50 protein-coding genes, 2 tRNA genes and 1 pseudogene (1 of these 53 cut by a window edge) are annotated in these 57,671 nt (G+C 57.3%); 34 read left to right on the forward strand and 19 right to left on the reverse strand.

Annotated features, from left to right (window positions below; translation table 11 throughout):
- Both LARV_RS20420 and cydD read right to left on the reverse strand, forming a co-directional pair.
- Positions 1 to 701, reverse strand: a pseudogene (locus tag LARV_RS20420) (thiol reductant ABC exporter subunit CydC); the annotation flags it as partial.
- Positions 698 to 2,449 (reverse strand): thiol reductant ABC exporter subunit CydD, encoded by a 1,752-nt coding sequence (gene cydD / locus LARV_RS15065; RefSeq protein ID WP_075075262.1) that lies wholly within the window; start codon positions 2,447 to 2,449, stop codon positions 698 to 700. The pseudogene LARV_RS20420 and the gene cydD, both read right to left, overlap by 4 nt.
- A gap of 225 nt (positions 2,450 to 2,674) precedes the next feature.
- Here cydD and LARV_RS15070 point away from each other — a divergent pair, with 225 nt between their 5' ends.
- Positions 2,675 to 3,247, forward strand: coding sequence for a biotin transporter BioY (locus tag LARV_RS15070; RefSeq protein WP_075074406.1), 573 nt, complete (start codon positions 2,675 to 2,677; stop codon positions 3,245 to 3,247).
- Between the two features lie 91 nt (positions 3,248 to 3,338).
- Here the strand turns inward: LARV_RS15070 and LARV_RS15075 are convergent, their stop codons facing one another.
- The 4 genes from LARV_RS15075 to LARV_RS15090 all read right to left on the reverse strand — a co-directional run bounded on the left by LARV_RS15075 (position 3,339) and on the right by LARV_RS15090 (position 7,163).
- On the reverse strand, positions 3,339 to 4,019 hold the full coding sequence (locus LARV_RS15075) for a creatininase family protein (RefSeq protein ID WP_075074407.1): 681 nt from the start codon (positions 4,017 to 4,019) through the stop codon (positions 3,339 to 3,341).
- A gap of 96 nt (positions 4,020 to 4,115) precedes the next feature.
- A complete protein-coding gene (gene leuS / locus LARV_RS15080; RefSeq protein ID WP_075074408.1) occupies positions 4,116 to 6,572 on the reverse strand; it encodes a leucine--tRNA ligase in 2,457 nt (818 codons plus the stop codon).
- 395 nt (positions 6,573 to 6,967) lie between these two features.
- Positions 6,968 to 7,040: transfer RNA gene (locus LARV_RS15085), tRNA-Ala, on the reverse strand.
- A gap of 50 nt (positions 7,041 to 7,090) precedes the next feature.
- A tRNA-Ala gene (locus LARV_RS15090) sits at positions 7,091 to 7,163 on the reverse strand.
- Positions 7,164 to 7,393: 230 nt separating this feature from the next.
- Here LARV_RS15090 and LARV_RS15095 point away from each other — a divergent pair.
- The 5 genes from LARV_RS15095 (at position 7,394) to LARV_RS15115 (ending at position 13,753) form a co-directional block, all read left to right on the forward strand.
- Complete coding sequence (locus LARV_RS15095) at positions 7,394 to 8,497, forward strand: Fic family protein (RefSeq protein ID WP_075074409.1); 1,104 nt, start codon at positions 7,394 to 7,396, stop codon at positions 8,495 to 8,497.
- A gap of 200 nt (positions 8,498 to 8,697) precedes the next feature.
- Positions 8,698 to 9,804: a M24 family metallopeptidase gene (locus tag LARV_RS15100; RefSeq protein ID WP_075074410.1), complete on the forward strand. Its 1,107-nt coding sequence runs from the start codon at positions 8,698 to 8,700 to the stop codon at positions 9,802 to 9,804.
- A gap of 6 nt (positions 9,805 to 9,810) precedes the next feature.
- Positions 9,811 to 10,965, forward strand: a complete 1,155-nt coding sequence (locus LARV_RS15105) for an MFS transporter (protein ID WP_075074411.1) — start codon at positions 9,811 to 9,813, stop codon at positions 10,963 to 10,965.
- Entirely contained in the window at positions 10,962 to 11,600 is a 639-nt protein-coding gene (locus LARV_RS15110; RefSeq protein ID WP_075074412.1) for an MBL fold metallo-hydrolase, read from the forward strand. Before LARV_RS15105 ends, LARV_RS15110 begins: the two co-directional genes overlap by 4 nt.
- An 89-nt stretch (positions 11,601 to 11,689) precedes the next feature.
- On the forward strand, positions 11,690 to 13,753 hold the full coding sequence (locus LARV_RS15115; RefSeq protein WP_075074413.1) for a choice-of-anchor J domain-containing protein: 2,064 nt from the start codon (positions 11,690 to 11,692) through the stop codon (positions 13,751 to 13,753).
- Between the two features lie 62 nt (positions 13,754 to 13,815).
- Here LARV_RS15115 and LARV_RS15120 read toward each other — a convergent pair whose 3' ends face one another.
- Both LARV_RS15120 and LARV_RS15125 read right to left on the reverse strand, forming a co-directional pair.
- Positions 13,816 to 14,025, reverse strand: coding sequence for a YtxH domain-containing protein (locus LARV_RS15120; protein ID WP_075074414.1), 210 nt, complete (start codon positions 14,023 to 14,025; stop codon positions 13,816 to 13,818).
- A 32-nt stretch (positions 14,026 to 14,057) separates the two neighbouring features.
- Positions 14,058 to 15,050, reverse strand: a complete 993-nt coding sequence (locus tag LARV_RS15125; protein ID WP_172797892.1) for a phosphatase PAP2 family protein — start codon at positions 15,048 to 15,050, stop codon at positions 14,058 to 14,060.
- 186 nt (positions 15,051 to 15,236) lie between these two features.
- On the opposite strand from LARV_RS15125, the gene LARV_RS15130 reads away from it, so the two are divergent.
- Positions 15,237 to 17,483, forward strand: coding sequence for a transglutaminase family protein (locus LARV_RS15130; protein ID WP_075074416.1), 2,247 nt, complete (start codon positions 15,237 to 15,239; stop codon positions 17,481 to 17,483).
- Positions 17,484 to 17,492: 9 nt separating this feature from the next.
- Positions 17,493 to 19,214, forward strand: coding sequence for an adenylate/guanylate cyclase domain-containing protein (locus tag LARV_RS15135; protein WP_075074417.1), 1,722 nt, complete (start codon positions 17,493 to 17,495; stop codon positions 19,212 to 19,214).
- On the opposite strand, the gene LARV_RS15140 is transcribed toward LARV_RS15135, so the two are convergent.
- From LARV_RS15140 to LARV_RS15160, 5 genes are all read right to left on the reverse strand, one after another.
- On the reverse strand, positions 19,198 to 20,442 hold the full coding sequence (locus LARV_RS15140; RefSeq protein ID WP_172797893.1) for a M20/M25/M40 family metallo-hydrolase: 1,245 nt from the start codon (positions 20,440 to 20,442) through the stop codon (positions 19,198 to 19,200). The genes LARV_RS15135 and LARV_RS15140 overlap by 17 nt on opposite strands.
- On the reverse strand, positions 20,442 to 21,458 hold the full coding sequence (locus LARV_RS15145; protein WP_075074418.1) for a carbohydrate kinase family protein: 1,017 nt from the start codon (positions 21,456 to 21,458) through the stop codon (positions 20,442 to 20,444). The genes LARV_RS15140 and LARV_RS15145 overlap by 1 nt, the downstream gene beginning before the upstream one ends.
- 116 nt (positions 21,459 to 21,574) lie before the next feature.
- Positions 21,575 to 21,778: a hypothetical protein gene (locus LARV_RS15150; RefSeq protein WP_075074419.1), complete on the reverse strand. Its 204-nt coding sequence runs from the start codon at positions 21,776 to 21,778 to the stop codon at positions 21,575 to 21,577.
- 15 nt (positions 21,779 to 21,793) lie between these two features.
- On the reverse strand, positions 21,794 to 22,237 hold the full coding sequence (locus LARV_RS15155) for a hypothetical protein (RefSeq protein WP_075074420.1): 444 nt from the start codon (positions 22,235 to 22,237) through the stop codon (positions 21,794 to 21,796).
- Positions 22,238 to 22,399: 162 nt separating this feature from the next.
- Positions 22,400 to 23,680 (reverse strand): malic enzyme-like NAD(P)-binding protein, encoded by a 1,281-nt coding sequence (locus LARV_RS15160; protein WP_075074421.1) that lies wholly within the window; start codon positions 23,678 to 23,680, stop codon positions 22,400 to 22,402.
- A 592-nt stretch (positions 23,681 to 24,272) separates the two neighbouring features.
- On the opposite strand from LARV_RS15160, the gene LARV_RS15165 reads away from it, so the two are divergent.
- Together LARV_RS15165 and rny are read left to right on the forward strand one after the other, a co-directional pair.
- Positions 24,273 to 24,926: a regulatory protein RecX gene (locus LARV_RS15165; protein ID WP_075074422.1), complete on the forward strand. Its 654-nt coding sequence runs from the start codon at positions 24,273 to 24,275 to the stop codon at positions 24,924 to 24,926.
- Positions 24,927 to 24,943: 17 nt separating this feature from the next.
- Positions 24,944 to 26,473: a ribonuclease Y gene (rny, locus tag LARV_RS15170; protein ID WP_075074423.1), complete on the forward strand. Its 1,530-nt coding sequence runs from the start codon at positions 24,944 to 24,946 to the stop codon at positions 26,471 to 26,473.
- A gap of 64 nt (positions 26,474 to 26,537) precedes the next feature.
- On the opposite strand, the gene LARV_RS15175 is transcribed toward rny, so the two are convergent.
- On the reverse strand, positions 26,538 to 27,647 hold the full coding sequence (locus LARV_RS15175) for an aminopeptidase (protein WP_075074424.1): 1,110 nt from the start codon (positions 27,645 to 27,647) through the stop codon (positions 26,538 to 26,540).
- 136 nt (positions 27,648 to 27,783) lie between these two features.
- On the opposite strand from LARV_RS15175, the gene LARV_RS15180 reads away from it, so the two are divergent.
- From LARV_RS15180 to LARV_RS15250, 15 genes are all read left to right on the forward strand, one after another.
- Positions 27,784 to 29,970, forward strand: a complete 2,187-nt coding sequence (locus LARV_RS15180; protein ID WP_075074425.1) for a bi-domain-containing oxidoreductase — start codon at positions 27,784 to 27,786, stop codon at positions 29,968 to 29,970.
- A gap of 3 nt (positions 29,971 to 29,973) precedes the next feature.
- Entirely contained in the window at positions 29,974 to 30,642 is a 669-nt protein-coding gene (locus tag LARV_RS15185) for a hypothetical protein (protein ID WP_075074426.1), read from the forward strand.
- A 24-nt stretch (positions 30,643 to 30,666) separates the two neighbouring features.
- On the forward strand, positions 30,667 to 32,604 hold the full coding sequence (locus LARV_RS15190) for an alginate lyase family protein (protein ID WP_075074427.1): 1,938 nt from the start codon (positions 30,667 to 30,669) through the stop codon (positions 32,602 to 32,604).
- A gap of 41 nt (positions 32,605 to 32,645) precedes the next feature.
- On the forward strand, positions 32,646 to 33,869 hold the full coding sequence (locus LARV_RS15195; protein ID WP_075074428.1) for a glycosyltransferase family 4 protein: 1,224 nt from the start codon (positions 32,646 to 32,648) through the stop codon (positions 33,867 to 33,869).
- Positions 33,862 to 34,584 (forward strand): response regulator transcription factor, encoded by a 723-nt coding sequence (locus tag LARV_RS15200; protein WP_075074429.1) that lies wholly within the window; start codon positions 33,862 to 33,864, stop codon positions 34,582 to 34,584. The genes LARV_RS15195 and LARV_RS15200 overlap by 8 nt, the downstream gene beginning before the upstream one ends.
- A gap of 3 nt (positions 34,585 to 34,587) precedes the next feature.
- Entirely contained in the window at positions 34,588 to 36,339 is a 1,752-nt protein-coding gene (locus LARV_RS15205; protein WP_075074430.1) for an ATP-binding protein, read from the forward strand.
- A gap of 173 nt (positions 36,340 to 36,512) precedes the next feature.
- Positions 36,513 to 37,607 (forward strand): PstS family phosphate ABC transporter substrate-binding protein, encoded by a 1,095-nt coding sequence (locus LARV_RS15210; RefSeq protein WP_201785930.1) that lies wholly within the window; start codon positions 36,513 to 36,515, stop codon positions 37,605 to 37,607.
- Positions 37,608 to 37,715: 108 nt separating this feature from the next.
- Positions 37,716 to 38,663 (forward strand): phosphate ABC transporter permease subunit PstC, encoded by a 948-nt coding sequence (gene pstC / locus LARV_RS15215; protein ID WP_075075264.1) that lies wholly within the window; start codon positions 37,716 to 37,718, stop codon positions 38,661 to 38,663.
- On the forward strand, positions 38,660 to 39,904 hold the full coding sequence (pstA, locus tag LARV_RS15220) for a phosphate ABC transporter permease PstA (protein WP_075074432.1): 1,245 nt from the start codon (positions 38,660 to 38,662) through the stop codon (positions 39,902 to 39,904). Before pstC ends, pstA begins: the two co-directional genes overlap by 4 nt.
- Complete coding sequence (pstB, locus tag LARV_RS15225) at positions 39,901 to 40,689, forward strand: phosphate ABC transporter ATP-binding protein PstB (protein WP_075074433.1); 789 nt, start codon at positions 39,901 to 39,903, stop codon at positions 40,687 to 40,689. Before pstA ends, pstB begins: the two co-directional genes overlap by 4 nt.
- 23 nt (positions 40,690 to 40,712) lie before the next feature.
- Complete coding sequence (gene phoU, locus LARV_RS15230; protein WP_075074434.1) at positions 40,713 to 41,396, forward strand: phosphate signaling complex protein PhoU; 684 nt, start codon at positions 40,713 to 40,715, stop codon at positions 41,394 to 41,396.
- 144 nt (positions 41,397 to 41,540) lie between these two features.
- Positions 41,541 to 42,281 (forward strand): dTMP kinase, encoded by a 741-nt coding sequence (gene tmk, locus LARV_RS15235; RefSeq protein WP_075074435.1) that lies wholly within the window; start codon positions 41,541 to 41,543, stop codon positions 42,279 to 42,281.
- Positions 42,278 to 42,973, forward strand: coding sequence for a dTMP kinase (locus LARV_RS15240; RefSeq protein ID WP_075074436.1), 696 nt, complete (start codon positions 42,278 to 42,280; stop codon positions 42,971 to 42,973). Before tmk ends, LARV_RS15240 begins: the two co-directional genes overlap by 4 nt.
- 37 nt (positions 42,974 to 43,010) lie before the next feature.
- A complete protein-coding gene (locus tag LARV_RS15245; RefSeq protein WP_075074437.1) occupies positions 43,011 to 44,021 on the forward strand; it encodes a CHAD domain-containing protein in 1,011 nt (336 codons plus the stop codon).
- A 9-nt stretch (positions 44,022 to 44,030) separates the two neighbouring features.
- Positions 44,031 to 44,651, forward strand: a complete 621-nt coding sequence (locus tag LARV_RS15250) for an HD domain-containing protein (protein ID WP_075074438.1) — start codon at positions 44,031 to 44,033, stop codon at positions 44,649 to 44,651.
- On the opposite strand, the gene LARV_RS15255 is transcribed toward LARV_RS15250, so the two are convergent.
- From LARV_RS15255 to moeB, 3 genes are read right to left on the reverse strand one after another with little or no spacing between them, the layout of a single operon-like run.
- The gene (locus tag LARV_RS15255) at positions 44,620 to 45,426 is read right to left on the reverse strand and encodes a carotenoid biosynthesis protein (protein WP_075074439.1); all 807 of its coding nucleotides are present in this window, start codon (positions 45,424 to 45,426) and stop codon (positions 44,620 to 44,622) included. The two genes, LARV_RS15250 and LARV_RS15255, sit on opposite strands and share 32 nt — an antisense overlap.
- Positions 45,423 to 46,331 (reverse strand): PIG-L deacetylase family protein, encoded by a 909-nt coding sequence (locus LARV_RS15260; protein ID WP_152031817.1) that lies wholly within the window; start codon positions 46,329 to 46,331, stop codon positions 45,423 to 45,425. Before LARV_RS15260 ends, LARV_RS15255 begins: the two co-directional genes overlap by 4 nt.
- Before the next feature lie 48 nt (positions 46,332 to 46,379).
- Positions 46,380 to 47,534, reverse strand: coding sequence for a molybdopterin-synthase adenylyltransferase MoeB (moeB, locus tag LARV_RS15265; RefSeq protein ID WP_075074441.1), 1,155 nt, complete (start codon positions 47,532 to 47,534; stop codon positions 46,380 to 46,382).
- A gap of 98 nt (positions 47,535 to 47,632) precedes the next feature.
- Between moeB and LARV_RS15270 the strand changes: the two genes are divergently transcribed.
- Positions 47,633 to 50,296, forward strand: a complete 2,664-nt coding sequence (locus LARV_RS15270) for a CBS domain-containing protein (protein ID WP_075074442.1) — start codon at positions 47,633 to 47,635, stop codon at positions 50,294 to 50,296.
- On the forward strand, positions 50,293 to 50,856 hold the full coding sequence (locus tag LARV_RS15275; protein ID WP_075074443.1) for a GNAT family N-acetyltransferase: 564 nt from the start codon (positions 50,293 to 50,295) through the stop codon (positions 50,854 to 50,856). Before LARV_RS15270 ends, LARV_RS15275 begins: the two co-directional genes overlap by 4 nt.
- A gap of 39 nt (positions 50,857 to 50,895) precedes the next feature.
- Here LARV_RS15275 and LARV_RS15280 read toward each other — a convergent pair whose 3' ends face one another.
- Complete coding sequence (locus tag LARV_RS15280; RefSeq protein ID WP_075074444.1) at positions 50,896 to 51,111, reverse strand: YbbN family protein; 216 nt, start codon at positions 51,109 to 51,111, stop codon at positions 50,896 to 50,898.
- Between the two features lie 15 nt (positions 51,112 to 51,126).
- Positions 51,127 to 51,330, reverse strand: coding sequence for a hypothetical protein (locus LARV_RS15285; protein WP_152031818.1), 204 nt, complete (start codon positions 51,328 to 51,330; stop codon positions 51,127 to 51,129).
- Positions 51,331 to 51,511: 181 nt separating this feature from the next.
- On the opposite strand from LARV_RS15285, the gene fusA reads away from it, so the two are divergent.
- The 7 genes from fusA to proS form a co-directional block, all read left to right on the forward strand.
- Positions 51,512 to 53,587 (forward strand): elongation factor G, encoded by a 2,076-nt coding sequence (fusA, locus tag LARV_RS15290; protein ID WP_075074446.1) that lies wholly within the window; start codon positions 51,512 to 51,514, stop codon positions 53,585 to 53,587.
- Positions 53,588 to 53,724: 137 nt separating this feature from the next.
- Positions 53,725 to 53,943, forward strand: coding sequence for a hypothetical protein (locus LARV_RS15295; protein WP_075074447.1), 219 nt, complete (start codon positions 53,725 to 53,727; stop codon positions 53,941 to 53,943).
- Positions 53,944 to 55,182 (forward strand): glycosyltransferase 87 family protein, encoded by a 1,239-nt coding sequence (locus tag LARV_RS15300; protein ID WP_075074448.1) that lies wholly within the window; start codon positions 53,944 to 53,946, stop codon positions 55,180 to 55,182.
- Between the two features lie 15 nt (positions 55,183 to 55,197).
- Complete coding sequence (locus LARV_RS15305) at positions 55,198 to 56,376, forward strand: glycosyltransferase family 87 protein (RefSeq protein WP_083522618.1); 1,179 nt, start codon at positions 55,198 to 55,200, stop codon at positions 56,374 to 56,376.
- 39 nt (positions 56,377 to 56,415) lie between these two features.
- Positions 56,416 to 56,733: a nucleotide pyrophosphohydrolase gene (locus tag LARV_RS15310; protein ID WP_075074450.1), complete on the forward strand. Its 318-nt coding sequence runs from the start codon at positions 56,416 to 56,418 to the stop codon at positions 56,731 to 56,733.
- A gap of 26 nt (positions 56,734 to 56,759) precedes the next feature.
- The gene (locus LARV_RS15315; RefSeq protein ID WP_075074451.1) at positions 56,760 to 57,308 is read left to right on the forward strand and encodes an LOG family protein; all 549 of its coding nucleotides are present in this window, start codon (positions 56,760 to 56,762) and stop codon (positions 57,306 to 57,308) included.
- An 86-nt stretch (positions 57,309 to 57,394) separates the two neighbouring features.
- Positions 57,395 to 57,671: the beginning of a proline--tRNA ligase gene (gene proS, locus LARV_RS15320; RefSeq protein ID WP_075074452.1), read on the forward strand. The gene runs 1,160 nt beyond the window's last position; the window shows 277 of its 1,437 coding nt (coding positions 1-277); the start codon lies at positions 57,395 to 57,397; its stop codon lies off the right edge, out of view.

The raw sequence follows: 57,671 nt of genomic DNA on the forward strand, positions 1-57,671 counted from the left end.
TGCTGGGCGCTGCCAAGAGTCCGCTCATGGGCAGCCAATCGCTGGCGAACCTGTTCTTCCTGGCCGTAGGCCAGCAGGTCGGCCAATCCCTGCATCGATTCGACATAGCTGGCGCTCAGCCCGGCGCGCGCACGGACTAGCTGCTGGCCGGGGTCCCGGCTGAGGGTGTGAGAAATCCACGGCACGCCAACCCCACCCAGCAACAAGCCGCCCACCAGCACACCTGACAGTTGCAGACTCCACCCGCCCAGCAACCAGGACACGCCAAGCGTGACCAGGGCGGCCGCCAGAGGCGGTGCGATGATGCGCACGTAGAAATTCTCCAACACGTCGATATCGCCCACCGCGCGCTGCAGCAGGTCGCCGCTTTGATATTGCGTCAGACGGGCCGGCGCCAGGGGTTCGATGGACCGGTAGAAGCAGATTCGCAGCCGCGAAAGCAGGCGGAAGTTCACCGAATGCGAACTCAAGCGCTCGAGGTAGCGAAAAACACCGCGTGAAATACCAAAGAAACGCACGCCCACGATGGCAACCTGCAGATAAGCAATGGAAGGCTGCAGCGCGGCGTACGAGATCAGGTAGGCCGAAGTCCCCAGCAGGCCGATGCTGCTGGCAATCGTGGCCACCGATGCCAGAACCGAGAGGGCCACACCGCCCCGGAAAGGTCGCAAAAAGCCCAGCAGGCGGGTGAACGTCTTCATTCGCCCCCCTCACCGGCCCGCAGCAGACGCGCGTAAGCGCCGCCCTGCGCCAACAGATCGTCGTGCTGGCCCATCTCCACCAGATGACCGTCCTCGAGCACCAGAATATTATCGGCTTCGCGCACCGTCTGCAGGCGGTGGGCGATGACCAGCACGGTCCGATCGACGCACAGGCGGCGGGTCACGTCCGCCAGCGCCATTTCCTGCACGGGGTCGAGGTGCGCGGTCGGTTCGTCCAGGATCAGCAAGGGTGCGTCGCGCAGGAAAGCCCTGGCCAGCGCCAGCCGCTGAGCCTGCCCGCCGCTCAGGCCCACCCCGCCATCGCCGATCCGGGTGTCCCAGCCGGACGGCAAGGCGGCCACAACCTCGGCCAGCCCGGCCTGTTCGGCCGCCCGCTGGATCTCTTCCAGGCTGGCATCGTCTTTGGCTATGCGCAGATTGTCGACCAGGCTGCCCTGGAATAACACCGGCTGCTGCCCCACCCAGGCGATCTGCCGCCGCCAGTCTTCGATTGGAATATCCTGCATGCGCTGGTGCCCGGCGCGGATTTTACCGCCCGTGGGCTGGATGAACCCCAGCAGCAGGTGCGCCAGCGTGCTTTTTCCGGCCCCGCTGCGCCCCACCAGGGCTACCAGCTCACCCGGCTGGATGCAGAATGAAATATCCTTCAGAACGGCCTCTTCGCGGCCCGGATAATAATAAGTCACGCTTTCGAAGCAAACCGGCTGATCGATCCACGAACCCGTAAGCCTAGCACTGCGGTAGACGTTTCCGGATTGGCTGCGCGCATCCGTCTCCGGGGTATCCAGGATCTCGAAAATCCGTCGCGCAGCCGCCACGCCTGACATGCCGGCGTGAAAGCGCAGCCCCAGGGTCCGCAAGGGCAAATAGAATTCGGGTGCGACGATCAGGATGAACAGGGCCTGCTCGAATCCCAGGCGTCCGTACATCAGGCGCAGACCGATTTCCACAGCGACGATGGCGGTGCTCAACGTACCCACCAGTTCGAGCACCAACGCCGAGAGGAAGGTGGTTTGCAGCACGCCCATCGTCGCGCGCCGATAGCATTCGCTGACCTCGCTGATCCTGGCCGCGCGGTTGTGGCTCTGCCCCAGCGCTTTCAACGTCGTCAGACCCTGCAGCGTGTCGAGGAAGAACGCGCTCATGCGCTTGAGGGCCGTGAACTGGCGGGTCGTCAGCGCTTCAGAGAGCCGGCCGATCAGGATCATAAATATCGGGATGAGCGGCGCAGTCAGCAGCAGCACCGCCCCGGAGAGAAGATCGCGCGGAAATACGGCCACCAACACCGCCAGCGGGATCATAGCCGCCAGCACGAGCTGGGGTAGAAACTGGCTGAAATAGGCGTCCAGGCTCTCGACGCCCTGCAACGCCGAAGCGACCAGTTCGCCCGATTCCTGGCGTGCCTGATAGGCCGGCCCCAGGCGAATGAGTTTTTCGAGCAACAGTTCGCGCAGGCTGCCTTTTACGCGTACGGCCACCCCGTTGGCCGCCACCTCGCCGCCGAGGACGACCCCGGCGCGCAAGATGAAGACCGCCAGCAGCCAGCGCAGCAGTGGTATGACCTGCGCCAGGGATTGCTTCCCGATGAACACGCGCGCGATAACCGCACTCAGGCTGCTCGCCTGGGCGAGTACCAGCAGCCCGCCGGCCAGCCCGAAGATCACCGTCAGCAGCAGGGCCGTGTGGGCGATGCGCGCCTGGCGCAGCAAGCGGGGATCGATATTCATACGGATGATTGTGCCTGAAGCGCGTGCGCGTGTCAATGCATTTACCATACTAGTCCAATTGCGCATCCTGGGCGGTTCGAGAGGGTTTACTAAATAATCCTTTATTTTAAGAAGAAGTTCACCTGTAACGATTACACCCGCATCCTATCGAAAACTGAATGGACGTGGGAAAATCAGGTGCTTTTTGCGTCATCGAACCCCAACTCCAAGAAACGAGGTCCCCTTATGAATGACACGTTAGCACTTTCCCTGACCCGCCGCGCCGGGCTGCGCCTGACCGCGGTCACCAACGCTGCCCTGGTGCTGCTGGGCACGATGCTCGTCGCCTTGCTGGCGCAGGTGCGCATTCCGCTGCCCTTCACGCCGGTGCCGATTACCGGGCAGACCCTGGGCGTGCTGCTGGTGGCGGCGGCGCTGGGTTCGCGCCGCGGCGCGTCCAGCCTGGGCCTCTACCTGGCGGGCGGCCTGGCCGGGCTGCCCTTTTTCACCGGCGGTGGATCCGGCCTGGCGTACCTGACCGGCGCCACCGGCGGTTACCTGATCGGGTTCCTCGCCGCAGCCGCACTCGTCGGCGGACTGGCCGAACGGGGCTGGACGCGAAGTTGGGTTCGGACCGCCGCGCTCTTCAGCCTGGGCTCGCTGGTGATTTACGTTTTCGGCGCGGCGTACCTGGCCGTCTTCGTCGGCCTGCGCCAGGCGCTGATGGTCGGCGTGTGGCCTTTCCTGCCCGGCGACGCGATCAAGGCTGTGCTGGCGGCTGCCCTGCTACCGGCGGCCTGGAAACTGGCGCTGCGTTAATTTTCATTCCAAGATTAAGCACCGCCCGCGGCATTGATATTGCCGCGGGCGGTTCATATATATTTTCCCAATTCTTCGGCCACGCTCCAACTCAAAACTCCAACTCGAACAGCACGTCCTTCAACGCCGCCATGAAAACCTCATCCATCACGGCGCCGTCCACCTGATACGGCCCGCCAAAGACGCCGTCGCCGTAGGTCTGGCGCGCTTCCTCGGCGTTCAGGATCCCTTTGAACTGGGGCGGCTGCTTCTCACTCTCGGGCAGCTCGGTCACCCGCGTGAAGGGAAAATTTTCGATCCAGGCGGCGTGATAGGAGCGCAGCCCATGCTGCATGGCCACCTCGGTGACGCTGGTGGCGTTCCACCACTGGTACCAGGCAGCCTTCAAGCCCGGCAGCTCGTTGGCCAGCTCGGTCAGCCGGCTCTGGGCGGCGTGGTTGCCGCCGTGCCCGTTGAGCAGCAGCATGCGCCGGAAGCCGTAGCCGTACAGCGAGCGCACCATATCCTCGACAACGGCAATGAATGTGCTGGTGCGCAGGCTGATGGTGCCCGGATAACGCAGGAAATACGGCGAGACGCCAAAATTCAACGCCGGCGCGACCAAGACGCCGGTCTGCTGGCTGGCGGCGTCCGCCAGCGCCTGCGGGACCTTGCTGTCGGTGAGCAGGCTGAGATAGCCGTGCTGTTCGCAGGCGCCGATGATCAATAGGATGCGGTCATCGTGCTTCAGATAAGCTTCCACATCCATCCAGTTCATCTCTTCCAGACGCATTTCACCCTCCCGATTGATGATGAATACAGCGGCGGGAAATTCTCCGCCGCTGTATCTATTGTACAGTGATTTTTGAACCGGGCAACCGAAGGTCGGTCAGCCAACGATGTTGATCAACCGTCCGGGCACGTAGATGACCTTCTTGGGCTCGCGGCCGGCCAGGGCCTTCACGATGCTTTCGCTGGCCAGCGCCGCCGCTTTGGCATCCGCTTCGCTGATGTCCACCGGCACCTGGATGCGGTCGCGCACCTTGCCGTTCAACTGCACCACCAGTGTGACCTCGTCCTCAGCCGCCGCGGCTTCATCCACCTCGGGCCATTTCTGGGTGTGAATCGAGTAAGAATATCCCAGGCGCTGCCACAGCTCTTCGGTAATATGCGGGGCTACCGGCGCCAGCAGCTTCAGGTAGATGCCCTCGGCTTCCTTCCAGGCCGGCGTGCCGAAAGCGCCTTCCTGCTTGGCCTTGGTCATTTCGTTCATCAATTCCATCAGCGCCGAGATGATGGTGTTGAACTCGAACTGCTCGAAATCGCGGGTCACCGAGCGCACCGTCTGGTGCAGTTTGCGGCGCAGCGAGCGAATCAACGCCGGATCTGCCTGACCGCCTCCGGCCGGTTCCAGCAGGGTCGCCCAGATGCGTCGCATCCAGCGCGACGTGCCGTCGATGCCGCTGCTGCTCCACGGGGCTCCCATGTCCCAGCGCGCGAAGAACATCAAATAGGCGCGCACGGTATCCGCGCCGTAAGCCGCCACCAGTTCGTCCGGCGAAATCACATTGCCGCGGCTCTTGGACATTTTCTCGTAGTCTTCGCCCAGCACCATGCCCTGGTTGCGCAGTTGGGTCATGGGCTCGTTGCCCTTCATGATGCCCATGTCGCGCCCGGCCTTGTGGAAGAAGCGGGTGTAGATCAGGTGCATATTGGCATGTTCGATGCCGCCGGTATACGTATCCACCGGCATCCAGTAGTCGTATTCCTGCGGGTCGAAGGGACCCTGGTCGTAATGCGGGCTCAGATAGCGCAGGTGATACCAGGAAGAGCACATGAACGTGTCCATGGTATCGGTATCGCGTTCCGCATCGCCGCCGCACACCGGGCATTTGACGAAGCGCCAGGTGGGGTGCAGTTTCAGCGGGCTCTCGCCGGTCGGCTTCCATTCCACATCGTCCGGCAGCAGCACCGGCAGTTGGTCCACCGGGACAGGCACGATGCCGCACGTCGGGCAGTGGATCATCGGGATGGGCGCGCCCCAGTAGCGCTGGCGTGAAATCAACCAATCCCGCAGGCGGTAATTGGTGGCGCGTTTGCCGACGCCCTTCTCTTCCACGAAAGCGACCGCCTGATCGAAGGCTGCCTCGCCGTCCGTACCGGTCAGGATACCCGAATTGACCATGACGCCCGAAGCAGGCACCGCTTCGGGCAAATCTTCGACACGGATCGGTTCCATGTCCTTGGGCTGGATGACGACCTTGATTGGCAGCCCAAACTTGCGCGCGAATTCGAAGTCGCGCTGGTCATGCGCCGGAACGGCCATGATCGCGCCCGTTCCGTAGGTCACCAACACGTAGTCGGCGATCCAGATCGGGATGCGCTCGCAGTTGACCGGGTTGATGGCGTACCCGCCGGTGAATACGCCGGTCTTTTCCTTATCCGCGGCTTCACGCTGGATATCCGATTGGCGGCCGGCCTGCTGGATGTAATCCTCGACGGCTGCCTTTTGGGCCGGGCTGGTGATCTTGGCCACCAACGGATGTTCGGGGGCCAACACCATGAAGGTCACGCCCCACAGCGTGTCCGGCCGGGTGGTGAAGACCTGCAATGGATCGCCCTGCTCGGTCGTAAAGACGACGTGTGCGCCGGATGACTTGCCAATCCAGTTGGTCTGCAGCGTGCGTACGCGTTCCGGCCAATCGATGCCATCGTAACGCAGCAGTTCCTCGGCATATTTCGTGGTACGGAAGAACCACTGGTCCAGGTCTTTCTTGATGACGGGCGTGCCGCAGCGTTCGCAGTGCCGGTCTTCGCCCCACACCTGTTCGCGCGCCAGGGTGGTATTGCAGTTCGGGCACCAATCCACCGGCGACATCTTGTGATAAGCCAATCCGTGGTTATAGAGCTGGACGAAAAACCACTGCGTCCAGCGGTAATATTCCGGGTCTGCCGAAACCGCCTCGCGCCGCCAGTCGAACATCGATCCCATGCTCTTCAATTGCTTGCGCATGCGTTCGATGTTGCGGTAGGTCCACACCTTGGGATGGATGTTATGCTTGATGGCTGCATTCTCGGCAGGAAGCCCGAAGGCGTCAAACCCCATGGGGAAAAGCACATTGTAGCCGCGCATGCGCATGAAACGCGCCCGGGCGTCCGAGGGCGTCATCGCGTACCAGTGACCGATGTGCAGGTCGCCGGAAGGATACGGCAGCATTGTCAGGGCGTAGTGCTTGGGGCGGCTGTGATCCACATCCGAGTGATAGATACCGTCCGCTTCCCAGCGCGCCTGCCACTTGGGCTCGATTTCCGCCGGATTGTAAATGGGGTTTTCTTTCTTGGCCATTCTTTCTCCTTGCTCGATAGAATCCTCGAAAATAAAAACACCTTCATCCGATGAGGGACGAAGGCATTCTCCGTGGTACCACCCTGCTTGCCTGAGGATAACCTCAGACCGCTCTTAGCGCGTTATCGGGCGCACCCGTCTCCGGTTACTGTAATTCACCGGAACAGCCTGTCTTTTCGACATCAGGCGAGTTCAGCCTTTTTTGCGCTCCGCTGGCGCATCGCCGGGCTCACACCTCGCTCTCCCGACTCGCTGACGGATGGCCTACTACTCCTGAACTGGCTTTACATTTAGTCCATCTATTATACCAGAAAAGGTCCTGAAAGAACATCAGGCACTCTGGTTTCAATGAATTGATCCCGCAGTGCCTGACCTTCACATTCCTATTTCTGGAGTGGACCCAGGGGGATTCGAACCCCCGACCTTCTCAATGCCATTGAGACGCGCTCCCAACTGCGCTATGGGCCCAGATTGGCTTTCAGAACTATTTCACTACTTTACAGGGTCTATCGCCCCAGTGGACCTGAGGGGATTCGAACCCCTGGCCTCCTCAGTGCGATTGAGGCGCGCTCCCAGCTGCGCTACAGGCCCTTGCTCAAGAGTGACTAGATTTTACACGAGAGGGTCACGGCTGTCAAGGCGCACGGGAAAACTTGTTAGAGCAGGTCTTCAAGGAACCTATATAGTACATTCGGCCAACAAATGGAAAGTAGCATGATAATTTGTATAACACTTTTTACAAAAAACGTCATACAATTGAGTTAGTCTACCATCTCTGTTATACAAAAATGGCGCCTTCACTGAAAACAAAGGAAAGAATTATGGATCCATATATTCCGGATCGTCTGCCATTGGATACATCCAATTGGAATTGGGAATCCTTAGCCCTAAAAGTAAGCGCTGCCAGTGCCTCATTGGCTTATTACAACGGCATATTGCAATCGATGGTGAATCCGACAATTTTCCTTTCGCCATTGGAAACCAAGGAAGCCATTCTCTCTTCACATATTGAGGGAACCATCACAACACTGGATGAGGTTCTTAAATACGAAGCAGACATAAAACCGGATAATGAATCCAGGCAAATGGACATTATTGAGGTCTTGAATTATCGTCAGGCCACCCATTATGCGAAGGAATGGCTTCAGCGAGGACTTCCTTTTACGTTACCTTTTGTGAATTCAATTCAAAAGGAATTAATTTCAGGCGTAAGAGGTAAAGACAAAAATCCGGGTAAGGTGAGAAGAGAGCAAGTTTGGATTGGTCCAAAAAATTGCGAAATTGAAGCAGCAACTTATGTTCCGCCCGAACCACTGAGTCTACACCGGTACCTTGCTAATCTCTTTGAATTTATTGAATCAGATGCAATTGAACCATTGATTCAAACTGCAATTTTTCACGCCCAATTTGAAATTATTCATCCATATATGGATGGAAATGGACGCACCGGCAGAATTCTGATTCCACTCTTGCTTTGGCATAAAAACCGTTTAACCACCCCACTGTTTTATTTAAGCGAATATCTTGATGACAATCGAGATGAGTATGTGGAAAATTTACGATTTGTTTCTCAAAACAAAGACTGGCAACGATGGATCCGTTTCTTCCTGGAAGCCATTGATGTGCAAGCAAAGAGAAATGCCGAAAAAGCATCCCAGGTATTAGCTCTCTATGAGGAGATGAAAGATCGGGTGACAAGAATTTCAAACTCACCTTATGGCATAAAAGTCCTCGATACGTTGTTCCGGATGCCTATCTTTCGCAGTACCGATTTTGGTAAACTGGCCGAATTGAACGCGCAAACCATGCATCGAATGATCACCCGCTTCAAACAAGAAAAAATATTGTTCACCCTAAAAGAGCCCTCCGGTAGATCGCCAGAGATCTTGTTATTTACGAAATTGTATGATTTGATCAATTCATAGATCTTGTATAACACATTTCTACAAAAGTGTCACACAAACTATTTTGTCTCTCATCCGTGATACACAAGGATCGGAGAAACGTTTGAAATCATGACTCCCCATAGATACGGCATGACATCCTAGGATTCGTTCTTTGCTTCAGGGGGAAGTATTATAATCATCTTGATCTCCCACCAAAGCAAAGAATATGGAGTAAATCGATGAACCCCGACCGGCTTTCCCGCTTATTTGAATTGATGCAAAATAACGGCCTGGATGCCCTGGTGCTCAACCCCGGACCGACCCTGACCTATTTGACCGGTTTGCAATTTCACCTGATGGAACGGCCCACATTATTGGTTCTTGCTCCGCCGGCCGCACCCGTCATCGTGCTGCCCGAACTCGAAAAGGGCAAGCTGGCTCAGGCGCGTTTTGAGCTCAAGCCTTTCACATACGGCGATAATCCGGCCAAGTGGCCGGATGTGATTCGCGCCGCCTGCGCTGACAGCCGGTTGAGCGGGAAAAAGGTCGGGTTGGAACCGCTCCGCCTGCGTTTCATGGAACTGCAATACCTGATGGCGGCCGCCCCGCAGGCGCATTTCGTCTCCGGCGAGACCGCGTTGGACAACCTGCGCATTCAAAAGGATGCCCAGGAAGTGGAAGCCATGCGCAAGGCGGCCAAGATCGCCGAGCAGGGTTTCCTGTGGATGCTGGAAAAGGTCCGAATCGGCATGAGCGAACGCGAGGTTGCCGCCGAATTGTCCCTGGCCCTGCTGCGCGCCGGCTCGGAACCCGAACTGCCCTTCTCGCCGATCATCGCCAGCGGTCCCAACAGCGCCAATCCGCACGCCGTGCCATCTGAACGCAAACTGGCAGCCGGTGATCTGGTGGTCGTCGATTGGGGCGCGGCTTATGCAGGTTACTATTCCGATCTCACCCGTACGTTAGCCATCGGCGAGGTCGACCCCGAATTTCACCGCATTGCTGAAGTGGTCGCTGAGGCCAATGCCGCCGGGCGCGCGGCCGGCAGGCCCGGCACGACCGCCGGCGCAGTGGATCAGGCTGCCCGCGCGGTGATCACCGCCGCGGGATACGCTGAATACTTCACGCACCGCACCGGACACGGCCTGGGCATGGAAACCCACGAACAACCCTACATGTTTGGTGAAAACGCGCTTCGATTGGCCGAAGGCATGACCTACACGGTCGAACCCGGCATCTACCTGCCAGGACGCGGCGGCGTGCGCATCGAAGACGACATGGCAGTGACTGCGACTGGCGCCGAAACGCTCAGCAGCCTGCCGCGCGAACTGTATTCCGCCCGCTAGCCCCGCATGAACCGCAATCTGGCGCTGGTCGCAGCTTCCATGTTTACATGGGGCGCCGGTGAGGGTCTGTTTATCTATTTTCAGACTCTCTACCTGCAGGATTGGGGTGCCGATCCGTTGATGATCGGCACCATCCTGGGTGGCATGGGTATCGCCATGGCCATCTTTCAGCTTCCGGCAGGTTACCTGGCCGATAAGATCGGCCAGCGCCCGATCATGTGGGCTTCCTGGTTGCTGGGGACCGCCTCGGCCTGGTTGATGGCGCTGGCGAATTCCCTGCCGATGTTCGTCGCCGGGGTGCTTGTCTATGGTCTGACCTCGTTCGTTCTGGCGCCGATGAACAGCTACATCACCGCCATGCGCGGCAAATGGAGCCCCGGACGCGCGCTGACCTTCGTCTCAGCCGCCTACCACCTGGGCGCCATTCTCGGTCCCACCATCGGCGGAACGCTGGCCAACCAGTACGGCCTGAAGACCGTGTATATCATCGCGTCCATCGTGCTGGTCTTCTCCACGGCCATCATCCTGTTCATCGGGAAGCCGCCCAAGGAAATTCACCCTGAAAAAGAAGCCGACGCTCGTTTATATCGCAATGGCCGTTTCGTCACCCTGGCAGCATTGACCTTCATCACCGTTTTCGCGCTGTACCTGCCGCAATCACTGACCCCCAACTTTCTGCAAAATGAACGCCACCTCAGTCTGCAGCAGATCGGGCTGATCGGAACGGCGGGCAGCCTGGGCAATGCCATGATTCTATTGATTCTGGGCAGCCTCAGCGCACCGGCCGCCTTCCTGATCGGACAGCCTCTGGTCGGGTTGTTCGCCCTGTTGATGTGGCAGGGCACCAGCCTGCCCCTGTTTGCACTGGGATATTTCTTCATGTCCGGGTATCGACTTTGCCGTTCGATGGTCATGGCTCTCGCGCGCAGCCTGATCCACCCCTCCGAGACCGGCCTGGCTTACGGAATGTTGGAAACGGCCAACGCAGTTGCGGTGATCGTGGCCCCCCTGCTGGCCGGTGTGCTTTACCAACGCTCGCCGAGCCTGGTTTATCGGGTTTCCATGGTGGTCATTGGACTCGCTTTTGTCCTCAATATTGGCATTGTGCCTGCTCTGGTCCGGAAATCAGAAACTGTTTCACTTCAGGAGGAGATCTCATGAGCCTGGAAATCTTCGCCTTCGTATTGGGACCGATTTCGAATAACACCTATATCATCCGGGACAGCCAGACCGGCGAAGCCGCGATCATCGATCCGGCGCTGGGCAGCCAGAAAGTGCTCGCCGCGGTTCAGAAGCACGGCTGGAATCTGAGCCAGATCTGGATTACGCACGCGCATATCGATCATTTTACCGGCATAAACCAAATCTACGCAGCTTATACGCCGGCCTTACCGGTCGGCCTGCACGCTTTGGATTTACCCCTTTACCACAATGTCGATCTCAACGGCGCCAGAGCTTTTGGTTTCAACCTCGAGACTCCTCCCGAACCGACCATTTTCTTCGAACAGGGTCAAATCCTCAGCCTGGGCGATTCCCGATTGGAGGTGCGTTTCACCCCCGGCCATACACCCGGGCACGTCGTGTTCTATTCGCCGTCCGATGGGGTGGTCTTTTGCGGGGACGTGCTATTCCGCGGTTCGGTGGGGCGCACCGATCTGTTTGGCGGCAGCCATACTCAGCTCATGGCCTCCATCCGCGCCCGAATTCTCTCCCTGCCTGCCCAGACTCGCCTGTTGAGCGGTCACGGGGAAGAGACCACCGTGGGAGATGAAATCCGCGACAATCCATTCTTATAATTAAGTCGATTCTCACCTGAAAATTCTTCCGGACAGATTCCGGTTCGTGGAAAGAAAATCTCAAATCGAAACAAAAACAAGGAGATTGGATGGCCAATCAATCGAAGCGTGGTGTGTGGATAATCGCCATTATCGGGGTGGTGTTGATCACCGCCTGTATTTGTGTTGCCATCATCGGAGCGGGAGGATTGGCGTTATTTACCCTGAGGCACACCATCAATCCGCCCAGCGAGGCCACGCAGGTCGAAAGCATACCTCAAACAGACCAGCCCGAGCCGGATGCCAGCGCTGAACCAGACTCCGGCTCACCGGACCCCAACGAAATGTCCGTTTTTCCCACCGGGACCCCGGAACCCGGTGCGGAGGATACTTTGAATACGCTGCGCAATGCGGAGGTTCCATTTGCCGATCTGCGCCTGGAGGCCATGCAATTCAAAGGCATCCCCTCCATTCCGGAAACCGTTGCCTTCCCGGGTGAATTCAACCTGGGAGATGAAAGCACATTCTGGGTGCTCAACACCGATACGAACCGCTATTCCCAGGTTAAAACCGTCCTGGCGTATAAAAGCGCGCATTTGTATTTCTGGATCGAGAAAGGCCTGAAGTACGATTCTTCCGACCTTGAGAAATTGGGGGATGCATTCGAGAATAAGATATACCCGACCGACCGTGAATTCTTCGGCTCCGAATGGACGCCGGGTGTAGACGGCGACGAACATCTCTATATCATCTACGCCGGCAACATGGGAGAAAATCTGGCCGGCATGTTTTCATCGGCCGACTCGGTCAATCCGTTGGCCTACCCCTATTCGAATGGTCACGAGTCCTTCTTCCTCAACGCCGACACGACCGGATTGGATGAAAATTACACGTACGGCGTGCTGGCTCACGAATTTCAGCACATGATCCATTGGTATCGCGACCGCAACGAAGAAACCTGGTTGAGCGAAGGTTTTTCTGAACTGGCGGTCTACCTCAATGGTTATGACGTGGGCGGCTTTGATTCCGTATTTCTCAGCCAGCCTTCCACGCAGTTGAACAACTGGCCGGACAACAGCGATTCAGATGGGGCCAATTACGGGGCCGCATTTCTCTTCGTAAACTACTTTTTGGAACGGTTTGGCGAAGAGGCCACCCAGCGGGTGGTGGCCAGCCCGCTCAACGGGTTGGAATCCATCGACCAGGTGCTCGAGGATCTGAAAGCCACCTACCCGGACAGCGACCAGCCTTATCGAGCGGACGATTTGTTCGCGGATTGGGTCGTCGCCAACGCCGTAAACGATCCGACGCTCGATGACGGCCGCTTTGGGTATTCTCCATATCAATTGCCGTTCGAAGCGCGGTCGACGGATGAATTGCGCGATTGTCTGGGCGGATGGCAGGCCAACACCGTCAACCAGTATGGAACGAATTACATCGATCTGGCGTGCAGTGGCCAGCGGACCCTGGATTTCGAAGGAGCCAGTCAGGTCGATTTATTGCCCGAGGATCCGCATTCGGGTGACTACGCCTTCTGGTCCAACCAGGGCGATGAATCGCAAATGCTGCTCTCCCACTCCTTCGACCTTACCGGGGTAAGCGGGCCGGTTGAATTTGACTACTGGACCTGGTATGACATCGAAAGGGATTACGATTACCTTTACCTGCAGGCATCCGAGGATGGAACGAACTGGACGATCTTGACCCCGCCCACCTGCACGGATTCCAACCCCACCGGCGCGAATTATGGGTGCGGTTACAACGGTTCGAGCTCCGGTTGGATCGAAGAAAAAGTCGACCTCAGCGCATACGCCGGGAAGAAAATCTGGCTGCGCTTTGCCTATGTAACCGACGCAGCCGTCAACGGCGAAGGCATGCTGTTGGATGATGTCTCCATCCCGGCGATTGGGTATCACAGCGATTTCGAATCGGACAACGGCGGCTGGCAGGCGGAAGGCTTCGCGCGCATCCAGAACCGTCTCCCACAGTCCTTCCGCCTGGCGTTAATTCTTGAAGGCGACCAGACCAGCATCCAGACACTGACCTGGACACCCGGCGAGACCCTCAAAGTGCCCGTCGATTTCGATGCTTACGATCGAGTCACATTGGTGGTCAGCGGCACCACACGATTTACCCGCCAACCCGGCGCTTACCGCATCCAGGTCAATCCATAAGTATTTATCAAACAACCGCTGCCATTCTGCAGCGGTTGTTTGATTTAATCTCGATTTCAGCTCTAAGGATGGCGCAGACTTTCCAGTTCCACCTGCATTTCCTGACGGCGCGTTGCGGCTGCCTGGCGAACCTGGTCCTCGATATCCCGCACAAATGATGTGATCCGGTTTTGAGTATCGGCGCCGGAGGCTGGCGTCAACAGGAGCACCGAGACAGCTCCGACCACTCCCCCTATGAGAGCACCCAATAAGAAATTTCCAACTTTACGCATGGTTGCTGCTCCTTTCTGGCATTGATAACAGATTATACATTGCTTTTCGCCGGATATGGGCTGGCCAGCTTGATTCGCAAGAACAGCCAGGGGGCGCCCGCCGAAACCCAACCGCCCAGCGCGGCGTAACGAAGGAATCGCAGCGTGAAGCCCAACCCATCCGGCGACTGCGGCAGAAGCCGGCTCAAACCGGCGTACAGAACGATCAGAACGATCAGGCCGATCGAAAATCGCAAGCCGCGTTTCTCCCAGGCGCCGCCGGCATCGAAACGCCCGTAACGGCGGGTAAACCAGGCATATCCGCAGGTCAGACCCCACCAGGTTCCCGCCGCGGTAAAGATACCGTCCAATTTGAGCGGCTCGACGGTTTGCCCCTGGGTTTGCAGGCCGGCGTTGGTCACCCAGAGATCGGGCACCTGCCAGGCTCCCAGTGCCAGGCGCGCCACGACGGACAACAGAATGAGCATAAACGCCGCGACCGTCGCCCAAAGAATCTGGATTCCAACCGGCTTTTGCCCCAACCAGGCGGTAACAGGCTCATCGAGCAGGACGACCAGCCATAATAGAAGGCCGCCGATCAACCAGCCTGCCAGTACATCTGTAAGAAAGTGAACGCCGAGATACAAACGGGATAGACCAATCATGAGAATCAGGAAGACCGCGAGCCAGGTCATCCATTTCCGGCGCAAGGCGGCTGCCAGACGCCCCCAGAGCGCAACTGCGTTTTGAGCGTGCCCTGAAGGCAGGCCGAAGGAAGATTCGACGCTGATCGCTTTAACCTCAGGATTGATCCAGTACGGGCGCGGCGCATGGAAAACCAGTTTGAGCACATTATTCAAACCGTTGCTCAACATCAGGACGAACCCGAGCCGGAACCCCAATGCGGAATCCCAACACCAGTAGATTGCGGGCAGAAGCAGGATGGCGAATTCCTGTTGTCCCAGGAACGAAAAGGCCTTCATGGGGCCGGCCAACCAGCTGCCGAGGTTCTGAAAGAACAAATTTACCGAGGTGAGTGCGAACAACGGGGCCTCCATAAGAATTAGACTACTGGTTAGTTGACGAGCGATCAGGGTTTATTGTACACTCAAACCATGAACCGGACTGTTCAACGCTGGTGGGACTGGCCAGCGAGTCTATTGTTACTCATTGCGTTCTGGATAGCTTCATTAAGGTTGGATATTACCGATTGGACGGACGGTCTTAGTCGGGTGATCACAATTACCTTGATCGGAGTTCTCTTCGGATTCCTGTTAGGCCAGTGCCGGTTTTCGGGCCGTTTCGTATTCATATATAGCCTGATTCTTTCCATCATCCTCATCCCGTGGCAGCTTGGGTTGACCCTGAACGATAAAATTCCCTGGCTCGAACGCCTCAGCAGCCTTGGTGGGCGTTTGTGGATCACGCTCGACCAGTTCACCCACGGCGTGCCGGTCGAGGATTCTGTATTATTTTTGACCGCCATGTTGTTCGTGTTCTGGTTGGCCAGTCTGACAGCCTCTTATCATCTCGTTCGAAATGGCAGACCCTGGTTTGGGTTGGCTTTGATCGGCATTAGCGTGCTGATCATCGAATTCTACGATCCTCCCCGGGCAGTCCATGGTCTTTACAGCAGTCTCTTCGCCATCCTCGTTGTGTTGCTGGTTTCCCGCCTGTATTTTCTCAACCTGCGCAGGCGTTGGGAATCGAGCGGCATTCCTATGGATGCCGAGACCAGCTTCGATTGGATGCGCGCGGCGCTGATCAGTGGGGTGATCCTTGTCTTTCTGGCCTGGAACATCCCGAGCTGGATTCGCGCCCTTTCACCCAACACTCCCGAGCGAAGGGAATTTGTCCAATCCTGGCTGGTGGTTCGGGAAAAACTATCCAATGTCGTTGCCCCGTTGTCCGGGACCGCACCTACGGAAGGTGAATACTATCAAAATGACCTCATCATGGGGACTACTTTCACACCCAGTGATGAGGTGGTTTTTACGGTGACGTCGAGCGAACCACGGCCGGCCGGTTCCCGGTATTACTGGCGGGCTCGCGCCTACGATCGATACCAGAACGGCGAGTGGTTTTCAACCTACTCGGATCGTGAAGAAGTAACCCCGGTCGATGAAGTTCTTCCCATCCCGGATTGGAAGGAACGTTTTGATTCGACGTTTGCCATCACGTTGCAAACGCCGATCATTCGCAATCTCTTTACGCCTGGTTTACCGCTTTCGGTCAGCCGGCCTGCCCAGGCCCTGGGCAACCTGATTGCCCCGACCTTTCTGGATACATCCACCCTGCTGGCAGTGCCGCCGCTCCGGGCTGGCGAGATTTACCGGGTCAAGTCTTCCATCAGTTTGCCAATCAAGAACGATATCGAAACGAGCCAGGGCGATTATCCAGAAGCAATCCAGCGGGTCTATTTACAGTTGCCTTCGAATTTTCCGGAAGATATTCGCAACCTGGCTGAGGAAATCACCGCGGGATTGGACACGCCCTTCGATAAAACCGAAGCGATCACCAACTACCTCCGTCAAAACATCACCTATAAACCGGCGATCCAGGCCGCTCCCTATTATCTGGATCCAATCGAATTCATGCTATTCACCACCAAGGAAGGTTTTTGTTTCTATTACGCCTCGGCGGAAATTCTGATGCTGCGTTCCATAGGGATCCCGGCCCGGTTGGCGGTCGGTTTCGCCGAAGGGGAGATGAACGACCGCCGCAACAGTTTCACCGTCCGGCGTAAGGATGCCCATGCCTGGCCGGAGGTGTATTTCAACGACTTCGGTTGGGTCGAATTCGAACCCACGGTTATTCAATCGGCCCTGGTCCGGCGCGAATTATCCACCGGTCCGAATGCGTCTGGCGGTGTGAATTCAGGACCGTTGCAATCCATCGATGAAGGCAAAGAAAGATCTTCTACTGGTATCACGCCGGAAGATTTTTTGCAGGATCAGGCTTCACCACAAACCAATTTACCCGCCAATCGTAGTATCATTATCTGGCTCGCCCTTTTGCTCCTGCTTTTCCCAATCGGGTTGGGATTATTGCTGTGGCTGAGATTGCGATCGGGGAAACCAACAATTCCACCCCTGGCAGTGGTCGTCGAAGCCAACCTGATTCGATACGGGTTTAGCGCTCCGGGCTGGATTCACGAACGAGCTCGTTTAGCACACCTTACTCCTCTGGAGCAAGCCTTCAATGCCGTACCGAAGGCCCTGCGTTTACTGGGAAAACCGGCCAACCCTTCTCTGACACCCGCGGAACAGGTCAGCCGGCTGGTCGAAACATTGCCCAAAGGCCAGATCCCGGCGTTGACGTTGTTGGAAGAGCTGCACCGCGGGATGTACAGCCCGCTTCCGGCAAACATGGAGCTGGCGCAGAAATCCAGCCGCCAGATCATGCGTCTGGCCCGGCGGACCTGGCTGCAAAAAATCATCCGACTGGAAAAATTCCGAGGACATCCATCCGGTTTCTAAGAGGCTGCTTTGACAGAACACACTATTCAAATCAACGACGCACCCATCGCTCAAACCTTATCGGCCGTTGAACTCCTTGCCAGGCAGATTGCGGATTATTTTAAGCAAAAGCGCCCCGCGTCCATTCCCAATCAGGTTTATGAAGCCATCAGCCAGCTTCAGACTCAGATTGCCATTTTAAATCAAAGGGTCAGCCATCTCGCGCAGGAAAAACGCCAGTTAAGCGCGTTGACGGAAGTAAGCCAGGTCGTAAATTCCTCGCTGGAACTGGATGATGTACTGCAGGTCGTCATGGATACCATCATTCGATTGACCCAGGCGGAACGCGGTTTCTTGATGTTGCGCGACGAATACGGCAATATGGTCACACGCATCGCCCGCAATTGGGAGCACGAAAGCGTCGACGCCACCGAAAAGGCCTTCAGCCGGACCGTGGTCAACCAGGTGATCGATAACGGCGCTCCTGTATTGACCACGAATGCTCAACAGGACCCGCGTTTCAGCAGCCAGGAGAGCATCATCTCGCTCAACCTGCGCTCGATTCTATGCGTCCCCCTGCGCGTCAAGTCGGTGGTCACCGGCGTCATCTATGCCGACAACCGCATTCACAGCGGCCTTTTCTCGACTCATGACCTCGACCTGCTGGCGGCGTTTGCCAATGAGGCCGCGGTGGCGATCGAAAATGCGCGTTTGTTTGCTTCAGTGCGCGAAACGCTGGATAAAGTCACTGAACTCAAGAATTTAATGAACAACGTGTTCGATTCAATTGCCAGCGGCGTCATCACGGCCGACATGGAGGAGAAGATCCTGCTTTGCAACCGCGCCGCGGAGCGAATTTTAGGCCTCACTTCACTCCAAATGGTCGGCCAGCCGTTGCAGAGCAGCCTAATGCCCCTATCGGCGCTCTTGGAACCCGAATTGGAAAAAATCCGTTCCAACCAGCAGCCCATTCAGGGTCTCGAAGCCCGCCCGACCCTGCCGGAACGCGGTCAGGTGGACTTGCGCCTGAGTCTTTCACCCCTCAATGGGGTTCAGCACCAAAGCCCGGGATTCGCCATCGTCTTCGAGGACGAAACCGAAAAGAAACGCCTTGAAGCCCAACGCCGGCTTTTCGAACGCATGGTCTCACCGGCGGTAATTCAACAGTTGAATCCCGAAAAACTTGCCCTGGGCGGCAAACGCCAGCAAATCAGCGTATTGTTTGCCGATATTCGCGGCTTCACTTCATTCAGTGAAACCCTCCAGCCGGAACAACTGGTGAGCGTACTCAACCGGTACCTGGCGGCTGCCGCGGATGCTGTGTTGCGTGAAGAGGGCACGGTCGACAAATTCCTGGGCGACGCGGTCATGGCCTGGTTCAATGCCCCTATCCCCCAACCGGATCATTCTTTGCGCGCCGTGCGGGCAGCCTTGAGCATTCGCAGCGCGATCATCGCCCTGCACGCAGAACTGCCGCCCTCCAGCCAGCTCTCCTTTGGGGTCGGCATACACCGCGGGGATGCGGTTTTGGGTCTGGTGGGAAGCGAGCGCCGCCTGGATTACACCGCCATCGGCGACAGCGTAAACACCGCCCGCCGCATTCAGGAAAACGCTCTGGCGGGCCAGATCTTGATTACCCAGGATGTCTACGCCGAGGTTGCCGACGCCGTTTACGCCAAAGAGGCAACGCCCATCCTGGCCAAGGGCAAACGCGAACCCATCCAGGTGTATGAAGTCATCGGCCTGCGTTAGGCCTTTTCTCGGGATCCGTCACCCAGATCCATTGCAAAAGCTGCAAGACCTGCCTGAAGCCGTTGCGAAGGGGCTCGGTTAGAATATACTCTTCCTGGGTATGCGCCTTGGCGCCCTGCGTCAGCCCAATGCAGATCGCCGGCAAACCGCGGCTGAGGGGGATGTTGGCATCCGTCGAGCCAACCTCCAATTTAGGCACCACCCCCAGATCTTCGATTACACATCGAGCGATCTCCACCAGGGGATGTTTCGTGGAAATTTCACCCGCGTCGCGTTTCCCAATCGATTCGACGCGCACCTGCACATTGGTTTGTTGAAAATTACCTGCCAAAGTGATCACCTGGGTTTCAATGAAACCCAGCGTCTGGCTGCTCACCGATCGTAGGTCGAGATCGATGGAAGCGTGGCTGGCGATCGAATTGACGGTCGTCCCGCCGCTGATCACGCCGATATTCAGGCTGGTGCGCGGCGATGACGGCAACGATAAATCGGCCAGACGCGCGACAAGCCGTCCCATTTCGTGGATCGCCGACGGCTGCCCATAATTACTCCACGAATGCCCACCGGGAGTATCGATCTGGATTCGATACCGGCTGACGCCCAATCCACGCGTATAGATATTGCCCAGACCCATTCCCTCAAGAATGAGGTATGCCAGCGGCCGGTCTCCAAATTCGTCCACCAGGGCGCGCATGCCCCGCAAATTTCCAAGCCCCTCTTCACAAACATTGGCCGCCAGCCAGACATCGCCGGTCAGGGTTCGTCCGGCTTTCTTGAGCCAGTTCACAGTCGAAATCAGCGCGGCCAATGAGAGGGAATTATCCCCAATTCCCGGACCGACGATCCAATCTTCCATCCGTTTCAGGGGCAATTCAGGCTGGCGCGCAAAGACGGTATCCAGATGCGCGCTGAGGACGACCGGTTTGCGGCCCGGGTTTTCCCCGGGAAGGCGTGCCAACGCATTGCCGGCAGCGTCCAGGTGAACCTCGCTCAGACCAAGCCGCCTAAACTGTTCCAACATGAACGCGGCGCGTTCGCCTTCGTCGAAAGTAGGGGATTGAACCTGCTGGATTTGGCAGGCCAGGTCCAGCAAGGCGGTGAGTTCTTTGTTGGAAACGGTTGTATCCGGGATTGGGCCTGTGAATTTGTATCCTCCCGGTTGGATTTGAGAATTCGACTCGAGAAAACGCACGCATCGTTCCAGGGCCTGCCAGCGAACCGATTCCATCATCTTCTCCGCACCATGCTCCGTAAAGATTCCAACCGCGCCTGGGGCAAACCGGGCATCGTTCCCAGGGCATATAGCGGGCCGCTGCCTTCCATGACCAGTGAAGCCGAAACGCCTCCGCGCAGCGCCGCTTCGAGCGGATCATAGGTCTCGCGCAGGGTCGCCAAAAAGCCGCCACAAAAGGCGTCTCCCGCGCCGGTTGGATCGATCATTCGCGCCGGATAGGCCGGGACGATCCAGCCGGCGTGGCCGTTCGAATCGTACAGATATTGGCCGCGCGCGCCCCGTTTGACCACCACGAACTCACAGCCGTAGCTGGCGATGGTTTCGGCCATCTCCCATGGGTCCGTGCTGCGCCCTTGAAACAGGGATGCCAGTTTTGTTTCGGAACAGATAAAAGCCGAAAGCCCCTTGACCAGGGCGGGAATATCATCCCAGTAAATCGGATTCATATACCCTGCGCCGGGATCCAGTGTAATGGTCGTGATCTGGCCGTGCCGCAGCGCAGGCGGAATCAGGTTGTGGGATATGAAATCCATCGGGCACAGGTGCGCAGCCGTGGCGTCCAGAAAATCCTGCAAAATATCCGTCATCCGCAGGCTCAGCTTTCCGGGTTGGGTGCGGCTATCGAGCGGATTGGTCGGGTTGGTATAACCCAACAATGACTTGGGGAAGGGTTCGCCCAGACGGGCGAAATGGGAAACCGGATTATCGCGCTGGCAGGTACTCTCATCCAGATAGGCGTAGAAAGCGCGCACGTCCACTGCTTCGGGCAAGACACGTACCCCGCGATGATCCAGTTTATACGGGTCGAACAGAGAAAGCCAATCCTGCGGGTAATCCTCTCCCACGCGCCCAACCAATCCACAGCTATCCCCCCACAAGGCCAATCCGGCGGCAGCGTAATACAGGCTGCCGCCCGGGATGTCGATCTGGGGTTTTCCTTCCAGAGGCAGAATGGTGTCGCGGGTAAGCTGACCAAACAACAGGTAACGTAAGAGGGGAACGCTTTCCATAAAAACAGGATCTCCAAGAATAGATGGTTAGATTATATCGAGAAATTCGCCAGTATAGATCAAAAAACCCCTCACATTGATTTGCGAAGGGTCAAAAAAAGGCAAACGCAGGCCATTTACCGGTTGATCAAATCGGTCAGCAGACGAAGGACTCCCAGAAGGCTTAGTCCGACTTTCACGCCATCCCCGGCCGTCAATTGCGGTTGGGTTTGAGTTTGCTCGCTCCGCTGCACGAGGATGAGTCCGGCAACGATGCCCAATAAAGCGCCAATCCCAACGCTAATCAACAAGGTCTTCTTCTTCCAACTTGTGTTTTCCATACCCACCTCTACAGTCTATTGGGGATTTCGACGCTGAAACAGGCGATCGAAAAACGCCTTCCAGCTCGCCGACCAGGAGTTTACGGTGTAGATGGGCCTGACCGATTGGTCGGCCGCGCGCCTGACGCCGCTTTCGATCCGCGAGAAAACAGCCTGAACTTTGCGATCCAGATCCGGCAACCCGTGATAAGCACGTCCGGTGAGGTAAATCATCAAACCCAGCAGCAGAAATGAGAGACCGCCCACCAGGCACAACGGCAGGATCAACCAAATCGCGGAGATATCGGCATATTTCGTGAGCGAAGCCCCCGGTGATCCTGCGGCGACTGCGGCCCAAACCGCCCCACCCAGCACCACTGTGACGGCCAGCCCCAACGGCAGCCAGATTTGCAGAAATCGCTGACGCCTGTGCTGGCTTTGGGCGCGAACCGAGTGGTTTACGACCGGTTTGAACTCCATGGGATTATTGTAGCATGAAATCCGGCATCATAAATTTGGCAATTTTCAGGATCTCTTCCGGATCCATAAAAAATGCCGAACGCGTTTTTCGATCGATCCACGCGTTCGGCAATCGGAAAGGATCCTCTCGTTTGAGACGGTTACCGTAATCCAGGTCTGGGCTTAATGGGAACAGGCCCGATCAGCGAGCTGGCGGCAATATTGATCCAGATCGACCGGACGACGGGCAACCCCACTTTCCATGGCCGCGCGAGCAACTGCGCCGGCTTCCCACGGACACACCCGCTTATCGAGGGGTTTGGGCACCAGATAGTCGCGCCCGTATTCCAGATGATCGATATCGTAAGCCTTCAGCACATCCGCCGGGACAGGTTCGTGGGCCAGTTGCGCCAGCGCCTGCGAGGCGGCCACCTTCATGGCATCGTTGATTTTTCGAGCCCGCACATCCAGAGCGCCGCGGAAAATAAACGGGAAACCCAGCACGTTGTTGATCTGGTTGGGATAATCCGAGCGGCCGGTCGCAACGATGGCGTCCGGACGAGTCGCCACAGCCAGATCATAGGCAATCTCAGGATCAGGATTGGCCATGGCAAAGATAACGGGATCTTTGCGCATGCGGCTCAGCATCTCAGGCTTGACGATGTTGGCAGCCGACAGGCCGATGAAGACATCCGCGCCTTCCATAACCTCAGCCAGCGTACCCGGCTGCTGGCCCTTGGCATAGATTTCCTTCTGCGGGAACATTTCTTTCTGGCGGCCTTCGTACACCAATCCGGCGATGTCGCACATCCAGATGTTGGCCAGCGGCACGCCTAGTTTGACGAGTTGGTTCGCGCAGGCGATCGCGGCCGCGCCGGCGCCTGAAAACACCACTTTGATTTCATGGATGCGCCGCTGGGTGACCTCGAGCGCGTTGATCAGCGCTGCGCCCAGGATGATGGCCGTGCCGTGCTGGTCGTCGTGAAATACCGGAATGTCCAGCATTTCCTGCAGGCGGGTTTCAACGGCAAAGCACTCCGGCGAGCGAATGTCTTCCAGGTTGATGCCCCCGAAGGAGGGCGCAATCGCGGATACCACACTGATCAGCCTCTCAGGATCTTCCGTGGCGACCTCAATGTCGAAAACGTCGATATCCGCGAACTTCTTGAACAATACCCCTTTGCCTTCCATGACCGGTTTCGAAGCCAGTGCTCCGCGATTTCCCAGCCCCAGAATGGCGGTGCCGTTCGAGATGACCGCCACAAGATTCCCCTTGTTGGTGTATTCGTACGCCAGTTCAGGGTCTTTTTCGATTTCCAATACCGGCGCAGCAACCCCGGGCGTATAAGCCAGTGAAAGGTCACGCTGCGTTTCAAGTGGTTTGGTGGGAATGACGCTCAATTTCCCCGGATGGCCGTTCAGATGATGATATTCCAATGCTTCTTCACGGGTGACGTGGTTCATACCATTTGCCTCGAATTTTCGAAATTCCTCAAGATAACTCCATTTTACCCGTATCCGCTTGCGCCGATAATCCTGTCTGTCATAATTTATGTAATTCATCCTTTTTCATCTTGACATCCTGCGTGATATTGAGTAGACAAGCCCGTTGGGATATACGCAAAACTATTTTTCAGGTATAATATATTAACATTGCTTTAGGATTCTTCTGAACCGCACCTTCCTATTTTCGTTTGGAAGGGTTTGGGCCAGAAAATTGACTTTTGAAACTGTTGGGGTTTTCTCTCGAAACGAGAGTTAAGTTCTTGAAATGGGTAGTGGATACGCTTTCATCGAAGTCATCATGCCAGTACATCGGATTCTCCAGAATCCCCTTAATCCTGGAAGAAAACCTGGCATTGCCGCTGGAAAAAGATGTGTCGAACTTTTTTCAGTCATTATCATCGGCGCCCCACCTGCCCTTCCATAGACCTGCCGAATCGACCGCGACGCATTTTCAAACTGCAGTCCGCATCGATCGAAGCGGGTAACCCAGCAATTCTCAAGCGTTTTTCATGGCCTTGCCTGACCAGGCGATGCATGGCTGTGAGCTTGCATGGATCACAAAATTACTGCGCTCAAGGCACAAAAGCGTAACCCAAACCGGATCAATGTCTATCTGGATGGCGAGTTCGCTTTCGGCCTGGCGCGCATTGTGGCGGCCTGGTTGCAGATTGGCCAGTCAATCAACGATGAAAAGATCCTGACCCTCCAGTCACAAGACACCATCGAGGTGGCTTACCAGAAAGCGCTACACTTTCTCAGCTACCGGCAGCGCAGCGAAGACGAAATTCGCCGAAAGATGCAGACCGCCGGATTTGACGAGGAAATCGCCAATATTGTCCTGGGAAGATTGCGTGAAACGGGTATGGTGTCTGATTCCGCCTTTGCCCGTGGCTGGGTGGAAAATCGGGCGGCCTCCCGCCCGCGCAGCCGGCGTGCGCTCGCCATCGAGCTTCGCCGGAAGGGAATTTCAGAAGAAGACATTAGCAACGCTCTGGCTGAGACTGATGATGAATCCGATCTTGCCTACCGGGCTGGCGTGCGATATGCAAACCGCTTATCGCAGGCCGATTGGGATACGTTTCGCGAGAGACTAACGGCCTTTTTAGGACGGCGCGGTTTTTCTTACGGAACCATTGTCCCCCAGGTTAGAAAGATTTGGGTCGAAATTCACAGTCGTCAGAGCGATCAACCAGACTCTGATTGAAGAGGAATTGGATAAGTATGGATAGCTGGCTTTGGATCATCATCATTTTGGTCGTCATCATCCTGGCGGCTGTGGTAGTTGTCTTTGCCACGCGCTCATTGAACGACCGGTTTAAGCGAGATTTGCAGGCTCGCGCCGATAATGTACTCAACCAGGCCACCGAGAAATCTCGGCTGACCGAGATCGAGGCCCGGGATAAAGCCCTCAAGATTTTGCAGGATGCAGAAGCCGAAACAGTCCGCCGCAGGACAGAATTGGCCCGGGAAGAAGAGCGCCTGCAAAAAAGGCGTTCTGAAATCGACAGCCGGGCGGACCGGATGGAACAGAAAGAACAGACTCTTAACAAACGCCAGAGCGCTCTCGACAAGCGCGCCAACGAGGTCGAGAAGATGGCCTCGCAGCAGACTGAAGAACTCCAACGCGTGGCTCAAATGACCACCGATGAGGCTCGCGCCGAATTGCTCGCCGGCGCTGAAAAAGAGGCCCGCGGAGACATGGCGCGTATCATTCGCCAGATCGAAGCCGAAGCCCGCGCGGAAGGCGATAAGCGCGCCCGCGACCTGATCGCTGAAGCCATTCAGCGCGTCGCCTCTGATCACGTCGCCAGTGTCACCACCTCGGTCGTCATCCTGCCGAACGAAGAAATGAAGGGGCGCATCGTCGGCCGAAACGGGCGCAATATCCGCGCCTTCGAACAGGCGGCCGGCGTGGATGTCATCGTGGATGACACCCCCGAAGCCGTAACCATCTCGTGCTTCGATCCCATCCGCCGTGAAGTTGCCCGCCGCTCCTTGGATCGTCTGATTCAGGACGGCCGCATTCACCCGGCTCACATCGAAAAGATCCTCAACGAGGAACAAAAAGAAGTCGACCGCGCTGTGGTGGAAGCCGGTGAACAGGCGGCTTTCGACGCCGGCGTGGCAGGTTTGCATCCTGAGGTCTTAAAGATGCTCGGCCGCCTGCGTTATCGCACCTCCTACGGTCAAAACCAGCTTGAACACGCAGTGGAAGTCTCCAAACTGTCCGCGGTTCTGGCTGCAGAACTGGGCGCGAACGTCGACATTGCCAAGGCTTCCGGCCTGCTGCACGATCTGGGCAAAGCCATGGATCACAATACCGAGGGCACGCACGCCATGATCGGGGCTGAATTTGCCAAACGCTACGGTGTGAACCCCAAGGTCGTCAACGCCATTGCCGCCCACCACCACGAAGTCGAGCAGGAAACGGTCGAAGCGGTCATCGCCGAAGCTGCCGACGCCATCTCCGGTGCGCGCCCCGGCGCCCGCCGTGAAGACCTGGAGCAGTACATCAAGCGTCTGCGCAGCCTGGAGGAAATCGCGAATTCCTTCAAAGGTGTGCAGCAGAGCTACGCCATCCAGGCCGGCCGCGAAGTGCGCATCATCGTGCGGCCGGAAGATATCGACGACCTTTCCGCCACCCGCCTGGCGCGGGATGTGGCCAAGAAGATCGAAGAAACCATGCAGTATCCCGGCCAGATCAAGGTCACGGTCATCCGTGAAACCCGCGCCGTGGAATTTGCCCGCTAAACCCTCGATTAACTCAAACAGCGGAGAGCTAACCTCTCCGCTGTTTATTTTTAAGGGGGATTGATTATTCGGTGAACTGGCCGTCTTTATAAAACAGCTCGCCGTCCACGCGAATTTCAGAGTCGCGCCGTAAATCGCAGATCATATCCCAATGAATTGCGCTGTGGTTTTTTCCACCGGTTTCGAGGTAACTGGATCCGAGCGCCATGTGGAATGTGCCGCCAATTTTTTCATCGTAAAGGATATTGTTGGTGAAGCGGTCGATTTGGAAATTGGTGCCGATGGCAAACTCACCCAGATAGCGCGCGCCGGCGTCGCTGGCCAGCATCTGGTCCAGGAACTCCTGATTCTTTTCGGCCGTGGCTTTCACCACCTGGCCGTTCTGGAAATACAGCTGCACCCCTTCCACCGAATGGCCGCCGTAGATGGCCGGATACGTAAAGCGCACCCAGCCGTTGACCGAATCCTCCACCGGGCCGGTGTAGATCTCGCCGTCCGGCAGGTTGTGGATGCCGCATGAATTGAGAAAGGTGCGTCCTTGGATCGAAAGCTGCAGGTCGGCATTGAGGCCTTTCACCGATACCCGATCATGGCCCTGAATGCGCGCGATGTTCGCAGCCTGGGCGCGTTCGACGCTCCGCCAGTACGCCACCGGATCCGGGGTGTCTTCATCCGCATGGCAGGCGCGGAAAACGAAATCCTGGTACTCGTGCCAGCCCATATCCGCATCCATGGCGTAGGCCTGGGTCGGGAACTGGGTGCTCATCCAGCGGAACTGGCCGGCCGCGCTGCGTTCGAGGACAGCAGCCTGGATTTTGGACACCGCCTTCTGGCGGCGCTGCTGGCGGGCGGGATCGACATGCGAAAGCAGGCGGGTGTTGGTCTCAGAATAAATGCGAATTCGCACATCGAAGGTATCGGCGGCCAGTTTGTGAAACACGGGGACAAAATCCAACTGATCTTCCCCGGCTGCCTGAAAGAAAATCTCCTCCTGATCGGGCAGGCTCAGCAGGAGATGCGGATTTCCACCGCGTTCCAATACCCGCTGATAGACCTCACGCACCAGCGGCTCGGCAGCTGTGGTCGCTTCGATCATGACCCGGTCGCCCGGTTTTACCGCAGTGGAATAATCGACCAGAATACGCGCCATCTTCACAACGCGAAGATCACTCATTCATTCCTCCGGTTCAAGGTGTAATCAATTTCGTTTACCGCTGAATTATAGTCCTTCCTCACCAGTCCTGGCTTATAATCTATCCAGATGACGGCAGTTTTTTGTCGTCGACATCATCTTCAGGAAAAAATAAAGCATGAAACAATTGCTTCAAAATATGCGCGACGGGAAGGCCCAGGTTGTCGAGGTGCCCGTTCCCCAACCCAGGCGGGGCGCGGCTCTGGTACAGGTGGCGTCCTCATTGGTTTCTGCCGGTACGGAACGCATGGTGGTGGAATTCGCCGAGAAGAGTCTGATCGGCAAAGCCCAATCCCGGCCTGACCTGGTTCGCCAGGTACTGGATAAGGCCCGCCGCGAGGGTATCCTGACGACTGTAGAATCCGCCTTCAACCGGCTGGACCAACCCATGGCCTTGGGATATTCAACGGCCGGCACGGTCGTTGCCGTTGGCGAAGGCCTGACCGGCGTTCAGGTGGGAGATCGGGTCGCCTGCGCCGGGGGCGGCTACGCCGTCCATGCTGAGTACAATATCGTGCCCAGGAATCTGTTGACCCCCATTCCGGAGAACGTCGATTTCGAATCGGCCGCCTTCACCACGCTGGGAGCCATCGCCCTCCAGGGTTTTCGCCTGGCCCAACCCCAGCTTGGCGACCGTGTGGCCGTGATCGGTCTGGGACTGCTGGGGTTACTGACCGTCGGCATTGCCAAAGCAGCCGGCTGCCGCGTCTTTGGCATCGATCTCGATCCGGCGCGCGTCCGCCTGGCGCTCCAAATGGGCGCAGAAGCCGCCGTAAGCCGCCCCGAGGCCGAAGATGCCGGCCGGACCTTCACGGATGGGCGCGGTTTCGATGCCGTCCTGATCTGTGCGGATACGAAATCCAACGATCCCATTCAACTGGCCGGCGCGCTGGCCCGCGAACATGGCCAGGTGGTGGCTGTAGGCGCGGTGGGACTGGAAATTCCACGCAAGATTTATTATGAAAAAGAACTGACCGTCCAGGTTTCACGATCCTACGGACCCGGGCGTTACGACACAACCTATGAAGAGCAGGGCCATGATTATCCCTTCGGTTATGTGCGCTGGACCGAAGGCCGCAACATGGCCGCCTTTGTCGAGCTGCTCGCTTCCGGACGATTGGATGTGCACCCGCTCATCACCCACCGTTTCGAGATCGACCAGGCCGCCGAAGCTTATGACCTGATCACCGGCAAGCAGCACCAGCCTTTCCTGGGCGTGCTCATCAGTTACCCGCAGACGGCTCAAGCCCCGGCGCAGCGCGTCGAACTGGCGCATCCGGTCGGTTCCGCCCAACCTTTGAAAGGCGAACCCGGCCTGGGCGTTTTGGGCGCCGGAAATTACGCCACGGCCGTATTTCTACCCATCGTCCAAAAAGTCGGCGGCGTTCAGCGCGTCTGCATCGCCACCGCATCCGGCGTCAGCGCCCGCCATGCCGCCCAAAAGTACGGATTTCAATCCGCTTCCAGCTCGGAAAGCGAGCTTCTGGAAGACCCCGGCATCCAGATCATCGCCATCCTGACCCGCCACCAGATGCACGCGCGCCAGATTTTAGCCGGCCTGGAACACGGCAAACACGTTTTCTGTGAGAAGCCGTTGGCCATCACCCCGGCGGAGGTGGACGAGATCGAAGCTGTGCTGGCCGGGACGAACGAAACCTCTCCGCGCCTGATGGTCGGCTTCAACCGCCGCTTCGCGCCTTTCAGCCGCGAAGTACAGCGCTTCTTCAACGGGCGCAGCGAACCCATGGCGATCCATTACCGCGTCAACGCCGGGTTCTTGCCCGTGTCCCACTGGACGCAGGATCCGCAGCAGGGCGGCGGGCGCATCATTGGCGAAGGCTGCCATTTCATCGATTATCTCACCTGGCTGGTCGGTCAGCCGCCGGTCAGCGTGCAGGCCATTGGACTGCCGGACGGCGGACGGTACCATGAGGACAACGTTCAATTGACCTTTACTTTCGGGGATGGTTCGCTGGGTACCCTGACCTACCTTGCCAACGGCGATAAGGCATTCCCAAAGGAGCGCGTCGAAATTTTCAGCGGCGGGCGGGTGGCCGTATTGGACGATTTCCGCGCGCTGGAACTGGTCCGGAACGGACACCGCACCGGGATGCAATCCCGCTTGAGCCAGGACAAGGGTCACCGGGCGGGCTGGGAGGCGTTCCTAGACGCCGTCCGGGGCGCGAAAGCTCCACCCATACCCTACACCGAGCTCATTGCCGTCACGCGCGCCTCCATTGCGGCGGTCGAAGCTCTGCGCAGCGGAAATTCTCAATCCATCCAGGCCCCTACCCGAAAGGAGTAAGCGGTGAAATCACCCACCCAGCTATCGATCGTCAGTGCAAACGGACGTTCCCTTTCCAACCTCTTCTTTTCCGCCGACCATGCCAACGATTGGCTGGCGCTGGCGCTGCCCGGTTTGGGCTACACTGCTGACATGCCGCTGCTGTACTACACGAAAATGCTGCTCTCCAACCGCGGCGTGGATGTTCTGCAATTGATGCCGGCGACGATGTCGGCCGAGTATCTAGCGTTGGACGCGGAAAGCCGCAAAGGCTGGCTGCGCAGCGACGTCCTGGCCGGATTGGAAGTCGGCCTGAAACAGCGTCCATACCGCGGCCTGGTCCTGGTGGGCAAATCGATTGGCTCCATCAGCGTTGCTCTGGCTTTACCCACCGCGCAATCCCGCCTGCCAACCTGCGCCGTCTGGCTCACCCCCCTGTTTCGCGAGCCGATCGTCATGGACGCGGCATTTTCGTGCAAGGGCCCCTCTTGCTTTCTGTGCGGCGGCGCCGACAGCACGTACCAGCAGGAAAAGATGGATTCGATCTTGAAGTTGAACACCAAGGCCATCGCCTGGATCGCCGCCGGCGCGGACCACAGCCTGGAGATTGCCGGCGACGAAGACGCCACCTTTCAGGCCTTGAAGGAAGGCATGCAAACAGTAGGGCGCTTTTTGGACGACGCCCTGGTTTAACCCCGACCCTCCGGCCAAACCTCAATGGACGAACCCAGGCACTGGCAGGTACAGCTCAAATCCCTATTCCAGCTCGGATTGGAACAAACCGGGTTGTACGGGCTGTATCAATTCGGGCTGAAAACGGGTCAAATCGCGCGCCAGACGCCGGTTCACCCCATCCGGCCCGCCGAAAGCGCAGAAGTTTACTTCCCCTGGCAGCCCGTCTCGCATGCAGATCTCGCGGCAGTCTTGAAGGGTACCGAAGAAGCCCTTCGCCTGGAAGCGGAAGCGATTGTCTCCGGCAGTTTCCGTGGCTTTGGCGGGCCATTGTGTCCCATTCAACTTCGCCCGGCCGTGACGCCGCCGGCGCATTGGACAAAACCGACGCCCGAATCCACGCAACAGGACATCAAATTTTTCTGGGAGCCGGCCCGCTTCGGCTGGGCGTTAACCCTCGCCAGGGCTTTTGCTTTTTTTGGCGACGAACGCTACGCCCGGACCTTCTGGGAACGGTTGGAGGAATTCACGGTTTTCAATCCGGCCAACGCCGGCCCCAATTGGGCTTCCGCCCAGGAAGTCGCCATTCGCCTGATGTCCGTTGCCTTTGCCGCCAGCCTGCTCCGGTCTTCTTCGCAGTCCACACCCGAACGTTTACGCCTGCTCCGCGGTTTCATCGCCGCCCACGCCGAGCGCATCCCGGCCACGCTCGGCTATTCGCAGGCCCAGAACAACAATCACCTGCTCGCCGAAGCCGCCGGGTTATGCACCGCCGCAGTCCTGCTGCCCGATCATCCCGCATCCAGACAATGGTGCGCCCTTGGGCAGGCCAATTTCAACCGTGGAATTCTCAAACAGGTTGCCCTGGATGGAACCTATGCGCAATATTCCACCAATTACCACCGCGTCATGCTGCACTGCGCGCTATGGATTGCCGCGCTGTATGCAGACAAAAAGTCCATTCGCGTGATCTTCACCGCCCAGGCGCTTGCCCGTTTGAGCGCCGCGGTGAGCTGGCTGGGCGCGCAAACGGACCCGGTCAGCGGTCTGGCGCCCAATTACGGGCACAACGACGGCGCCAACTTTTTACCGTTGTCCACCTGCGCTTATGAGGATTTCCGCCCCACGTTGCAGGCCGCGGGCTGCATCTTTTCAGAAAACCGATATTTTCCCACCGGTCCCTGGGATGAAACCGGCCTGTGGTTGGGCTGCTCGAAAAAGGCGGACGCCGCGGTAAGCCACCCTTCCCAGGTGAATCCGGCGGTTCTGCGGCTCTCCAACCCTGATTCCTGGGCCATTTTACGCGCCAACCACTTTCACTCCCGTCCGGCGCACGCCGACCAACTGCACGTCGACCTGTGGTTCAAAGGCCAGCCGCTTGCCCTGGACGCCGGAACCTATCTCTACAACGCGCCCGCCCCCTGGGAAAACGCGCTCACCAGTGCGGCGGTGCACAACAGCGTTCAGATCGACGACCTGGAACCCATGACCCGCGCCGGGCGCTTCTTATGGTTGGATTGGGATCAGGCCGCAGGAATTCACCGGGTGGAGGCGGCGGCTGAAATTTCAGCGCGCCGCGACGGCTACCGCCGGATCGGTGTGGGTCACGAACGCCGCCTGCTCAACCCCTCCGGGCATGAATGGCGGATCATCGATCGACTCACGCCGGTTGGCCGGAAGCCGAAAGAACACAAGGTGGCGCTGCACTGGCTGATCGCCGATCTGCCCTGGTCGCTGGCGGGCAACACCCTGCGGCTGGAGCACCCCGCGGGTTCCATTCGGCTCAGCATCGATTGCCAGGCTCCGGGTATTTTGACGCTGGACCGGGCCGGCGAACGCGTGTTCGGCGCTGGCTCCGCAGCGCCCATTTCGGGTTGGGTCTCACCCACCTACGGCGTGCGCGAACCGGCCCTGTCATTGAACATGATCTGGAACACCAAATTACCTCTGGAAATCGTCTCCCGCTGGCAATTACCCGGTTAACCACGCCGGAATTCAACCGGCTTTTAAGATAAAATGTGAACATGCATATTCTCCTGATTCATCAGGCGTTTGCCGGATTGAATGAAGCTGGCGGCACGCGGCATATCGAACTGGCGCGGGCGCTGGTGCAAAAAGGCCATCAGGTCACCATCATTTCCAGCCCGGTAAGCTACCTGACCGGAAAATGCCGTTCGAATCGCCTGGGTTGGGTCGAAAAAGAGCAGTCGGAAGCCGGCATCACCATCCTGCGCACTTATACGTACCCGGCTTTGCACCGCAGCTTCTTCCACCGGGTTTTGAGCTTTTTCAGTTTCATGATTTCTTCCTTCTTTGTTGGTCTGGGCGTGCCAAATGTGACTCTGGTATGGGGGACCTCCCCGCCCATTTTTCAGGGCGTCACAGCCTGGCTGCTGGCCCGCCTGAAAGGGAAGCCTTTTTTATTCGAGGTGCGCGATCTCTGGCCGGCCTTTGCCATCGGAGTCGGCGTGCTTCGCAATCCGCTCCTCATTCGCCTGTCGTTGGGTCTGGAACGGTTTCTTTACCGGCACGCGGATCGGGTCATGGTCAATTCACCCGGTTTCATCGATCACGTCACGGCGCGCGGCGCACGCTGGGTGGAACTCATTCCCAATGGGGCCGATCCGGACATGTTCGATCCGCAGGGGAACGGCGCGCAGTTCCGCCAGGAATACAACCTGGACAATCATTTCATTGCCATGTACGCCGGGGCGCATGGCCTTTCCAATGACCTGGATATCGTCCTGGACGCAGCCGAAGAGCTGCGTGATCGCCCGGAAATTGCCATCGTGCTGGTCGGCGACGGCAAGGAAAAAAATCGCCTTCAATCCCGGGCTACCGCGCGCTGCCTGGACAACGTCTTTTTCACCCCGCCGGTGCCCAAGAACGGTATGTCTGCTGTGCTGTCGGCGGCAGACGCCTGCATCGCGATTTTAAAGCCGCTCGAGCTGTATAAAACGACCTATCCCAACAAGGTGTTCGATTACATGGCCGCCAGCCGGCCGGTTGTGTTGGCCATCGACGGTGTGATTCGAAAGGTGGTTGAAGAAGCCGGAGCCGGGATTGCGGTTCCGCCCGGGGACGCGCACGCCATGGCCCAGGCCATCCGCGAACTGGCCGCCGACCGCCAGCGCAGCCGGGCCATGGGATTGGCCGGCCGGCGCTGCGTCGAGGAAAAATTTAACCGCGCCGATCTTGCGGATCGATTGGTTCTGCTGCTCGAAGACATGGGGAGGGTACATGCCTGAAAAGATTCTGGTGGTGGATGACGAAATCTCCCTGCTCGAAACACTGGCCTATAATCTACAGAAACAGGGCTATGAGGTGGAAACCGCCGGAGACGGCCTGAATGCGCTCACCCTGGCTCAAAGCGCCCATCCGGATTTGATCGTCCTGGATTTGATGCTGCCGGGGATGGACGGTTTCGAAGTTTGCCGCGAGTTGCGGAAGACCATGAACACGCCTGTTTTGATCCTGACCGCCCGGGATGATGAAATCGATCGTGTGGTTGGGCTGGAAGTAGGCGCGGACGATTATCTGACCAAACCCTTCAGCATGCGCGAATTCCTGGCCCGGGTCAAAGCCCTGCTGCGCAGAGTGCGCATGATCCGGGAAGAACTGACCAGCGCTGCCCAACAAACCGGCAGCACCCTGGCGCCCGGAAATTCTCTGATCTATGGTTCCCTGGTCATCGACCTTTCCCGACACGAGGTGCGTTTGCGCGATCAGGCTCTGGCTTTGAAACCCAAGGAATATGAATTGCTGGTCTATTTTGCCCAACATCAAGGAGTGGTTCTCTCGCGGGATCTCATCCTTGAAAATGTATGGGGCTGGGATTTTACGGGCGACAGCCGGACCGTAGATGTGCACATGCGCTGGTTGCGTGAAAAAATCGAGGAAGATCCATCCAACCCGACCCGGCTGATCACCGTGCGGGGAGCCGGTTATCGATTCGAAGGATAGCTCATGCGCGATTCAATCGTCTATCGAATTGCCGTACCCTACCTGATCCTGGTTACCGTGATTTTGATTGCGTTGGGAGCATTTCTCAACAACTACATGGATAAAACCTACGTCGACCAGCTTACGGTCAACCAGTTCGCTTCGACGCGTTTATTTGCCAATCAAATCGCGCCTGTGCTCGACCAGGGTGAGCCTTATCCGACCCTTTCGGATCTCACCACCCAGACCTCTTTTCTGCTAAACACCCGCATCACCGTGATCCTGCCGGATGGTAAAGTGATTGCGGATTCAGAACGCGATCCCAGTACGCTCGAGAATCACCTCGACCGTCCCGAGGTCAAAGGAGCGATCGGCGGGCAGGAAACCAGCGAAGTTCGGTACAGCGATACATTGCGGACGCGCCTGCTGTACACGGCCACGCCTATTCGCCTGGATGGAAAAGTGATCGGCGTCGCCCGCATGGCCATATCGCTGGCCAGTATCGAGGCCCATACCCGTCAATTCCGGGGCATCATCTTCGCAACCGCGGGGGTCACCGCCCTACTGGTCGTTTTGCTGGCCTTTGGTATCACCTATCAGACCGTACAGCCCCTGCGATCGCTGACCACGGCGGTGGCGCGACTCGAATCCGGTAAATATGTGGAGTCCATCCCGGGGCGCCGTCTGGATGAAATCGGCCGGCTGTCGAATGCGTTCAACCGCATGGCGGCCCAGATCAGCACGCAAATCAAGGAATTGAGCGCCGAACGGAGCAAATTATCCGCAGTGTTGGCGACCATGTCGGACGGTATTTTGATTGTGAACGCCGATGGTCTGGTCGAACTCATCAACCCGGCTGCTGAAAGGATTTTTTCGATCAGCGCCAGCGAGTCGCTTGGGAAGACCCTGGCGGAGGTCATTCGCCACCATGTCATCGTCGATCTGTGGAAAAAGACCCAATCGACGGGTGAGCAACAAATTACCTCGCTCGAGACTCCGGACCGATTGATCCTGCAGGCCATTGCTACCCCTCTTGAAACCGACGACGGCCGCACACTGATCCTTCTGCAGGACTATACCCGCATGCGCCGTCTGGAAACCGTCCGGCGGGACTTCATCAGCAATGTCAGCCACGAGCTGCGCACCCCGCTGGCTTCGCTGAAGGCGCTCACCGAGACCGTGCAGGAAACCGCGTTGGATGACCCGCCAGCCGCCCGGCGCTTCCTGGAACGCATGTCGGTCGAAATCGATAACCTGACCCAACTGGTTCAGGAACTGTTGGACCTGTCCAGGATCGAATCCGGCCGGGTGCAGCTCGAACGCACCTTGATTGCCCCGAAGGAACTCATCCAACCCGCCGTGGATCGCATGCGTATCCAGGCGGAACGTTCCGGCCTGACCCTGACCATGGATTGCCCCGAGGATTTACCCAGGGTCAATGTCGACGCTTCGCGCATGGAACAGGTACTGGTCAACCTGATCCATAACGCCATCAAATTCACGCCACCCGGCGGATCGATCCAAATTCGCGGCTGGCTGCAGGAAAATGACATCATTCTGGCCATTTCGGATACCGGCGTGGGCATCGCCGAAGAGGATTTGAAGCGTATCTTCGAGCGTTTCTACAAAGCCGACCGCGCGCGTTCGGGCGGGGGCACCGGGCTGGGGCTTTCCATCGCCAGACATCTCGTTGAATCTCACGGCGGGCGTATCTGGGCAGAGAGTGAAATTGGGAAGGGCAGTACGTTCTTTATTTCCATTCCGCCTGCGCAATAAACAACCTCCTTTCCGTTCCAACAGAGCATGGATTCTTCTGAATCCATGCTCTGTTTATTAACTCAAACCTTATCCCGCCGTTCATGAACTGTTAACAAAACCTTTTTCGGGTCTTAACGATGCGTGGGTATAGTCAAAACGAACGAAAAAAAACGAATCAGGAGATGAGAGAAATGCGTCGTTCGATAATCGTTTTTACTGTAATTGCCGCTTTGAGTATTCTTCTGGCTGCCTGCGCACCCGCAGCCGCCACGACTGCCGCGCCGACCACGGCGCCAGCCGCCCCCACGACCGCCCCGGTAGAACCTACCCAGGCACCTGAAGCCACCCAGACCACTCAACCCACCGTGGCTGCTGCCACCAGCTCCGCCATCGAACTGCCTGCGGTGGATCCTTCGACCCTCAGCGGTGATATCAATACGGCCGGTTCGTCCACGGTCTATCCGTTGGCCGAAGTCCTCGCCGATAATTTCAAAAAAGACGGCTTTGCGGGCAATATCAACCTGGCCAGTGTCGGCACCGGCGGTGGTTTCGAACGCTTCTGCAAAACCGGCGAAACGGACGTATCCAACGCCAGTCGCGCCATCAAGGACACCGAACGAGCAGCCTGCGCCGCGTTGAATCCGGCTCGCACCCCAATTGAATTCCGCATCGGCACCGACGCCATCGCAGTTGTGGTCAGCAAAGACAATACCTTCGTGACCAACCTGACCCTCGAGCAATTGGCCGCCATCTTCACCACTTCTGAAAAATGGTCGGATGTGGATCCTTCCTGGCCGGCCGAAGCCATCCAGCGCTTCACTCCCGGCACCGACTCGGGCACCTTCGACTTCTTCAATGAATTTGCCATCCAAAAGGGGCTCAACCTCGCAACGGTGGATGACGCCAAGAAACTGGCCCTGGAAGCCAAGAACCTGCAGACCTCGGAAGATGACAACGTTCTGGTTCAAGGTGTGGAAGGCAGCCCGTACGCCATCGGCTACTTCGGTTACGCCTACTTCAACGAGCAGTCCGATCGTTTGACCGCCGTGTCCATCAACGCTGTCGCGCCTTCCTTCGATACGGCTGAAAGCGGTGAATATGCCCTCTCCCGACCGCTGTTCATCTACTCGGATGCGAACATCCTGAAGGAAAAACCACAGGTCGCCGGTTACATCAACTACTTCCTCACCAACGTCGACGATGTTATCACCGAGGTGGGTTACTTCCCCGCCAGCGTGGATGCTCTCAACGCAGCCAAACAGGCCTGGCTGGACGCGGTGAAATAAACCGGTCCAATCAATAACGAAATTCGAAAGGCTGGCCTTCAAGGGCTCACTTGAGGACCAGCCTTCACCCTGCAAATGAAACCTGACAAAGGATTGTTAATGACCAGTATGGAATTGTCACGCAGCCTGGCCCAGGATACCCCCGCGATCAATCTGGCACGGCTGAAACAACGGCCCAGGGTGGGTGAGATTCTGATTCATCTTTTTCTCTTTCTGTGCGGCGCCATCTCCATTCTGACCACACTGGGAATTGTTTACGAGCTTGGAAAGGAATCCCTGCTTTTTTTCAACAGCCCGGACGTGAGACTCCTTGACTTTTTCACCTCCACAACCTGGCAGCCCTCCATTGGCAAATTTGGCGTTCTCCCGCTGATCAATTCCACATTGATGACAACGATCTTCGCCATGTTGATTGCCATTCCGCTTGGATTGGCGGCGGCCATCTATTTGAGCGAATACGCATCCCAAAAAGCGCGCGCCATTCTCAAACCCATCCTCGAAATTCTGGCCGGTGTGCCCACCGTGGTCTACGGTTATTTTGCCCTGAATTTTATGACGCCCTTGCTGCGCGGCCTGTTCGGCGAAAATAATGTCCAGATCTACAATATGCTTTCGGCTGGATTGGTGATGGGGATCATGATCTTACCCCTGATCAGTTCGATGAGTGAGGATGCGCTCAGCGCGGTTCCACGCTCGCTGCGCGATGCTGCTTATGGCCTGGGTGCGACTCGTTTCGAAACCGCGATCCGGATCGTCATGCCAGCCGCGCTGTCCGGCATCATCGCTGCGGTCATCATTGGCGTTTCCCGCGCCATCGGTGAAACCATGATCGTGGCCATCGCGGCCGGTTCGGGCCCGGCTTTCACCTTCAACCCGCTCAAAGGCGCCGAGACCATGACCGGCTACATTGCGCGCATCAGCGGCGGCGACCTGGCCTACGACACGCCCGATTACAACAGCATCTTTGCCATTGGTTTGCTGCTGTTTATGGTTACGCTGATTCTGAACATCGTCAGCCGGCGCCTGGTGGCGAAATATCGAGAGGTATACGAATGAACCATGATTTCTTTATCGAACCTTCTCACAGCCGCCGGAGTTCCGGACTGGCAAAACGCCATCGCACGGGTAAGGTCTGGCAGGGTATTTTCTTCAGCGCAACCGTCATCGGTCTGATTGCCCTGATTGCACTCCTGCTGACTGTGCTGGACAAGAGTTTCAGCTATGTGGTCATCGAATATAAGAAGGATCCCGCCACCCTGGCCAGCAAACCGCTGGCGGAATTGACCAATTCCGACCTGGCCAACCTGTTGGAAGCCAACCTGAGCAAGAACCGCTTTCGAACACTCGACCGCGCCCAAACAATCACCGAGCGCAACCACGCCGACCTGCTCAACCTGGTCTACGAGAACGTCGTCCAGCCGCGCGCGCTGGACAGTTTTTCCATCACCCAGTGGTTGATGCACAGCGATCAAATCCGGGCCGAGGTGACTCAAAAATATCCCAAAGGGCATCTGGAATTTCGCGCCTGGTTCAGCGGCAGTTTTCTGATCGACCCGCTCTCCGGCGATCCCCTGTTGACCGGCGTGCGCGCCGCCCTGCTGGGCTCGCTGTATCTGATCCTGATCACGGTCCTGGTTGCGTTCCCCATCGGGGTGGGTTCGGCCATTTATCTCGAAGAGTATGCGGATTCGAAAAAATGGTACAACCGCATCATCCAGACCAATATCGACAATCTGGCCGGCGTACCCTCCATTGTGTACGGCATCCTCGGGCTGGCCATCTTCGTGCGCGGGCTTGCGCCGCTCACCAGCGGCGCGGTTTTTGGCTCATCGGACAGCAACGGGCGAACCATCTTATCCGCCGGGTTGACCATGGCGCTGCTGATCCTGCCGGTGATCATCATCAATGCTCAGGAAGCCATCCGGGCGGTGCCTGTTTCGCTGCGCCAGGCCAGCTACGGACTGGGGGCGACTCGCTGGCAAACCATCTGGAATCACGTCCTGCCCGCTGCGCTGCCGGGAATCCTGACCGGTACCATACTGGCCATTTCGCGGGCCATGGGTGAGACGGCTCCGTTGATCATTGTAGGCGCAGCAGCCTTCATCACCAGCGACCCAACCGGTCCGTTCTCGAAATTTACCGCTTTGCCAATTCAGATTTATAATTGGACCACACGGCCACAGGAGGTTTACCGCAATGTTGCGGCGGCGGCCATCCTGGTGCTGATGATTTCGCTCTTATCCCTGAATGCGGCAGCCATCTTGCTCCGCAATCGATTTAGCAGGCGGTTGGCATGACCTCACAAACTCCGAACAATTCCGAAGTCATCATCCACGTTCAGGATCTATCGATCTATTACAGCGCCTTTCGCGCGGTCAAGAATGTCAACCTCGAAATTCTGCGCAATAAAATCACCGCCATCATCGGGCCTTCCGGATGCGGCAAAAGCACCGTCCTGCGCTCATTCAACCGCATGAATGATTTTGTCCAGGGCGCGCACATCGAGGGCAAAATTCTTTTCCACGGCCAGGATATCTATGACCCGGCGATCGATCCCGTGCAGGTGCGCCAGATGATCGGCATGGTTTTTCAGAGGCCCAATCCATTCCCCAAGAGCATTTACGAAAACATTGCCTGGGGAGCGCGCATCAACGGTTATAAAGGCAACATGGACGATCTGGTGGAAAACACGCTGCAATCAGCCGCGCTGTGGGATGAGGTCAAAAACGATCTCAAGAAAAGCGCACTGGCGCTCTCCGGCGGCCAGCAGCAGCGCCTGTGCATCGCCCGCGCCCTGGCGGTCAAGCCCGAGATCATTCTGATGGATGAACCCTGTTCTGCACTGGACCCGATCGCCACGCTCAAAATCGAGGACCTGATGCGCACGCTCTCCGAAAAGTACACCATCATCATCGTCACCCACAACATGCAGCAGGCGGGCCGCGCTTCGGATTACACGGCCTTCTTTACCATGGATGATGACCGGGCCGGATTGATGGTAGAATATGGAGACACCAGTCAGATTTTCACCCGGCCGCGTGATAAACGGACCGAGGATTACATCACCGGCCGCTTTGGCTGAGGCAGGCAGCAGAGAGGTATTTTATGCCCCGCGATACCCTAACGCGTCAAATTCAGCATCTTCTGGATGAAGTATTGCTGCTGGGCAGCATGGTGGAACAGGCCATGTTGAGCGCAGTGGACACTTTATGCCTGCGCGATGAAAAAGCTGCCGTCCACATCTACGACAACGATCAGCAAATCAATGACAAGCGCTTCGCCATCGAAAACGCCGTCCTCATCCTGATCGCCACCCAACAGCCCCTGGCGCATGATCTGCGCCTGCTGGCGGCCATCCTGGAGATCATCACCGAAATCGAGCGCATGGGCGATTACGCCAAAGGCATTGCCAAGATCACCCTTCGTTTGAAGGACGCGGATATCAACATTCCCGCGCGCGACCTGAAACGAATGGCCAACCTGGCTGTGGGTATGCTCCACCGCTCATTGAGCGCCTTCGTCAATGAAGATTCCAACCAGGCTTCAGCCATCCCGGCCGAAGATGAGGCGGTCGACACCCTTTACGACCAGATCTACCACAACCTGGTCGAATCGATGATCGCCAATCCAGCCACCATCGATCAATACAACCTGTTGATGTGGGTGGCGCACAACCTGGAACGCATGGCCGATCGCGTCACCAATATCTGCGAGCGCACGGTATTCATTACCACCGGCGACCTGTTGGAATTCGAAACTTCAGACGACGAGGAAAGCGACGCAGAATAATTCTGGCCTGATCGAACACTCGCGGCCTGCCGGATCGGCAGGTCGTTTCTATTCCGGGTTCAGAATGATGAGCAAATTTATACAGATTGATTTTCAAGTGCTATAATCAAGACAACTTTTCCAACAATTCATGGGGTCTTGACCATGTTACTTCCGAATCGCTACAAAGGGAAATTGATCGTCGTCGAAGGCATCGACGGCAGCGGTAAATCCACCCAGATTGATTTACTGAACAAATGGCTGCAGAACCAGGGCAAGTTGGTCTATTTTAGCGAATGGAACTCTTCCGATTTGGTGAAAAGCACAACCAAACTGGGCAAATCGGAGAAGATGTTCACCCCCACCACATTCAGCCTGCTTCAAGCCACCGATTTTTCTGACCGTTGGGAAAATCACATCCTGCCCATGCTCAAGGCAGGCGTCATCGTGCTGGCCGATCGTTACGCCTTCACCGCATTTGCGCGCGATGTGGCGCGCGGTGTGGACCGCGAATGGGTACGCAATCTGTATTCCTTTGCGCCCATGCCGGATCTGGCCCTGTATTTTCGCGTCCCGGTCGATATTGCCGTGGAACGTATCCTGACCGGGCGCTCGAACCTGAAATATTACGAAGCCGGCATGGACCTGGGTCTCTCGGATAACAAAGTAACCAGCTTCCGGCTTTTCCAACAGCGCATCATCAGTGAATATGATTCGATGGTGGACGAGTTTGGGTTGACCGTGATCGACGGCGCGCTGCCCGTACAAAAACAGCAAAAATATGTACGCCAGATCGTCAAGAAAGTCCTGCAGGGTTGGGAAGGGCTCAATCAGCCTATGATCGTTCCCCGCCGGCGCCGGAAGCCGGCCCCGGTCGCAGTCGAAAAAGAGGAGGCAGCTCAATGAGTCCCCAGGAATATTACGGCGCCGGCTTCCCTTATCGACCTGCCACAGAACTGCTGGGAAAATTGATCGTCCTGGAAGGTTCAGATGGCGTCGGCCGTTCGACCCAGATCAATATGCTGCGCACCTGGCTCGAAGCCGATGGGTACGCGGTTTCCGATACCGGATTACGCCGTTCGAATCTGACCCAACCCGGCCTGGATGCCGCCAAGCTCGGACATACCCTGGGCCGGCAGACGATGAGCCTGTTTTACGCCACCGATTTTTCCGACCGCCTGGAAAACCAGATCATCCCGGCGCTGAAAGCCGGTTTCCACGTCCTTTCGGACCGGTATTTCTACTCGATCATCGCCCGCGATATCGTCCGCGGCGCGGATCCGGTCTGGGCGCGCAAAATCTATGATGTCGCGCTGAAACCGGATATCGTCTTCTATCTGCGTGCGGATGTCCCCGCCCTGGTCAAACGCATGATACACGGCCGCGGTTTCGATTTCTGGGAATCGGGCATGGATATGCATTTTGCAGGCGATCTCTATGACAGCTTTTGCATCTACCAGTCCCGCCTGATCGAACAATTCGATCAAATGGCGAAAGAGTACGGCTTCATCACCATTGATGCCACCCGCCCGATCCCGGTTGTTTTCGAGAACCTCAAGCGAGAAATCAAGCCGTTGCTCGAGGAAGAATCATACTGACGGATCAGCATTCCTGTTCGGCATGGAGAATCTGAGGATGAAAACCAGGACCGATGCCAGCATTCTGGATTTTGGTGCGGATAATCTCCTCAGAAACCTGGGCGCGCTGCAGCAGGAATATGAAGGGGTCCGGCAAGGGAAAGATATCGAAACCATTCACCGCATGCGCGTGGCTTCACGTCGCCTGCGAACCGGCATTCCGCTCTTTGGTCCCGGGCTTGCGCCCAAGAAATTCGAAGGCTGGAACCAAAACGTCCGTGAGTTGACGAAGGCGTTGGGGGCAGCCCGGGATTGCGATGTGCAGATCGATCATCTACAACAGTTCTACCTTCAGCTACCCATCGGTCCGGCTCGACCTGGCGTGCGTCGCTTGCTGCTGCGGTTGCGCCAGCGCCGCCAGAAGCTTCAACGGGCAGTCGAAAAGGCGCTGGCCGATCTGGTGAAGAGCGATGTCTTGATGGAAATGCAACGCAAGCTGAATCCCATCCTGAAGGGCATCGAAAATCTGCCCCGCTCGGCGCCACTTTACGCTTTGGCCTGTACAGCGGTGCGAGAGAAGCTCGAACAGTTTTTGTATTACGAACCCTTCATCCAGGATCCGGAAGATAAAGATGACCTGCATGCCATGCGCATCGCCGCCAAACACCTGCGCTACACGCTGGAAATCTTCAGCCCGCTGTATGCAGACGAATTGAAGTTGTTTCTCAAAGCCCTGCGCCAGACACAGGAACTGCTGGGCGAGATCCATGACTGCGATGTGTGGATGATCTACCTGCCGGAATTCAAGGAACGCGAACGGATACGTACGCTGCGATATTACGGCAGCGAAGGTCCATTTCGGCGCCTGGTGCCCGGCCTGGATGCTTACTTCGCCGACCGCACGACCACCCGCGACCGTCTCTATGTCGAGTTCCTCGAAAAATGGCAGAGTTGGCGCCAGGAAGGATTATGGGATCAATTGATCAATCAAGTGTCCACGACCTATCTTCCTGCCGTTCAGGCTCAACTCGAATCGGTTGTGGATGGCGTCGCTCAAGAAAGTGCGTAAGGTCGTCTTATGAAATTCGCTGCGAAGATGTCCCCGGAACAGGAAAATGCCCTGCAGGCCTGCCTGCAACTTGCCCAAACGCTGGAATATGAGGAAGGGCATACCCATCAGGTCACGCGGTTGGCGCTGCGCCTGTTCGATGAGCTGCAGGCGCTTCACCAACTGGGCGAGACGGAGCGTTTCTGGCTGCAATGCGCCGGCATCCTGCACGATATCGGTTGGGTGGAAGGTTGGAAAGGCCATCACAAAACGGCCCTCCGGATCATTCAAACCACCCAACTGCTGCCCTTCGAAAGCAAGGAGCGCCTGATCATTGGATCCATCGCCCGCTATCACCGCAAGGCGCTGCCCAGCTTGAATCAGGATCATTTTGCCGCGCTCGAGCCGGATGAACAGGAAAAGGTCAAGACGCTCAGCGCCATCCTGCGTACCGCGGATGGATTGGATGCAGCCCACCAGAGCCGGGTACGGGATCTGATGGTGCATGTCAGCAAGAAGAAAATCGTCATTCACTGCGCCATCAAAACCTTGACGGCGATCGAAGAAGAAACAGCGGCCATCGAAAAAAGCGATCTACTGGGAATCGTTTTTCAAAGAGCTATATCTTTTCGCTGGAAATCGTTGATCTAGTCTGGGGGTTGGGACTCAACCCGACCCCAATCCAGGGAAGCATGGCAAAAATGCCGACCATCCCCGGGCCGCCCAGGCCAATGAGAAAATCGGCAGCGATCGTGCTGGCTCCCATGGCCGCGTAGGCGATGACCGGCATGGCGCTGGTCATCAAAGGTCGATTCCTTCCGCCCAGCCAACGCTGCAGCAACCCGTACAGTCCCAATGCGGTGAACGTCGTCAGCCACCACCCCCAGAAATTTTGCAGTGGAATGCCAAAATAGGGTCCCGGTTTTTCCCAGACCCAGTGGCCGGCGGCCACCATCATCGGATCCATGGCCAGATCGCAGGCCGTCATGGCGACTGCGCCCAACCCCGCGGCGGCCAGGTCCTGCCAGAAGCCGCGCAGACCCCATCGATCGGCCAGATCATTGGCTATGCGAAATGAGAGATAGATCATCATAAACCAGGCCACCGGAATCAGGAACGGCACCAGATCCAGAAATTTCGGCCCGAGTTTTGCGGTGTAATGGTACGGACCATAAACGGCGCCAGTGGCCACCCCGATGCTTTCGAAAGCCAATCCGGTGACCGCCACAATGACCAGCGGCCCGATCCCGCGCCGCCATCCCAGGGATCCTCCGGCGTGCAGCACGGCAAATGCAAAGGTGACCAACGTGGTCAGCGGCGTCAGCAGCGCCGGCGGATGGCCGACGGTTGCCAGAAATCCAATTCCGACCAGATTCAGAGCCACGGACAGGGCCAACAACCCGATGGTCGCCTTGCGAAGGGTCATAGTTTTACCTTATTTCCAACCGGCGGAATCTCCAATCCTTCGAATAAATCCCGTTCGATGTGCCCGTCGACCGGCACGGGTTCGGCGCGCATATACGTTTCGCGCGAGGCAAACCAGCGCCGCAGCGTTCCAAATACGCCGCCCACCATTCCCTGGCCGCCCTGGCTGGCATGGCAGGCCGATGCATCGTCCCGGATGGCGGCCACAGCGCGGTATTCGACCACAGCGTGGGTCGGGAAACTGACTCTGGCAATGGATTCCAGGTCGATGTCTTGATTATGCCCGAATTTGCTCGGGTCGCGCCCGGTCAGGCGCATCATGCGCACCATCAATCGCAATAAGGTCCGCGGCATGGTTTGGAAATAAAGTTTGTCAGCCTGGAATGGCGCCAGCGAACGCCCATCCGCGAACTGCGCATCCCCGGCCATTTGAAATGCCCGCACCGTGGCATTGTGTATAGCGATATGGTCCGGGTGCCGGTAACCGCCGATCGGGTCGAAGGTCAGCACCACCTGCGGCCGCAGCAGCCGGATGTAACTGGCGACTTCGCCGGCCACTTTTTCCACGGGCTGGGCAGCCAGCGCCTGAGGATGGTGATTATCCGCCGCGCCGGGCATGCCCGAATCGCGGTAACCGAGGAAATAGACACCGCTCAGGCCCAGTTTTTCAGCAGCGCAGCGCAACTCGGCTTCGCGCCGCGCCCCTACCGAATCAAAACCGCGCAGATATTTCTCGTCCACGTCGCCCACTTCACCGCGCGTGGCGCACACCAGATAAACCTGGACGCCGCGGCGCGCATACAGCGCCAGGGTTCCGCCCAGACCGAAAGTCTCATCGTCCGGGTGCGCCAGAACAGCCAGCAGCGTCGCCCGGTTGGATTGAAATTTCAATGCTTCAGCACTCATTTTGACCTCACCAATAATACATGATGCCATTTGCCAAATATTGTCGGCCTAATACCGTTTGATCGAAGGGTCCACCTGTTCCGACCAGGCGTTGATGCCGCCTTTCAGGTTATGCAGGCGAGTATACCCCTGGCCGGCCAGCAAGCGCAGCGCGCGCGCCGAGCGTACACCCGTTCGGCAGAACAGCACCAGATCTTTATTACGATCCAATTCTTCCAGGCGCTGCGGGAGCTGCGTCAAAGGGACCAGCACCGCCCCGGGGATCGAAGAAATCTGTAATTCAATGGGTTCGCGCACGTCCACCAGTTGTATGGAATCGTTGTTCTGCAGGCGGCGCTGCACCTCTCGCGGCTCGATATCCCAATCACCGCCGGCCAGCCCCGCGTGTGCGTCGCGCGTCGGAACGCCGCAGAACTCTTCGTAATCGATCAAATGCGTGATATCCGGATGCTCGCCGCAGACCCGGCAGTTTGGGTTCTTGCGCAGGTGCACCGTCTGCATCGTGGAATCCAGCGCGTCATAGAGGAGCAGCTTGTCGACCAGCGGCTCACCGATCCTCAGAATCAGTTTGATCACCTCGGCCGCCTGCAGGGTGCCGATGGTTCCGGGCAGGACGCCGAATACGCCGCCCTCTGCACAGGAAGGCACCATCCCGGGCGGTGGGGGTTCTGGGAACAGGCAGCGGTAGCAGGCGCCCTTGCGCGCATCGAATACGCTGACCTGGCCCTCGAAACGGAAGATCGATCCATAGACATACGGCCGGCCGGTCAGCGCTGCCAGGTCGTTCAGCAGGTACCGCGTGGGAAAATTATCGCTGCCGTCGACCAGGATGTCATAACCGGCCCCGATTCGCCACGCATTTTCAGAGGAAAAAACTTCGTTATAGGTTTCCACCTGTATATACGGATTGAGATCCGCCAGGCGTTGGCGGGCCGAGTCGACTTTCAACTTCCCAACCCGGTCGGTGCCGTGGATCACCTGTCGCTGCAGGTTGGAAGAATCTACGACATCGTAATCCACCAATCCCAGATGGCCCACGCCGGCCGCGGCCAGGTACATCGACACCGGCGAGCCCAGCCCACCCGTGCCGACGATCAAGACCGAAGCCGCCTTGAGCTTGCGCTGCCCTTCCATCCCGACTTCGGGGATTAATAAATGGCGCGAATAGCGCAATATTTCATCCTGGGATAATTCTGGTAACATAACTTCTCCTTTGGCTCTCAACAATACCCAGCCATCATACCAAAAAATGGCTCATGGATGCAAATCTCTCTGAAAATTCTTGGTGATACAATTGGCTTATGCAGATCATTCTGACGCACGAACAGGCTGATTTCGACGCCATCGGCGCTCTGCTGGGGGCGGCGCTGTTGAATGAAAACGATATCGCCGTGCAGCCGCGGCGCATGAATCGAAACGTGCGTGCGTTCATCAATATCTACAGTTCTGAATTGCCCTTTATCGATTCGCGCGATTTGCCCCAGGGCCCGATCGACGGAATTACACTGGTCGATACCCAGAGCATGGTCACGCTGAAAGGCGTTGGCAACCTGACCCGCGTTCACGTCATCGACCATCACACCGTTCGGGCCGATTTTCCCGCGGATTGGAGCATCCATACCGACCGGGTGGGTTCCTGCACCACGCTGTTCGTCGAAGACTTGCGCGAGCACAACGGCGCGCTCAGCACCATTCAGGCTACGCTGCTGGCCCTGGGCATCTACGAAGATACCGGCTCGCTGACCTATGCCAATACCACGCCGCGCGACGTCCGGGCAGCGGCCTTTCTGCTGGAACAGGGCGCCAGCCTGCGGATTCTCAGCGAATATCTCAACGGGCCGCTCTCCACCGAGCAGCGCCAGTTATACGACCTGCTGGTCGGGACGACGGAAACGCACCATATTAACGGTCAAAACGTCGTCATCGCCGCCGCCGCCGCTCCGACCATGACCGAAGAAATTTCCAGCGTCGCGCACAAAATCCGCGATCTGCTCGACCCGGATGCGCTGTTCATGCTGGTCAGTTCTTCCGAGGGCGTGCGCATGGTGGCGCGTTCGACCACCGATCAGATCGATGTCTCCGCGGTGGCCGGTCAATTTGGCGGGCGCGGTCACGAACGGGCTGCCGCGGCATTGATCCGTTCGAAGGGCGAGCCCGACCAGGGTTTATCGCCCCTGGAATGCGTCAAGCGCGATCTGCTGGCCATGCTGCCGCGTTTCGTGCGTCCGTCCGTCATCGTCGGGCAGATCATGTCGCGCCGGCCGATGCTGCTTTCACCGGAGACCTCCGCGCAGGATGCAGCTATTTTGATGCAGCGGTATGGCTACGAGGGCTATCCGGTGGTCGATAACGGCCGCGTCATCGGCCTGCTCACCCGCCGCGCCGTCGACCGGGCCATTTCTCACCATTTGAATTTGACCGCCGCCAGCCTGATGGAAGCCGGAGAGGTCACCGTATCTCCCCGGGATCCGCTCGACCAGCTCCAACGCGTGATGGCTGAAACCGGCTGGGGGCAGGTGCCCGTGGTCGACCCGACTTCAGGTGAAGTGATCGGCATTGTCACCCGCACCGATCTTCTCAAGACGCTGGGGACCGGTGCCGCGCTGCTGCCCGGCAAGCAAAATCTGGCCGAACGCCTGGAAGCCGCGCTGTCGCAGGCCCGCCTGGCCTTTCTAAAATTAATCGCCGCCCAGGCCTATGAACTGCGCAAACCGGTCTATATCGTGGGCGGCTTCGTGCGCGACCTGATCCTGGAGCGCCCGAGCTTCGATTTCGACGTAGTGGTCGAAGGCAACGCCATCAACCTGGCCAAAGCCCTTGAGAAGAATTATGGGGGGCATCTGGTGTCTCACAGCCGTTTTGGCACGGCCAAATGGCAGATCGACGATGTCCGCGCCGAGTTGATCCGTTATCTGCCCGGCGACGGCCATTTCGACGCCGCCGACCTTCCGGAAAGCCTTGATCTGATCAGCGCGCGGACCGAGTTCTATGAATATCCCACCGCGCTGCCCACGGTCGAACGCAGCAGCATCAAACTGGACCTGCACCGGCGCGACTTCACCATCAACACGCTGGCGCTCCGCCTGGACGGCCGGCATTACGGCGATTTGTACGATTACTGGGGCGGCATGAACGACCTGCGCCGCGGATCGGTGCGCGTACTGCATTCATTATCGTTCGTTGATGATCCAACCCGCATGTTGCGGGCGGTGCGTTTCGAACAGCGCTTTCATTTTCGCATCGAAGAGCGCACCCTGGAACTGATCGCCGAAGCCACCGATTTGCTTCGCCAGGTTTCCGCCGACCGGCTGCGCCACGAATTGGATTTGATGCTTTCCGAAGAGAACGCCGCGGCCATGCTGGCCCGCCTGGATGAATTGGGTCTGCTGCGCGCCATCCATCCGGATTTTATCTGGAAAAACGAGTGGAGAGAGCGCCTGGAATCAGCTCTGGTCAAACCGCTTCCGGCTGAATGGGATTTGCCTGACAGCGCCGGCCATATGCCCGCGCGGCGCTTCATCGCCTATCTGCTCTGGTTGATGCAATTTCCTTTGGAAGCCGGGTTGGCGGTTGCCAATCGACTGCGCTTCCCGCGTCCAATGCTTCAATCGATACAGGCTGTTTCACTCATAAAACAAACGCTGCCGGCTTTGTCATCACCCCGGCCCAGCCAGGTGGTCAACGAACTGGATGGCGTTTCACCGCTGGCGCTGTATGCCCTTCGCCTGGATGGACTGGCGCCCAACCTGGAAATCCTCCTCGAACAATATATTCACCGCTGGAGAAAAATTCACCCGTTCACCGGCGGTGAGGATCTGAACCGACTGGGCCTGGTTCCCGGACCGGCGTACCGCCAGATTCTCACCCAACTGCGCAATGCCTGGTTGGACGGTGAAATTTCCTCCCCCGAAGCCGAACAACTCTGGCTTTCCGCAATGATGAAGGAGATCGATCCGTACGCATGAACGCTCCAGCATTCGACCAGACCAACCTGGCTGGTCCTGCCCTTTCGGAAGATTGGTTATCCCGCGTGGTCATCCGGGTTCTCGAAGAACGCGATCTCCCGGCATTGGAATGGGGTGGAGAATATACCCACTTTCGACGGATGTTCGCGGAGTCTTTTCAACGTCAGCAGTGCGGATTTTCGGTTTTATGGGTCGCAGAGCTGCCTGGGACCGGCCTCATCGCCCAGGTGTTCATCCAGCTCATCTGTGACCGGCGCGAACTGGCGGATGGACTGTATCGCGCCTATCTCTATTCCTTTCGGGTCAAGCCGCCCTACCGTAGCGCCGGCCTGGGCGGAAAGATGTTGGAAACGGTCGAAGCCGATTTGAAAAAGCGCCATTTTCACAGCCTGACCCTGAATGTCGCAAAAATCAACCTGCGCGCCCGGCAAATGTACGAGCGGCATGGTTTTTATACGATCGCCCATGAACCCGGGCGTTGGTCCTATATCGATCCCGAGGGCAATCGCCACCAGGTCGAAGAACCCGCCTGGCGCATGGAAAAACAGCTCTTCGAGTAAAAAGAACGTCGCTCAGATTCAGTTCAATTGTTCTGCATTCTACGGATTTAATGAATTATCGAGCTGTTTTTCGTCCAGGCTACCCACGCTGCGCCAGGCCTCGTGACCCTGGGCATCATAATATATAAATGTAGGCGTGTATTGAAAATCCAACTCCTGCCCAACCTGGCGGCCGAGCGGCGTGGTGATATCGACGCGTAGGACGATCAATCGGCCAGTGTATCGAGTTTCGATCCCATCCACGATGGGCTTCATGTTCGCGCAGGCCAGTCAATACGGACTTTGAAATTCCAACAACAGCGGCGTGCCTTTTCCAATTTGAGCTCGGATCTGTTCGATGGTGACCGGCTTCGCCTTCGATGGGCGCGAAGCCACCCAACCCAGCCCGATGATCACCGCCACCAACGCGAGCACCGCAATCTCACGCCAATGCAGACCATGTCTGCGCCATGCCAGAAGACCGCCAGTGAGCAAAAGCAGGAGGAAACCTGTCAAAAAAATAAGAGTATTGATTGACAATTTTTAGCATGACATTACTCCTGATTAATCTCATATTAGAGAAGAAAGCGTGAAAAGTCAAAACTTTCTTTGACAAGAAGGCGATCATCCTTTAGAATTGGGAATTAAGTTATAGTCCACAAGAAGGGTCGCTTTCATGAAAGAATATACAACTGAGTCCATCCGCAATATCGCGCTGGCCTCCCATTCAAGTGCCGGCAAGACCCTGCTTACAGAGGCCTTCTTGCACTTCACGGGCGCCACAACCCGTATGGGTAAAATCGAAGACGGTACCACTGTCTCGGACTTTGACGAAGAAGAGGTGCGGCGCGGGATTTCAATTTATACCTCGGTGATCCCTGTCGAATACAAAGGAAATAAGATTAATGTGCTCGACACACCCGGGTACACCGATTTTGTCGGTGAGATGATTTCAGCTTTACGGGTCGCAGATAGCGCTGTCATCCTGGTGGATTCGGTCGCTGGTCTCGAGGTCGGAACCGAATTGGCCTGGGACTATTGCAACACCTATAAGCTACCTCGCTTCTTAGTGATCAATAAAATGGAGCGCGAGAACGCCAACTTCCAGAAGGTGCTCGCCTCGGTAGAGAACTTTACGGATATTCGCCTGATCCCTGTACAACTTCCGTGGGGAGAAAAAGCAGCTTTCCAGGGCGTCATCGATTTGCTGTCCATGAAAGCCCTCAAAGGTGATGGCAAGACTGTTGTGGATATTCCGGCCGAGTTCAAGGATGCCGCAGAAGAAGCCCACATGAAGCTGGTGGAAGCCGCTGCAGAAGGCGACGATTCACTGCTCGAAAAATACCTCGAAAGCGGCGAGTTGAGCGCAGAAGAAATCCTTTCCGGCCTCAAGCAGGTCGTTCGTTCCTGCAACTATGTGCCCGTCTTTGTTGCAGCCGGCGGTGCCGAAATTGGCATCCAGCCGCTCCTGGATGGGATCATCACGCTCCTGCCTTCCCCGAGTGAAGCCCCGGCCGTTCAGGCCACCAACGCCAAGGGTGAAACCGAAGAGGTCAAGGCCTCTGATTCCGGTCCCCTTGCTGCTTATGTCTGGAAGACCACGGCTGATCCCTTCGTAGGCAAGCAGACTTTCTTCCGCATCTACTCGGGTACGCTCAATTCTGATTCACGCGTCTGGAATCAGACCAAAAGCATCGAAGAACGCCTGGGTACGTTGAGCATCCCGCGCGGAAAAGAAGGGCTACCGATCAAGGTTGTGCATGCCGGCGATCTCTGCTACATCCCCAAGCTTTCCGAAACCTCCACCGGCAATACCATCTGCGACAAGGCTCACCCGCTCATCCTGCCCGCGCCAAATTATCCGACCGCGCTTTACCAGGTGGCCGTGAATCCAAAGACGCAGGCCGATTCGACCAAAATCAGCTCCGCGCTGACCCGGTTGTGCGAAGAGGATATGACCCTGTCCTGGCACATGGAACCGTCCACCAACCAGACCATTCTGCAGGGTATGGGCGACCAGCATATCGACGTGGCTGTCCGTCGGGCGACCAGTAAATTCCAGGTTGGCCTGACCATGCTGGAACCCAAGGTCCCCTACAAAGAGACCATTACCAAAAAAGGCCAGGCCATGTACCGCCACAAGAAGCAAACAGGTGGTTCGGGCCAGTTTGGTGAGGTTCATCTGCGCGTCGAACCCAGTGAACAACCCTTCGAGTTCACCTGGGACGTTTTTGGCGGCGCCATTTCGCAAAACTATTCTTCCTCGATCCAGAAGGGTATCCAGGCGGTCATGAAGGAAGGCATCCTGGCGGGATTCCCAATCTCCGGCGTGCATGTCTCCGTCTTCGACGGCAAGGAACACCCGGTCGATTCCAAACCAATCGCCTTCGAAATCGCCGGCCGCGAAGCTTTCAAGCTGGCCTACATGGATTCCAACCCGGTTCTCTATGAACCGATCATGGATATTCGCGTGATCGTTCCGGAAGAGAACATGGGCGATATTCTGGGTGACCTGAACACCCGCCGCGCCCGCGTGCAGGGTATGGAAACTGAAAAAGGCCGTTCGATTGTCTCGGCTCAGGTTCCACTCTCCGAAATGCTACGCTACACCACCACTTTACGCAGTCTGACCGGTGGCCGCGGTATTTTCAGCATGGAACTGGCGCGTTACGATGTCGTTCCCAGAAATGTCCAGGAAGAAATCGTTGCCGATCGCCAGAAAGAATTGGCCGCGTCGAAGGAAAAAGAATAGCAAACCCAGCTTTCCACAGGCGCCCCGATCTCAATCGGGGCGCTTTTTTATCAATTCTGCAAACCTGACCCAACGGGCTTGCCCAAACTACCCGCCAACCTTACAATTAAATGTTGATCCAACTGTCGGGGGTAATTATGTCAGAAGCTCGTGATCCACTTGAAATCCTCTGGGACGCAATTCTATCCCGTGAACCGAAACAAATCCGGGCGGCCTTTGTTCCGCTGAACGCCGATGAGCGCAAACAACTGATCACTCACCTGAAACGCATGGTCGGCGAAGAAGGCTGGCATCCTGAACAGCGGAAATCCGCCCGGGTCGCGCTGGATACCCTCAAGAATGAAGAACACTCCTGAATGGAAACCCTGCTGACTCGCCAGCGAATAACGCTATCCCAACCGGTGCAGAGAATTCTGGCCGGGCTGCTTTTCGTTTTCCTGGTGGCGCTCCTGGCGGTTGGCATCCATGCCGTCATGGCCGGCAACACCGTCGGGATGGACCTGCACACGTTCTACCTGGCCGCCAGGAATGTGTTTGTGGACCATGAAAGCCCCTACGCAGAAAACGTGGCCGTCGAAAGCCAGTTATCCGTGTTGCGCCGCCTGGCGACTGAGAATGACGATCAAATGGCTTTCGTTTATCCGCCCTACAGCCTGCTGCCCCTGGCTCCCCTGGCCGGGTTGCCGTTCGACTGGGCTCAGGCGATCTGGATGGCGTTCTTCATCGTCGGATCCGTCAGCGCCATGTTACTGGTATTTCCGCGCCGGCCACTGCTCCCGGCGATGGGCGTGTTGCTTTTCTATCCTTTCACCTTCGGCATCATCCTGGGAAATTTTGTCAATCTGGTTGCGCTGGTGATCCTGGTCGCCATATCGAAAGTGATGATCGGGAGCAAGCCGCCAAAAAAATGGCAAATTTTTTTCGGAATTTTTCTGGCCTGGGCAACGATCAAACCCCAGTTTTTCTGGCTGTATTTGATTTGCATTTTGCTGGCCAGTTTAAAGAAACGATTATGGCCGTTGATGATCAGCTTTGGCATCAGTCTGGTGGGTTTCTTCGGCATCTCCTTTCTCCTGGTACCCAATTGGCCGGTCCTCTGGTTGGCACGCGTCGCAAAACACGTCGGATACATCAGTAAATTCCCGAATATCACCCTGTTCTTGAACGAACTGCGCAACCCCGCCGATGCACGCACGCTCACGATTGCCCTGATCGCGCTGTTCGTTGGCGTGACCGCCTGGGCGCTGCTCTCGTGGTGGAAGGGCAGGCTTTCCACGCTGGTGCTGCTGGCCTGGGTTGGCATTGCGACTTACCTGATCCATCCGCGCAATTTTGCCTATGCGCAGATCGCATTTCTGATCCCGCTCCTTGTGTGGGCGCAAACCCAGAAAAGCCAGCGCAGTCTGCCCGTCATCCTTTTCTACTGGGGCGCGCTGATTCTTTCCTGGGGAATCTTCTTCCTGGGAAAAAGCGCATCCGCCGGTCCGCTGGTCGAAGAATGGGGCCTGGTGGCCGGCTGCGCGTGGATGTTCTGGCTGCTGGTCTGGCCGCCAGCCGGTCAGATCCAGACCCCGCTGAACTCCCGGCCGGTCTAGAACACCAATTCGCCAATGTCTGTAAAACGACGGCTTCTTTTTTTCGGGTTATTCGTGAGCTGCGTGGCGGTGCTGGCGTTTGGTTTCCACGCGGCTCTGCAGGGCAACCCGCTGGGAGCTGACTTCTATACCGCCTGGAAAACAGCCCGGGCCGTACTGATCGATGGCCGCAGTCCGTACGATCCGGCCATCGCCCGGGAAATTCAGATGGATATCCAGGGCCACCTCAGCCAACCGGATGAAGACCAGTTGGCCTATTCCTACCCCTTGTTTGGTCTGTTGCTGATCGCGCCGCTGGCATTTCTGGCCTTTGACTGGGCGCAGGCCCTCTGGCTGGCTTTCAACTTCCTGATAGTTATGGCAACCGGACTGGCAATTTCATCCCGCAAACGGTTCTGGTTGGGCGCGACCTTCTGGCTGCTGTACCCGGTCAGTTTTGCCCTGATCCTGGGAAATTTCGATTTGCTCATCGCCGCCATCTGGTTGTTCTTCCTGGGGCAAACGCTGACCCAAAAAGATAGCCAGGCCACCAATACCATCGGGTTGGGCTTGCTGGTGGCGCTCACCACGTTGAAACCCCAGTTCTCCTGGCTGTTTCTGATCTACACATTCGTTCGGGTCCTCAGACTGAGAAGCTGGAAATTTGCGGGCGGCTTTCTAGCAGGCTGTACCCTGCTCTGGTTGGCGCCTTTGCTCTGGCGCCCAGGCTGGATCTCGCAATGGTTGAACCAACTTCTGCTCTACCTGAAGACGATGGGCGGGAATTTCTCGCCGGTTAACGATTTCATGGTTCTGCTGCCCCCCAATCTGGCGAAACCATTCCTTTGGATCGGACTGACCCTCCTGGCCGGTTTCTCGATTTTCCTGTTCCGGCAGGCCTGGCGCGGGCGAATTTCGGGTTTGAGTTTGCTGGCCTGGTGCGGCGTTGTGACCTACCTGGTGCACCCAACCGGGCTGTCTTACGAGCAAATGACATTCCTGGTCCCGCTCTTCCTGTGGGCGGTACGCGAGCGGCAAACGATCCTTTCTACGCTGGTCTGGTTTGGATTCATCATCCTATCGTGGTTATCCCTGTTTGCCACGCTGACGAAAATCGATTTGCTGGCGGATTCGAGCTGGCTGTTGATCGCAGCCTTTCTATGGTTGGGCTGGCTGTTCGCCAGGCGCAGGGCGGATCCACGGCTTGGGGTATAATTCACGCGCACCCACCCTTCAAACGAAGCGTCTAAAAGAATGATGACCCTACAAGAATTAACTCAGGCCATGCATAATTTTGTGGCTGCCAAAGGTTGGTATCAGCCGGACAGCCTGCGCCCGCAAACCCCTCGCAACATTGCCATATCGCTCAGTCTGGAAGCGAATGAAGTGTTGGAACACTTCCAGTGGAAAGAGCAGGCGGCCAATTCTGACGAATTGGCCGGCGAACTGGCCGACGTCGCCCTCTACCTGCTGCAATTGGCTCAAATAACCGGTATCGATCTGGAAAAAGCCGTGCTGACCAAGCTCGACCAGAATTACAATCGGAACTGGGATTCAAATGAGGTAAAATAAACCATTCTGGAGGCGAGAGGCAGCCCATGCGCGTGACAGTATTTGGAGGAACCCATACCCAACCCGGTGAAACCGATTATGAAGAAGCGGTCAAGCTGGGCAGGTTGCTTGGAGAACGGGGTTGCACAGTGCTCACCGGGGGGTATATCGGCACTATGGAAGCCGTATCCCGCGGCGCCGCGGAAGCGGGCGCGCACGTGATCGGCATCACCTGCGAGGAAATCGAGCGCTTTCGCCCCGGCAGCGCCAATCGCTGGGTACAGGAAGAACAGCGTTTTCCACAACTGGTCGAGCGGATTAACGGCCTGATCGACGGGAGCGACGCCGCCATGGCCCTGCCGGGCGGTGTGGGCACGCTGGCCGAGGTGACCGTGACCTGGAACCGCATGTTGATCGGCTCCATCCCTCCCCGGCCGCTGATCCTGGTCGGCATGGGCTGGCGGAAGGTCATCGACTCATTTTTCACCTCCCAGGGTGAATACATTGCCGCGCGGGATCATCAATGGGTGCAGTTCGCATCCGATGTTGAACAGGCAGTCGCTCTGCTCCCACCGCCGGCCGGGCGGCCGGTATAACCTTCTCCTAAAATTCGCATTCATACCGGGCTTTGACCCGTTCACAGTTCTCTTCTTTCAGGGTTTAGTTCATCAGGAATCATATTATGGCAGATGAAAAACTTACCACACAGGCTGAAAATTTCTCGGAATGGTATAACCAGGTCGTTTTACGGGCTGAAATGGCCGATTACTCGCCGGTGCGCGGCTGCATGGTCGTGCGGCCCTACGGTTGGGCGCTGTGGGAAAATATTCAACAATCCCTCGACCGGCGTTTCAAAGCCACCGGGCACGTCAACGCGGCTTTCCCAATGTTCATCCCCATGTCCTTTCTGGAAAAGGAAAAGGAACACGTCGAAGGTTTTTCACCCGAACTGGCCATTG

The organism is Longilinea arvoryzae (assembly GCF_001050235.1).
Classification (GTDB): Bacteria; Chloroflexota; Anaerolineae; order Anaerolineales; family Anaerolineaceae; genus Longilinea; species Longilinea arvoryzae.

Bases quoted from the DNA above. Each gene is read 5' to 3' on its own strand.
- cydD (WP_075075262.1), bottom strand. From the start codon at position 2,449: ATGAATATCGATCCCCGCTTGCTGCGCCAGGCGCGCATCGCCCACACG.
- LARV_RS15070 (WP_075074406.1), top strand. From the start codon at position 2,675: ATGAATGACACGTTAGCACTTTCCCTGACCCGCCGCGCCGGGCTGCGC.
- LARV_RS15075 (WP_075074407.1), bottom strand. From the start codon at position 4,019: ATGCGTCTGGAAGAGATGAACTGGATGGATGTGGAAGCTTATCTGAAG.
- leuS (WP_075074408.1), bottom strand. From the start codon at position 6,572: ATGGCCAAGAAAGAAAACCCCATTTACAATCCGGCGGAAATCGAGCCC.
- LARV_RS15095 (WP_075074409.1), top strand. From the start codon at position 7,394: ATGGATCCATATATTCCGGATCGTCTGCCATTGGATACATCCAATTGG.
- LARV_RS15100 (WP_075074410.1), top strand. From the start codon at position 8,698: ATGAACCCCGACCGGCTTTCCCGCTTATTTGAATTGATGCAAAATAAC.
- LARV_RS15105 (WP_075074411.1), top strand. From the start codon at position 9,811: ATGAACCGCAATCTGGCGCTGGTCGCAGCTTCCATGTTTACATGGGGC.
- LARV_RS15110 (WP_075074412.1), top strand. From the start codon at position 10,962: ATGAGCCTGGAAATCTTCGCCTTCGTATTGGGACCGATTTCGAATAAC.
- LARV_RS15115 (WP_075074413.1), top strand. From the start codon at position 11,690: ATGGCCAATCAATCGAAGCGTGGTGTGTGGATAATCGCCATTATCGGG.
- LARV_RS15120 (WP_075074414.1), bottom strand. From the start codon at position 14,025: ATGCGTAAAGTTGGAAATTTCTTATTGGGTGCTCTCATAGGGGGAGTG.
- LARV_RS15140 (WP_172797893.1), bottom strand. From the start codon at position 20,442: ATGGAATCGGTTCGCTGGCAGGCCCTGGAACGATGCGTGCGTTTTCTC.
- LARV_RS15145 (WP_075074418.1), bottom strand. From the start codon at position 21,458: ATGGAAAGCGTTCCCCTCTTACGTTACCTGTTGTTTGGTCAGCTTACC.
- LARV_RS15150 (WP_075074419.1), bottom strand. From the start codon at position 21,778: ATGGAAAACACAAGTTGGAAGAAGAAGACCTTGTTGATTAGCGTTGGG.
- LARV_RS15155 (WP_075074420.1), bottom strand. From the start codon at position 22,237: ATGGAGTTCAAACCGGTCGTAAACCACTCGGTTCGCGCCCAAAGCCAG.
- LARV_RS15160 (WP_075074421.1), bottom strand. From the start codon at position 23,680: ATGAACCACGTCACCCGTGAAGAAGCATTGGAATATCATCATCTGAAC.
- LARV_RS15165 (WP_075074422.1), top strand. From the start codon at position 24,273: ATGGATCACAAAATTACTGCGCTCAAGGCACAAAAGCGTAACCCAAAC.
- rny (WP_075074423.1), top strand. From the start codon at position 24,944: ATGGATAGCTGGCTTTGGATCATCATCATTTTGGTCGTCATCATCCTG.
- LARV_RS15175 (WP_075074424.1), bottom strand. From the start codon at position 27,647: ATGAGTGATCTTCGCGTTGTGAAGATGGCGCGTATTCTGGTCGATTAT.
- LARV_RS15180 (WP_075074425.1), top strand. From the start codon at position 27,784: ATGAAACAATTGCTTCAAAATATGCGCGACGGGAAGGCCCAGGTTGTC.
- LARV_RS15190 (WP_075074427.1), top strand. From the start codon at position 30,667: ATGGACGAACCCAGGCACTGGCAGGTACAGCTCAAATCCCTATTCCAG.
- LARV_RS15195 (WP_075074428.1), top strand. From the start codon at position 32,646: ATGCATATTCTCCTGATTCATCAGGCGTTTGCCGGATTGAATGAAGCT.
- LARV_RS15200 (WP_075074429.1), top strand. From the start codon at position 33,862: ATGCCTGAAAAGATTCTGGTGGTGGATGACGAAATCTCCCTGCTCGAA.
- LARV_RS15205 (WP_075074430.1), top strand. From the start codon at position 34,588: ATGCGCGATTCAATCGTCTATCGAATTGCCGTACCCTACCTGATCCTG.
- LARV_RS15210 (WP_201785930.1), top strand. From the start codon at position 36,513: ATGCGTCGTTCGATAATCGTTTTTACTGTAATTGCCGCTTTGAGTATT.
- pstC (WP_075075264.1), top strand. From the start codon at position 37,716: ATGGAATTGTCACGCAGCCTGGCCCAGGATACCCCCGCGATCAATCTG.
- pstA (WP_075074432.1), top strand. From the start codon at position 38,660: ATGAACCATGATTTCTTTATCGAACCTTCTCACAGCCGCCGGAGTTCC.
- pstB (WP_075074433.1), top strand. From the start codon at position 39,901: ATGACCTCACAAACTCCGAACAATTCCGAAGTCATCATCCACGTTCAG.
- phoU (WP_075074434.1), top strand. From the start codon at position 40,713: ATGCCCCGCGATACCCTAACGCGTCAAATTCAGCATCTTCTGGATGAA.
- tmk (WP_075074435.1), top strand. From the start codon at position 41,541: ATGTTACTTCCGAATCGCTACAAAGGGAAATTGATCGTCGTCGAAGGC.
- LARV_RS15240 (WP_075074436.1), top strand. From the start codon at position 42,278: ATGAGTCCCCAGGAATATTACGGCGCCGGCTTCCCTTATCGACCTGCC.
- LARV_RS15245 (WP_075074437.1), top strand. From the start codon at position 43,011: ATGAAAACCAGGACCGATGCCAGCATTCTGGATTTTGGTGCGGATAAT.
- LARV_RS15250 (WP_075074438.1), top strand. From the start codon at position 44,031: ATGAAATTCGCTGCGAAGATGTCCCCGGAACAGGAAAATGCCCTGCAG.
- LARV_RS15255 (WP_075074439.1), bottom strand. From the start codon at position 45,426: ATGACCCTTCGCAAGGCGACCATCGGGTTGTTGGCCCTGTCCGTGGCT.
- LARV_RS15260 (WP_152031817.1), bottom strand. From the start codon at position 46,331: ATGAGTGCTGAAGCATTGAAATTTCAATCCAACCGGGCGACGCTGCTG.
- moeB (WP_075074441.1), bottom strand. From the start codon at position 47,534: ATGTTACCAGAATTATCCCAGGATGAAATATTGCGCTATTCGCGCCAT.
- LARV_RS15270 (WP_075074442.1), top strand. From the start codon at position 47,633: ATGCAGATCATTCTGACGCACGAACAGGCTGATTTCGACGCCATCGGC.
- LARV_RS15275 (WP_075074443.1), top strand. From the start codon at position 50,293: ATGAACGCTCCAGCATTCGACCAGACCAACCTGGCTGGTCCTGCCCTT.
- LARV_RS15280 (WP_075074444.1), bottom strand. From the start codon at position 51,111: ATGAAGCCCATCGTGGATGGGATCGAAACTCGATACACTGGCCGATTG.
- fusA (WP_075074446.1), top strand. From the start codon at position 51,512: ATGAAAGAATATACAACTGAGTCCATCCGCAATATCGCGCTGGCCTCC.
- LARV_RS15295 (WP_075074447.1), top strand. From the start codon at position 53,725: ATGTCAGAAGCTCGTGATCCACTTGAAATCCTCTGGGACGCAATTCTA.
- LARV_RS15300 (WP_075074448.1), top strand. From the start codon at position 53,944: ATGGAAACCCTGCTGACTCGCCAGCGAATAACGCTATCCCAACCGGTG.
- LARV_RS15305 (WP_083522618.1), top strand. From the start codon at position 55,198: ATGTCTGTAAAACGACGGCTTCTTTTTTTCGGGTTATTCGTGAGCTGC.
- LARV_RS15310 (WP_075074450.1), top strand. From the start codon at position 56,416: ATGATGACCCTACAAGAATTAACTCAGGCCATGCATAATTTTGTGGCT.
- LARV_RS15315 (WP_075074451.1), top strand. From the start codon at position 56,760: ATGCGCGTGACAGTATTTGGAGGAACCCATACCCAACCCGGTGAAACC.